We start from the raw sequence: 56,299 nt of genomic DNA on the forward strand, positions 1-56,299 counted from the left end.
GCTGCAGGCAGGAGGCCTCGCGGATCGCGCGCGGGCCGAACCGAGCACCGGGGCGATGCGTCACCGCCTGATCGAAGGGGATGCCGGTCACCGCCAGATCATAGTCCATCACGTCTTTCGCATAGCGCCGGCGCAGGAAGGACGTGGCCCCCGCAAAGGCGTTTTCCTGGCTCAGCCCGCGCGGATCGTCGCGGGTAAAGGCCAGATCGACCTGATGCCTCGCATCTTCGAGTGCCATGTTTTCCCTTTCCTTCCAGCCTGCTGCGCCATGATGGGTCGGCGGCTGATCTGCATCAAGGTCGTTTCGCGCGGCTTGTGCTAACATCGCCTTGGTGCCGGGCTTCAGGCACCGCGACACCTGACGGAGAACACCATGACGATCAAAGCCATCCTGTCCCTCGCCGCATTCGGGCTGGTCCTGCCCGGACTGCCTGCCACGGCGCAGACCGAACTGCCCGCCGATGACAGCCTGCGCGAGGCGGCGCTTGACCTGTTCGCCCCGATCCCCCAGCAGATGGACCAGATCCCCCGCCCCGACGGCGATCCGACCCCGATCACCGCCGAAAAGATCGAGCTGGGCCGGTCGCTGTTCTTTGATCCCCGGATGTCGGTCTCGGGGCTGATCTCGTGCCAGACCTGCCACAATGTCGGCATCGGCGGGGTGGACGGGCTGCCGACCTCGGTCGGGCATGGCTGGCAGAAGGGGCCGCGCAACGCGCCGACCATGCTGAACGCGATCTTCAACATCGCGCAATTCTGGGACGGCCGCGCCCCCGATCTGGCCGAGCAGGCCAAGGGCCCGGTGCAGGCCGGCGTCGAGATGAGCAACACCCCCGACCATCTGGTCGCGACGCTGAAATCCATGGACGGCTATGTCGAGATGTTCAGCGCCGCCTATCCGGGCGAGAACGACCCGATCAATTTCGACAATTTCGCCGACGCCATCGAACAGTTCGAGGCGACGCTGGTCACCCCCAACAGCGCCTTCGACCGTTTCCTGGAAGGAGATAACGACGCCATGACCGAGCTGGAAAAGCGCGGCTTGCAGGCGTTCATGGATACCGGCTGCGTGGCCTGTCATGCCGGCGTGAACATGGGCGGGCAGGACTATTATGCCTTTGGCGTGGTCGCCCGTCCCGGTGCCGAGGTGCTGCCCGAAGGCGACAAGGGCCGCTTCACCGTGACCGATACGGTCGATGACGAATATGTGTTCCGTGCCGCGCCGCTGCGCAACATCGCACTGACCGCGCCCTATTTCCACTCGGGTCAGGTCTGGGATCTGCGCGAGGCGGTGCAGATCATGTCCTCCTCGCAGATCGGAACCGAGCTGGAAGAGGGTCAGGTCGAGGAAATCGTGGCCTTCCTGCGCACGCTGACCGGCGACCAGCCGCAGATCGTCCACCCGATCCTGCCGGTGCGCGGCGACGACACGCCCCTGCCCGCGCCGATGTAAGGCGTCCCGCGCCGACGCAGGGCCGCCCGCCGGCCCTGCGCAAGCTGGCGGCATGGCCCCGGCCGATTCCGGTTGCGTCTGCGCGGCCTGCCGCTATAAAGCCCCATCCTTCCGCAATCGCGAAACCGGCGCAGCCTCTCGTGGCGGGGTGCGGGGGGTGTGTCCCGCTGTTGAAGCCCGCCTGAAACTGAAAGGTCTGACATGCCGCTTTACGAGCATGTGCTGATCGCCCGCCAGGACCTGTCCAACACACAGGCCGAAGGGTTGATTGAACATTTCTCCACCGTGCTGGCCGATAATGGCGGCAAGGTGGTCGATAGCGAATACTGGGGTGTCCGCACCCTCGCCTACAAGATCAACAAGAACCGCAAGGGCCATTACGCCTTTCTGCGCACCGACGCCCCGTCGGCGGCCGTGCAGGAAATGGAACGTCTGGCCCGTCTGCATGATGACGTGATGCGCGTCATGTCGATCAAGGTCGACGCGCACGAGGAAGGCCCCTCGGTGCAGATGCAGAAGCGTGACGACCGCGACCGCGGCGACCGCTCGGATCGCGGCGACCGTGGCGACCGCGGTGATCGTGGCGAACGCCGCGAGCGTCGTGACCGCGACCGCGATAATTGAGGAGCTTGAGACATGGCAAACAAACCGTTTTTCCGTCGTCGCAAGGTTGATCCGTTCGGCAGCGACAACGCGCCCAAGATCGACTACAAGGACACCCGCCTGCTGCAGCGCTATATCAGCGAACGCGGCAAGATCGTGCCGTCGCGCATCACTGCCGTCTCGGCGAAGAATCAGCGCAAGCTGGCACAGGCGATCAAGCGCGCGCGCTTTTTGGCGCTGCTGCCCTATGTCGTGAAGTAAGGGGAAGACCGATGCAAGTCATCCTGCTGGAACGTGTGGCCAAGCTCGGCGCCATGGGCGACGTGGTGAGTGTCAAGGAAGGCTACGCGCGCAATTTCCTGCTGCCGCAGGGCAAGGCGCTGCGCGCCTCGGACGCCAACATCAAGGGGTTCGAAGCACAAAAGGCCGCGCTCGTCGCCAAGAACGACGAAGCCAAGACCGATGCCCAGAAGCTGGCCGACAGGCTGCATGGCGAGACCTTCGTCATCATCCGCTCGGCCTCGGACGCGGGCGCGCTGTATGGGTCGGTGACGACCCGTGACGCCGCCGACGCCGCGAATGCCGCGGGCCATGATGTGGACCGCAAGCAGATCGTGCTGGGCGCTCCGATCAAGGATCTGGGCCTGCACACCGTGCAGATCGTCCTGCACCCCGAGGTCGAGGCCGAGATCGTGCTGAACATCGCCCGCTCGCCCGAAGAGGCGGAACTGCAGGCGACCGGCAAGTCGATCCAGGACCTGGCCGCCGAACAGGACGCCGAAGCCGATTTCGAGATCTCGAACCTGTTCGACGATATCGGCTCTGCCTCGCGCGACGACGAGGACGAGGCAGGCACCGAGTAACGCCCGCCGCGAGCGACAGATACAGGCCGCGCCGATCTTCGGCGCGGCTTTTTTTGTTGGGCGAGGTGCCGGTGGCAGGCCGGTGGCGCTTTGGGTTCTGGTCGGGCGGCCTGGCTTCGGTGGGGGGTGTGGGTCTGATCCTGCCGTAAGTATCGCAGCGAGCCGGGCCGGTCCGTGAGAGAGCACGCGCCACCCCAGCCTCGAACCGACCCTCCGGCCCTGCCCTGTCCGCAGCCCGGAACAATTCGCAGCCCCGCGTCGTTTGACTGCATACCAGATTCAAAAGGACAGCCCAATGTCTTACCCCGCAGACCTGACCCCCCAACAGGCGCGCGCCCGGCGCCGTCCGCTGCCGCGCCATTATGACGAAAACACGCTGCCCGTGCCCGTGGAAGATCACGATCACGACGGGCCGAGCCTGCTCAAGATCGGTGCGATTGGTCTTGGCGCTGCTGCCGTGACCGCGCTTGGCGTGTTGGCGACGCGCGCCGTCGTGGACGCCATTGCCGGCGATGACGAGGATCGCCCGCATCCGCGCAGCCGCGACCACCTCGCGCCGCGCTATGCCAATCTCGACGACCGCGCCCGGCAGGACATGCGCAGCCGCGCGCGTTCGCTGTATGACGAGCATGACGAGCACGCGGCCGAGATCCGCGCCCGCGCCGAACGCGAGGCCCGCGCCCGCGCCCGTCAGCGCAAGGAACGCGAGTTGCGCCGCCGCCACGCGCGCGAGAACGGCCGCGGCTTCCTGAGCCAGCTGACCGACAGCGCTGGCAAGCTGGCCACGAACATCACCGCGCTGGTCGCGACGGCCAATTCCGCCGTGGACGGCTTCCACCAGATCGCCGGACGGGCCGAGGGCATGATGCGCGATTTCGACCACACCGCCGACCGCCTGCGCGAGTTTCTGGGCGAGCGGCGCAGCCCGCCCCGCCCGGCCCGCACCGCGCAGACCAATCCCAGCAGCGGCCACCCGCGCGGCACGCCCCCCGATCTGTCGCCGGATGATCTGCCGCACAGCAAGGCCGATCTGACGCGCGACCGCGCTCACCGGCTCTAGAGGCACCATGCGGACTCCCACCCCGCCCGAACGCTCGGTCCTGGACGCGGTCTTTGACCCTCTGCCGGACAGCATGCAGCCGGAAAACCCGCCTGCGGCTGACAAGGCAGAGGCCAAGGCCGAACCCGAATCGACGCCCGTGCCCACCGGCCCCGCCCCCGACACCGTCTGGGGGTTGAAGTTCAAGCAATGGTGGGCGGTGCTGAAAGACACCGTCACCGAGATCGGCGAGGATCGCGTGACCTCGGTGGCGGGCGGCGTTACCTTCTTTGCCATCCTCGCGCTGTTTCCCGCGATCACCGCGCTGGTGTCGCTGTTCGGCGTATTTGCCGACCCGGCGCTGGTGAACGAACAACTCGACAATCTGGGCAAGGTGGTGCCGCCCTCGGCGCTGGAGATCATTCGCGGGCAGGTGCAAGAGATCATCAAGACCCCCGGCACCGCGCTGTCCGTGGCCGGGATCGTCGGCCTGCTGGTCACGCTGTGGTCCGCAAATGGCGGGATGAAGGCGCTGATCGACGGGCTGAACGTGGCCCTGTTCCAAAGCGAAGAGCGTGGCTTCATCAAGCTGAACCTGATCTCGCTGGCGATGACGGTGGGGGCGATGGTGCTGGTTATGCTGCTGGTGCTGGCGGTGGCGGTGCTGCCGGCGGTCCTGCACATGCTGCCGCTGGTGCCCGACACCAAGGCGATCCTGACCATGCTGCGCTGGCCGATCATGTTCGCCGTGCTGCTGCTGGCGATCTCGGCGCTGTATCGCTGGGGCCCCAGCCGCCGTGCCGAAGGCTTGGGCAAGATCTCGCCCGGTGCGGTGCTCGCGACGGTGGGGCTGATCATCACCTCGGCCGGGTTTTCCTTCTACACCTCGAACTTTGCCAGCTATAACGAGACCTATGGCACGCTCGGCGCGGCGGTGGTGCTGATGATGTGGATGTGGCTGTCCAGCATCGTCATCATGGTCGGGGCCGAGGTGAACTCGGTCGCCGCCGAGCACCTGCGCGAGATGAAGGGCGAGCCGAAGTTGAGCAAGCGCAAATGACGGACGACCAGCCCGCCGAGGCAAGGCAGTTGCTGAAAACCGGCGGGCACAAATACGATCACGGACATCTGGCGGTGATTGCGGGCGCGCAGGCGGGGGCCGCGCGTCTGGCCGCGCGCGCCGCCATGCGGATCGGCGCCGGGCTGGTGACGCTGCTGCCGCCGTCCGACGCGCTGGCCCGCTTTCACGGCGGGCCGGATGCGGTGATGCTGCATCCGCTGAACGAGCCGGGCGGGCTCGAGGCGTGGTGCAAGGCGCGCAGGGTCTCCGCCCTCCTGATCGGCCCCGGCTGCGGCATCGACCGCGCCCATGCGCTGCTGCCGGCGGTGCTGGCCTCGGGCCTGCCCGCTATCGTTGACGCCGATGCGATCACGGCGCTGGCCGCGCATCCGGGTCAAAAGCTGCGCCCGGAGATCGTCCTGACCCCGCATGAGGGCGAGTTCAAGCGCCTCTGCCCCGATCTGACGCCGACCGACGATCCCGACCAGCGCGACACCGTGGCCCGCAGGGCGGCGCAGCGGTGGAACGCGACGATACTGCTGAAAGGCCCCGTCAGCGTCATCGCCCACCCCGACGGCACGAATTGGCGGCATGACGCCAGCGACGCGCCGCAGCTTGCCACGGCGGGCTCGGGCGATGTGCTGGCCGGCCTGATCGGCGGGCTGCTGGCGCGGGGCTTCGACGCCGCGCTGGCCTGCCGTCTGGCGGCGTGGGTCCATGCCCAGTCGGCCCGCCGCTTCGGTCCTGGCCTGATCGCGGACGACCTGCCCGAACAGATCCCGGTGCTGCTGCGCGAACTGGCTTGATTTTTCCCCTCGCACCCCGCGGCGCGCTTTGCTAGAACGGCGCGGATTTGATGGGCGGGCTGCGTGGCCTGTCTTTGGACATTGCGGGTGTGGCGAAATTGGCAGACGCACCAGATTTAGGTTCTGGCGCCGCAAGGCGTGGGGGTTCAAGTCCCTCCACCCGCACCATGACGACGTGAAGGATAGGACATGCAGGTCAAAGAGACCCAGAACGAAGGCCTCAAGCGCGGCTACCAGATGACGCTTCCCGCCGCCGATCTGGCCGCGATGGTCGATCAGAAGCTGAAGGAAGCTCAGCCCGAGGTCGAGATGAAGGGCTTTCGCAAGGGCAAGGTCCCGATGGCGATGCTGAAAAAGCAGTTCGGCCCGCGCATCATGGGCGATGCCATGCAGGATTCGGTCGACAACGCCATCCGCGAACATCTTGAGCAGTCGGGCGACCGCCCGGCCGTGCAGCCCAAGGTCGAGATGGAAAACGGCGAAGGCTGGAAAGAGGGCGACGATGTCGTCGTCAACGTCTCGTACGAACTGCTGCCCGAAATCCCCGAGGTCGACCTGTCCAAGCTGAAGCTGGACCGCCTGACCGTCAAGGCCGAGGACGAGGCCGTGACCGAGGCGCTGGAAAACCTGGCCAAGAACGCCGTGTCCTATGAGGACAAGCGCAAGGGCAGCAAGGCCGCCAAGGACGATCAGGTCGTGATCGACTTCAAGGGCTCGGTCGATGGCGAGCTGTTCGAAGGCGGCACGGGCGAGGATTATCCGCTGGTGCTCGGCTCGGGCAGCTTCATCCCCGGTTTCGAGGATCAGCTGATCGGCGCCAAGGCCGGTGAAGAGCTTGAGGTCAAGGTGACCTTCCCCGAGGATTATGGCCACAAGGCGCTGGCCGGCAAGGACGCCGTCTTTGCGACCACCGTCAAGGCGGTCAAGAAGCCGGTCGAGGCCAAGATCGACGACGAGCTTGCCAAGCGGTTCGGCGCCGAGTCGCTGGACAAGCTGAAGGAACAGATCACCGAGCGGCTCGAGGCCGAGTATCAGGGCGCCAGCCGCGCCGTGATGAAACGCGCCCTGCTGGATCAGCTGGACGAGCAGGTCAAGTTCGACCTGCCCGAGGTTCTGGTCGAGGCCGAGGCCGGCCAGATCGCCCACCAGCTGTACCATGAAGAGCACCCGGACGATCACGGCCACAACCACGGCGAGATCGAGCCCACCGACGAGCACAAGAAGCTGGCCGAGCGCCGTGTCCGTCTGGGCCTGCTGCTGGCCGAAATCGGCCAGAAGGCCGAGGTGAAGGTCTCGGATCAGGAATTCACCCAGGCGGTGATGATGCAGGCCCGGAACTTCCCCGGCCAGGAACGCGCCTTCTTTGAATTCATCCAGCAGAACCCGCAGGCGCAGCAGCAGCTTCGCGCGCCCCTGTTCGAGGACAAGGTCGTCGATCACATCGCCGATCAGGCCGAGGTGACCGAAAAGACCGTCACCAAGGACGAGCTGGAAAAGGCCGTCGAAGCGCTTGACGAGCTTTGATTCCGTGACGCCGTGAACGATATGGGCCGCGACCTGCCAAGGGTTGCGGCCTTTTCGGTTGCAGCGGCGGCACCGGCGACGGCTGGGCGAAACCGGGGGCACAGCGACGGGTCTTGCGCCGCCGCAGATGCTTCAGGCATGATGCCCGCGATTCAGGCAGACAGCAAAACCCCCACGCGCCCCGCCTTTCGCGCCTGTCATCCCGGCGCCCCGGCCACCAGACGCAGAGGACTCGCATCAAGGATCACGCGATGAAGAAAATCGAAGCGATCATCAAACCGTTCAAGCTGGACGACGTCAAGGAAGCCCTGCAAGAGGTTGGCGTCCAGGGCCTGACCGTCACCGAGGTCAAGGGGTTCGGCCGCCAGAAGGGCCATACGGAACTGTATCGCGGGGCCGAATACATCGTCGACTTCCTGCCCAAGATCAAGGTCGAGGCGGTGCTGCCCGACGATCTGGCCGAGGCCGCCATCGACGCGATCATCTCGGCCGCGCGGACCGACAAGATCGGCGACGGCAAGATCTTCGTCACCACCGTCGAACAGGCCATCCGCATCCGCACCGGCGAGACCGGCGATGACGCGCTCTAGCATCGCCCTCGCCCGCATTGCTGCAAACCACAAAGGATAAATTCCCGATGAACACCCAGGACGTTCTTGCGCTGATGAAGGAAGAAGAGGTCGAATATGTCGACATCCGCTTCACCGATCCCAAGGGCAAGTTGCAGCATGTGACCATGATCGCCGATCAGGTCGACGAGGATTTCTTTGAAGAAGGTCTGATGTTCGACGGCTCCAGCGTGGCGGGCTGGAAATCCATCGATCAATCGGACATGAAGCTGATGCCCGACCCGGCCAGCGCCTATCTGGACCCGTTCTATGCCGAACGCACGCTGTGCCTGCATTGCAACGTGGCCGAACCCGACACCGGCGAGCCCTATTCCCGCGACCCCCGCAGCACCGCCGTCAAGGCCGAGGCCTATCTGCGCGCCAGCGGCATCGGCGATGTCTCTTACTGGGGTCCCGAGGCCGAGTTCTTCCTGTTTGACGATGTCCGCTATGCCGTCACCCCGCAAAAAGTGTCCTACGAGATCGACGCCGCCGCCGCCGCCTGGAACACCGATGCCAGCTTCGAGATGGGCAACACCGGCCACCGCGCCCCCCACAAAGGCGCCTATTTCCCGGTCAATCCCATCGACGAGGGGCAGGACATCCGCGGCGAGATGCTGTCCACGATGAAGCGCATGGGCATCAAGGTCGACAAGCACCACCACGAGGTCGCGACCTGCCAGCACGAGCTGGGGATGATCTTCGGCGGGCTGGTCGAGCAGGCCGACAACATGCAGAAATACAAATACGTCATCCACAACGTCGCCCACGCCTATGGCAAATCCGCGACCTTCATGCCCAAGCCGATGAAGGGCGACAGCGGCAGCGGGATGCATGTCAACATGTCGATCTGGCGCGACGGCAAGCCCTTGTTCGCGGGCGATAAATACGCCGATCTGTCGCAAGAGGCGCTCTGGTTCATCGGCGGCATCCTCAAGCACGCCAAGGCGCTGAACGCGCTGACCAACCCCTCGACCAACAGCTACAAGCGGCTGATTCCGGGCTTCGAGGCGCCGGTGCTGCGGGCCTATTCGGCGCGCAACCGCTCGGGCTGCGTGCGGATCCCGTGGACCGAAAGCCCCAAGGCCAAGCGCGTCGAGGCCCGCTTTCCCGACCCCTCGGCCAACCCCTATCTGTGCTTTGCCGCGCTGCTGATGGCCGGGATCGACGGCATCCGCAACAAGATCGACCCCGGCCCGGCATCCGACAAGGATCTGTACGACCTGCCCCCGGAAGAGCTGGAAAGCATCCCCACCGTCTGCGGCAGCCTGCGCGAGGCGCTGGAAGAGCTGGAAAAGGACATGGACTTCCTGCTGGCCGGCGACGTCTTCACCCGCGACCAGCTTGATGCGCATATCCGGCTGAAGTGGGAAGAGGTCTATGCCTATGAGCACACCCCTCACCCGATCGAATACCAGCTTTACTACTCGGTCTGATCCCCACCGCGGGACGCAAACAGAAACAGGCGCCCCCGCGGGCGCCTGTTTTTGCTGGTATTCCGCGAATCTCCGGAGGGTAGCGGTGGTTTCGAGATCGGCTCGGCGAAAACAAGGGCAGTGAGTGCGTGGTCTCTACTCTGCCTTCCGCAGGGAGATATTCCGCCAGATTGCCGATCCAAGGACCGCGACCAGTAGTGCACCAAACAATGCAAGCGACAGCGAATTCAGATTATTGATCTGATTCTGCATCCGCGCTTCCGTTCGCTGTAGCTCATTTTCCAAGCCCGCAACCCGTTGCGCAATAACTGCCAGAGATGCGACTTCCTCAGCTTTCAGACCAATCATGGCCTCAAGATTGTCAAGTCGCGCCAGCGCATCCCGGTCTTCCGCTGGAGTGCCCGGACTTTCGGCGATGAAGCTTTCGAGGCGCTCCCGAATGGCGGCAATGTCCCGCGAAAGCTCCGCTTGAGGCATGGCGGCTATCCTTCGGAATATCTCGGGATCGGGCATAGCAGGCTCGATAGGAACAAGGGATGAAGCCCCATCATGATCTGACCGCACGCTAAGGAAAGAGTCATCGCCCGCAATGACAGCGCGAGAAAACTGATAGGCGTAAAGAAGGAAGACGATGGTTACGGTCACCGAAAGGACTAGCGCGACCGACGCTAGAAAGAACGACATCCACGCGTCGAAGATTCGCGATAGCCGCGAACGTATCGAACTCACCGGCTAAGGCCCGCCGCGATGCTGGGCACGTCGCCGGGCGCGAAGCCGTAATGGCGCAGCCAGCGCAGGTCGCTTTCGAAGAAGGCGCGCAGGTCGGGGATGCCGTATTTCAGCATCGCCACCCGGTCGATGCCCATGCCAAAGGCAAAGCCCTGCCACTCGTGCGGGTCGATCCCGCCGGCTTCCAGCACCTTGGGATGGACCATGCCAGAACCGAGGATTTCCAGCCAGCTGTCGCCCTGCCCGATCTTCAGGGCGCCACCCTCCCACGAGCAGCGGATATCCACCTCGGCCGAGGGTTCGGTAAAGGGGAAGTGGCTGGCGCGGAATCGCAGTTCGACCTCGTCGAGTTCAAAGAACGCGCGGCAGAACTCTTCCAGCGTCCATTTCAGATTGGCCATCGAGATGTCGCGGCCGATGGCCAGCCCCTCGACCTGATGGAACATCGGCGTGTGGGTCTGGTCCATGTCCATGCGATAGACCCGCCCCGGCGCGATGATGCGGATCGGGGCGCCGGTCTCTTGCATGGCGCGGATCTGCACCGGCGAGGTATGGGTCCGCAGCACATGCGGCGGCCGGTCGTCGCCGGCGTCGCGGTGCATGAAAAAGGTGTCGTGTTCCTGCCGCGCCGGATGTTCGGGCGGGATGTTCAGCGCGTCGAAGTTGAACCAGTCGCTTTCGACCTGCGGCCCCTCGGCCACGGCAAAGCCCATGTCGGCGAAGATCGTCGTGATCTCGTCCATCACCTGACTGACCGGATGGATGGTGCCCGCCGGGCGCGGGCGGCCGGGCAGGGTCACGTCCAGCCATTCGTCGCGCAGCCTCGCGTCCAGGGCGGCATCGTCCATGGCCGTCTTGCGGGCGCGCAGGGCGCTGTCGATCTCGTCCCGCAGCCGGTTCAGTTCGGCGCCGGTGGTCTGGCGCTCTTCGGGCGTCATGCGGCCAAGCTCGCGCATCTTCAGGCTGATCTGGCCCTTCTTGCCCAAAGCGGCCAGGCGCACATCCTCGAGCGTGGCGGCGTCGGGGGCGTCCGCGATCCGGGTCAGATACTCGGAACGAAGCGTGTCAATCTCGGTCATCGGGGTCATCCTGCGTTACGCGGGCGGCTTAGCATGGGGGCGGCGAGGGGGAAAGGTCGGCTGCGGGGTCAGGACTGCCGCGCGGCGTCCAGCGCGGCGGGCAGGCGCTCGGCGAAGACGGCAAGCTCAGCCTCGGGCGCGCAGGAGATGCGGATGCAGCGATCCAGCGGCGCCACCCCCGGCATCCGCGCGAACACCCCGGCCCGGTCCAACGCGCCCAGCACCCGCCGCGCGAAGGCGCCGTCGCCGCCGCAATCGACCGCGACGAAATTCGTCGCCGAGGGCAAGGCGGTCAGCCCGTTATCGGCCGCGATCTGGGCGATCCGATCACGGGCGTCGGCCACGTTCTGCCGCGTGCGGTCCAGCCAGTCGCCATCCTGCAGCGCCGCCAGCGCCGCCTGTTGCGCGATGCGGTTGACGCCGAAATGGTTGCGGATGCGGTCAAAGCCCGCGATCAGCGCGGGCGCCCCGATGGCATAGCCGATCCGCAGCCCGGCCAGCCCGTAAGCCTTGGAAAAGGTCCGCATCCGGATCACGCGCGGGTCGTTCGGGTCGATGCGGGGCAGCGCCGCGTCGGGCGCGAATTCGGCATAGGCCTCGTCCAGCAGCAGCAGGCTGCCCGGCGGGATGTCGTCAAGCATGGCAGTCAGGGTGGCGCCGTCATGCCAGCTGCCCATCGGGTTGTCGGGATTGGCGAGATAGATCAGCCGCGCCTCGACCTCTGCGGCGCGGGCGAGCAGCGCCGGAAGATCCTCTCGGTCGTCGCGGTAGGGCAGCTTCTCGATCCGCCCGCCAAAGCCCGCGACGTGATAGTTCAGCGTCGGATAGGCACCGTCCGAGGTCACGACCGCCTCGCCCGGCGCCACCATCAGCCGCACCAGCAGCCCCAGCAGCCCGTCGATGCCCGCGCCCACGACGATGTTTTCGGGGGCGACGGCGTGATGATCGGCGAGCGCCAGCCTCAGCTCGTGGCTGGTCGCGTCGCCGTATTTCCACGCCTCGCTGGCGGCGGCGATCATCGCTTCATGCGCGCGGGGCGAGGGACCGAAGCCGTTTTCGTTCGCACCAAGCCGGGCGATATAGGGCGCGCCGCGGCGACGCTCCATCTCTTCGGCGCCGATGAAGGGGACAATGGCAGGCAGCGCCTGCGGTATGGGGGCAAAGCGCATCAGTCCGGTCCCTGTCCGACAAGCGCAAAGGCCGCGTCATGCAGCGTCGCGCGCGATTGATCGACCCCGTGCAGCAGGGCTGCCACGCCCTCGGGCGCGTTGCCGCTGCGGTCCCAGGCGAGGCCGAGCAGATAGAGAAGCAGCACGCCGCCCGCCACTCCGAGGCCAACGCGAAGCCCCGCGCCATAGCCGCCCCGAGGCGCAGGCGGCGCGACGGTCGCGGGCAGGCCGGGCTCTGGTGCGGCGGCCTCGGTGTGCAGCGTCGCGGCAAGCTGGGCCACATCCGGCAGCGTCTTGGCGATTCGGCGGCTGGGAATGGGGGGCGACGGCGGTGCTGTGGTCCGGGGCGGTGTCTTGGGCCGCGCTGCGGCGGGGGTCGGCGCGGGTGTCGGGTCCGCTGCCGAGATGTGTGGGCCGGCGGCAGACGCCGAGGCTGCCCCGGCGGGGGGCTGCGGCGCGGGCTGGCCCTGCGTTGGAGCATCCGGCTGACCCTGCGGCGGGATATCTAGCTGCCCGGCCGGCGGCGCTGCCTCTGGCCGACCGACGCCGATGGCCTTTCGCAGTGCCAGCAAGCGCGGCTGCGAATCATCGGGCGCGGTCAGGGTGGTGGCCGGCCAGTCCGTTTCGTGATCGGGCGCCTCTGCGTCCTCTGCCGGACGATCCTCGCCACGATCCTCTGCCGAGGCATCCACGACACCCACCGCCGGCGCGGCGGCCTGCGGAATGGGGGCCTCGCTGCCGGGGGTGGTGATGGTCTGGACCGGCGGCAGCTCATCAAAGATCTGCGGGCGCGGGGGCGCCTCGGCGGGCGGCGCAGGGGCGGAGTCGCGCGGCGGCGGGGCAGTATCCGCAACCTCGGGCGGCTGCTCTGCGGCGTCTTCAACCTGCTCCGCAACCGGCGCGGATTGCGACTGCGATTCGGCCGGTTCAGGCGAGGATTCCGCAGCAGGCGCTGAGGCAGCGCCCTTACCTGCCCCACGTCCGGCGGCCTTGCGGGCGCTGCGGCGGGCCTCCAGCTCGCGCGCGGTTTCCTCGCGCAGGATTGCCAGCACATCGGCGGGCAAGGGGTGGCGCAGCTCGGGCGCGGGGCCAAGATCGGGCGGCGGGGTCGTATCGGGCGGGGGCTGCTTGCGGCGCAGGTCAGCCGCAAGGCCGCGCATCTCGCGCGGGTCGGCCGACTGGTGCCAGACATGGCCGCAGGCCGAGCATTCGACCTCGCGCCCCTCGGGCGGAATCATCTCGTCAGGCACGTCGTAAAGCGCGCTGCATCCGGGGCAAATCAGCCGCATCCATGCTCCTGTCAAAAACTGCGCCGTTTCTGGCAATCCACCGCTGGCTGTTCTATCAACGCAGCGCCCGGCTTCCAAGCGCCGAGCGCCACCGACCCCGCATCCAACCCCACCCGGGAGGCCGCTTTGATCGAAATGCAGGACGTGTCCTTTGGCTATCGCGGCGGCGGCGGTGCGCTGCTGTCGAACATGACGCTGACCCTGCCGGCGGGGTCGTTCCATTTCCTGACCGGCCCGTCCGGGTCCGGAAAGACCAGTTTCCTGCGGCTGTGCTATGCCGACCTGCTGCCCGACACCGGGCAGTTGTCGGCCTTCGGTCAGGACGTGGCGAAGCTGTCGCGCGACGGCATCGCCATGCTGCGCCGCAAGATCGGCGTGCTGCATCAGGACGCGCAGTTCCTGGACCACCTGCCGGTGGCCGAGAACATCGCCCTGCCGCTGAGCGTTGCCGGCCAGCAGGTCGACATGCAGGCGCTGAAGGATCTGCTGGGCTGGGTGGCGATGGGCGGCCACGCCCGCGCCCTGCCGCCATCGCTGTCGGGGGGCGAGCGGCAGCGCGCGGCCCTTGCGCGCGCCGTCATCATGTCGCCAGATATGGTCATGGCGGATGAGCCGACCGGCAATCTGGATTGGGAGATGTCGATGCGCCTGCTGCAATTGCTGGTCGAGCTGAACCGCTCGGGCAAGACCATCCTGGTCGCGACCCACGACATGGACCTGATCCGCGCCGCCCGCCAGATGGAGGTGCAGGCCCGCGTCCTGCGCATCCAGGGCAAGCGCGTGCAACTGGCGGGGGCCGACCTATGAGGCGGCCTGACCTGCGGCATGTGGACTGGCGCAGCCTGTGGCGGGGGCTGGTCATCCGCGACACCGCCGGGGCGGGGCGCATCGTGCCGCCGACCGGCTTTACCGCGCAGCTGACCCTGCTGACGGCGGGGGCGATGGCGTTTCTGGCGGTGTTTGCGCTGGCGCTGTCGATGGCGACGGGGCGGCTGGCGGATCGCTGGTCGCAATCGCTGGCCCAGACGGTGACCATTCGCGTCTCCGCCCCGGCCGACCGGATCGAGGCGCAGACCGGCGCCGTCATGGCGATGCTGAAGCAGACGCCCGGCATCGCCGAGGCGCGGATGCTGCCGCAGGACGAGCTCGAATCGCTGCTGACGCCGTGGTTCGGGCCGGATGTGCCGATCGAGGCCCTGCCCGTCCCGCGCCTGATCGAGATCCGCGAGTCCGGCGGCGAGTTCGACGCCGAGGCGCTGCGCCTGCGGCTTGAGGCCGAGGTGCCGGGCGCGGTGCTGGACGACCACACCCGCTGGCGCCAGCCACTGATCGCGGCGGCCAACCGGCTGCGGTTGCTGGGGATCGTCTCGCTGGGGCTGATCGCGGCGGCGGGGGCGGCGATGATGGCGCTGGCGGCGCAATCCTCGCTGGCGGCGAATGGGCAGGTGATCCGCGTGCTGCGGCTGATCGGGGCGCGGGACGTGACCATCGCGCAGGCTTTCGTGCGCCGCTTTACCCGCCGCGCAGGCGCGGGCGCGCTGGCCGGCACGCTGCTGGGCATGGCCGGCATCGCGATCCTGCCCGGCATGGATCAGGCCGGCGGCTTCCTGACCGGCCTCGGCTTTCACGGGTGGGGCTGGCTGTGGCCGTTGCTGATCCCGCTGATCGCCGCCGCCGTGGGCTTTTTCGCCACCCGTTGGGCGGCGCTGCGCATGTTGCGGGCGGTGCCGTGACCGCGCCGCTGCTGACCCCGGAACAGGGGGCCAAGTGGTCGCCGATCCCGCGCCCGACAAGCTGGTTCAGCTATGTCCGGGGCTTCACCTATTACCTGCATGTGGGCCTGGCCACGCTGCTGATCGGCACTTGGGGGCTGACCCAGATGCGCCACGGCCGGCGCGGCGCGAACCGCGTCGCCTCGATCTGGATCGCCTATATGCTGCGCGCGGCGCGCTGGCACATGGGCGTCGTGGTCGAACTGCGCGGCACGCCACCGGCCGAGGGCACCGACGCGCTGATCGCCGCCAAGCATCAAAGCTTTCTGGACATCCTCGCCATCGCGCAGGCCGCGAAACGCCGTGGCTTCGTGATGAAGCGCGAGGTGCTGCGCGTGCCGATCATGGGCTGGTATGCCCGCGAGGTCGGCTGCATCCCCATCGACCGAGAGCGCGGCCGCGACGCCATGGGCCGCATCGGCGCCCAGATCCGCAGCCGCATGGCCGGGCCGGACGGCGTCGGGCACCTGATCCTCTACCCCGAGGGCACGCGCACCTGCCCGGGTGAGCAGCGCCCCTACAAGCATGGCATCGCGACCCTGCACATGGAAACCGGCCTGCCGGTCTGGCCGGTGGCGGTGAATTGCGGGCTGTTCTGGCCCAAGGGCGGCCTGCCCGTCGCCGCCGGCCGCGCGGTGATCGAGTTCCTGCCCCCCATGCAGGCGGCACCCGGCGAAAGCCGCGGCGATTTCATCGACAGGTTGCGCGAGGTCATCGAAAGCCGCAGCGACGCCCTGATGGCCGAGGCCGGGTTTGTCGGAAATAGCTTGCCGAATCCGTGAATTACGGGTCTGTATGGCGCGGCGAAGGCCAGCCGGACGGGCTTGGCCGCTGACAGGAATTGATGAGATGTATGTAAAGATTACCCTTGTCGCGTGTGCCGTGGCCGCGCTTTCGGCGTGCAATATCACGCCCGAGAACTACGAATCCGCGCCGGTTCTGGCCCAATCGCCGATGGGGCCGGTGACCTGTCAGATCTATACCCGCGAGCAGGTGACCTGGGACCGCTCGATCAACCGTCCGGCCGCGATGGATGTCCGCACCGCCGACAATATCTGCCGGATGGAAGGCAAGCGCATCATGGAAGGCGGCACGCCGAATTACGCGCCCGTCGCCCAGACCGCCGCGCCGACCGGAGCGTGATCGGCGCCTGAGACAAGCGGACCGGCCCCGCGGGGCCGGTGTTGCCTGCCGCGTTTCAGTCGCGCTGCCAGACCTTCGGCTCGCGCCCGTTGGGGTCCGCGCCGCCGACCTGCCCCGCGTCTATTGACCGGGGACGTAGTTCAGCAGCGGGGCCAGCCAGCGCTCGGCCTCGGCCAGATCCATGCCCTTGCGGCGGGCATAGTCGGCGACCTGATCGGCCTCGATCTTGGCGACGCCGAAATAATAGGCGTCGGGATGGCCGATATACAGGCCCGACACCGACGACCCCGGCCACATCGCCATGGATTCGGTCAGCTCGACCCCGGTCGCCTCGGTCGCGTCCAGCAGCCGGAACAGGGTCAACTTTTCGGTGTGGTCGGGCTGTGCGGGATAGCCGGGGGCGGGGCGGATGCCGCCATAGCCCTCGGCGATCAGTTCTTCGGCGCTGAGCGATTCATCGGGCGCATAGCCCCAATGGGTGCGGCGCACGCGCTCGTGCAGCATCTCGGCCAGCGCCTCGGCAAAGCGATCGGACAGCGCCTGCACCATGATCGCGGAATAATCGTCGCCCTCGGCCTTGAAGCGGGCGGCAAGCTCGTGATCCTGCGGCCCCGAGGTGACGACGAAGCCGCCCAGATAATCGGGCTGCCCCATCGGCGCGACAAAGTCCGACAGCGCGACATTGGGCCGCCCCTCGCGCTTGGTCACCTGCTGGCGCAGCGTGTGGAAGGTGGCAAGCACCTGACTGCGCGATTCGTCGGTGAAGACGCGGATATCGTCGCCCTCGCTGTTCGCCGGCCAGAAGCCGATGACGGCGCGGGGGCTGAACCAGCCCTCATCCACGATGCGTTTCAGCATGGCCTGCGCGTCCGCAAACAGCGCCCGCGCCACCTCGCCCTGCTTTTCATCGTCCAGAATCCGGGGATAGACGCCGCGCATTTCCCAGGTCTGGAAGAAGGGCGTCCAGTCGATATAGCGGGCGATATCGGCCAGATCGAAATCGTCGATCACCCGCGCGCCCAGAAACTGCGGCGCCGGCGGGTTCCAGCCCGAGAAATCGACCTTGACCGCATTGGCGCGGGCATCGGCGATGGGCAGCCGGGTCTTGGTCTTGTCGCCGCGATTGTATTTCATCGCCACGTCTTCATATTCCGCCAGGATTCCCGCCACATAATCCGGCTTCTGATCCGACAGAAGCTGCGAGACGACGCCCACCGCCCGGCTGGCATCGGCGACATAGATCGTCTGCCCCTTCTGATAGCGGGGGTTGATCTTGACCGCCGTATGCACGCGCGAGGTGGTGGCGCCGCCGATCAGCAGCGGCAGTTCGAAGCCCTGCCGCTCCATCTCGGCGGCGACGTGGACCATCTCGTCCAGCGAGGGGGTGATCAGGCCGGACAGCCCGATGATGTCGACATTTTCCTGCCGCGCGACCTCGAGGATCTTCTGCGCCGGGACCATCACGCCCAGATCGATGATGTCGTAATTGTTGCAGGCAAGCACGACGCCGACGATGTTCTTGCCGATGTCGTGGACGTCGCCCTTGACCGTCGCCATCAGGATCTTGCCCTTGGCGTTGGATTCGCCCGACGCGGCCTTTTCGGCCTCCATATGGGGCAGCAGCCAGGCCACCGCCTGTTTCATCACCCGGGCGGATTTCACCACCTGCGGCAGGAACATCTTGCCGTCGCCGAACAGGTCGCCGACCACGTTCATCCCGGCCATCAGCGGGCCTTCGATGACGTGCAGCGGGCGGGTGGCGGCAAGCCGCGCCTCTTCGGTGTCGGTCTCGATATATTCGGTGATGCCGTTCACCAGCGCATGTTCCAGCCGCTTGTCGACCGGCCATTCGCGCCAGGAAAGGTCCTTTTCGCGGGCTTTGGCCCCGCCTTCGCCGCGATAGCGTTCGGCCAGATCCAGCATCCGTTCGGTCGCGTCGGGGCGGCGGTTCAGGACCACATCCTCGCACGCCTCGCGCAGTTCGGGGTCGATCTGGTCATAGACGATCAGCTGCCCGGCGTTGACGATGCCCATGTCCATGCCGGCCTGAATGGCGTGATACAGAAAGACGGCGTGCATCGCCTCGCGCACGGGTTCGTTGCCGCGAAAGCTGAAGGACAGGTTCGACACCCCGCCCGAGATATGGACATGCGGCAGCATCTGGGTGATGCGCCGCGTCGCGCTGATGAAGTCGTTGCCGTAATTGTCGTGTTCCTCGATCCCGGTCGCGATGGCGAAGACGTTGGGATCGAAGATGATATCCTCGGGCGGGAAGCCCACCTCGTTGACCAGCAGCTCATAGGCGCGGGTGCAGATCTCGACCTTGCGGTTCTCGGTGTCGGCCTGCCCGGTCTCGTCGAAGGCCATGACCACGACCGCCGCCCCATAGGCGCGGCAGAGCCGGGCGTGATGCAGAAACGCCTCTTCGCCTTCCTTCAGCGAGATCGAGTTCACGATCGGCTTGCCCTGAATGCATTTCAGCCCGGCCTCGATCACCTCCCATTTCGAGCTGTCGACCATGATCGGCACGCGGGCGATATCGGGTTCCGACGCGATCAGGTTCAGGTATTCGACCATCACCTGCTGGCTGTCGATCAGCCCCTCATCCATGTTGATGTCGATGATCTGGGCGCCGTTCTCGACCTGATCGCGGGCCACGTCCAGCGCGGCGGCATAGTCGCCATTGGTGATCAGCTTGCGAAAGCGGGCGCTGCCGGTGACGTTGGTCCGCTCGCCCACATTGACGAAGGGGATGTCGTCGGTCTTGGTGAACGGCTCCAGCCCGGACAGGCGCAAAGCGGGCGCGATCTCGGGGATCGGGCGCGGGGGCAGGCCGGCGACGGCCTCGGCCAGCCGGGTGATGTGTTCGGGGGTCGAGCCGCAGCAGCCGCCGACGATGTTCAGCAGCCCCTGACGCGCAAAGTCCAGCAATTGCGCGGCCATCTGGTCGGGGCTTTCGTCATATTGCCCCATCTCGTTCGGCAGGCCGGCGTTGGGATAGGCGCAGACCAGCGTGTCGGCGACATCGCTGATTTCGGCCAGATGCGGGCGCATCGCCTCAGCGCCAAGGGCGCAGTTCAGCCCCACGCTGATCGGCGCCGCGTGGCGGATCGAGTGCCAGAACGCCGTCGGCGTCTGCCCGGTCAGGGTGCGGCCGGATTTGTCGGTGATCGTGCCCGAGATCATCACCGGCAGGCGCAGCCCGTTTTCAACGAAGACCTGGTCGGCCGCAAAGATCGCGGCCTTGGCGTTCAGCGTGTCAAAGATGGTCTCGATCAGGATCAGGTCGGCCCCGCCCTTGATCAGCGCCCGGATCTGCTGGGCATAGGCGTCGCGCAGCTGATCGAAGGTCACGGCGCGATAGCCCGGATTGTTCACATCGGGGCTGATCGAGGCGGTCCGGTTCGTCGGCCCCAACGCGCCCGCGACGAAGCGCGGCTTGCCGTCCTGCGCGGTGGCCCGGTCCAGCGCCGCCCGCACCAGCCGCGCGCCCTGCTCGTTCAGCTCGTCCACCCGGCCCTGCAACCCGTAATCCGCCTGCGCGATGACGGTCGAGGAAAAGGTGTTCGTCTCGACGATATCCGCGCCGGCCATGGCATAGCGGAAATGGATCTCTTCGATCGCGTCGGGGCGGGTCAGGTTCAGCAGGTCGTTATTGCCCTGCTGGGGGTGGTTGCTGTGGATATGGCAGGCGCAGCCGGGGGCGTCGCCGGTGAAATCGCCCTCGGACAGATGCAGGTTCTGGATCTGCGTGCCCATCGCCCCGTCCAGTATCAGGATACGCTCGCGGGCAAGCGCGGTGATCCGGTCGAACACGTCAGAGCGGGGAAGGCTGGCCACGGGCATCATCCTGTCTGGCTGGGGGTTGCGGGTTCTGTATCATCCGCAGCCCGTGCCGACAATTGCGCGGCCGCGCCTTTTCCTTTACCCCGCCAGCGTCTAGAAAGGCGCAGGTTTTCAGGGAATTTCAATGGCGCGTCATCTTATCACCTCGGCCCTGCCCTATATCAACGGGATCAAGCACTTGGGCAATCTGGTCGGCAGTCAGCTGCCGGCGGACCTGTTCGCGCGCTATCTGCGCGGGCGCGGGCACGAGGTCATGTTCATCTGCGCGACCGACGAACACGGCACCCCGGCGGAACTGGCCGCCGCCAAGACCGGCGAGCCGGTGGCCGAGTATTGCGCCCGCATGCACGCCGAACAGGCGCGTCTGGCCGAGGGATTCGGCCTCAGCTTCGATCATTACGGCCGGTCGTCCAGCCCGCAGAACCACCGCCTGACGCAGCATTTCGCCGGGCGGCTGGATCAGGCCGGGCTGATCCGAGAGGTCAGCGAGAAACAGGTCTATTCCAACGCCGATGGCCGCTTTCTGCCCGACCGCTATATCGAGGGCACCTGCCCGAATTGCGGCTATGACAAGGCGCGCGGCGACCAGTGCGAAAACTGCACCAAGCAGCTTGACCCCACCGACCTGATCGACCCGCGCAGCGCCATTTCCGGCAGCACCGATCTTGAGGTGCGCGAGACCAAGCATCTGTATCTGCGCCAATCCGCGATGAAGGACCGGATCGCCGCGTGGATCGACAGCAAGACCGACTGGCCGGTGCTGACCACCTCGATCGCGCGCAAATGGCTGTTCGACGGCGACGGGTTGCAGGATCGCGGCATCACCCGCGATCTCGACTGGGGCATCCCGGTCCGCAAGGGCGACGAACCCTGGCCGGGGATGGAGGGCAAGGTCTTCTATGTCTGGTTCGACGCGCCCATCGAATACATCGCCGCCACCGCCGAATGGGCCGAGGCCCATGAAGGCGACTGGCAGCGCTGGTGGCGCACCGAAAAAGGCGCCGACGACGTCACCTATACCCAGTTCATGGGCAAGGATAACGTGCCCTTCCACACCCTGTCATTCCCGGTCACCATCATGGGCGCGGCCGAGGACTGGAAGCTGGTCGATTACATCAAGTCCTTCAACTATCTGAATTATCAGGGCGGGCAGTTCTCGACCTCGCAGGGGCGCGGGGTGTTCATGGATGATGCGCTGTCGCTGCTGCCGGCGGATTACTGGCGCTGGTGGTTGCTGTCGCACGCCCCTGAATCCGGCGACAGCGAGTTCACATGGGAGAATTTCCAGCAATCGGTGAACAAGGATCTGGCCGATGTGCTGGGCAATTTCGTCAGCCGGATCACCAAGTTCTGCCGCTCGAAATTCGGTGAAACGGTGCCCGAGGGCGGCGAGTGGGGCGAGGCCGAGCAGCAGCTTTCCGACCAGCTTGTCACCCGCATCCGCGCCTATGAGGGCTTCATGGACCGCATCGAGATCCGCAAGGCCGCGGCCGAACTGCGCGCGATCTGGGTGCTGGGCAATGAATATCTGCAATCCGCCGCGCCTTGGGCCACCTTCAAGGACGATCCGCAGACCGCCGCGATGCAGGTCCGGCTGGGGCTGAACCTGATCGCGCTTTACGCGACGCTGTCGCGGCCCTTCATCCCCTTTGCCGCCGATGAATTGCAGGCCGCGATGAACAGCAGCGCCGACTGGCCCGATGACGTGGGCGCGGCGCTGACGGCGCTGGCGCCGGGTCACGCCTTCACCGTGCCGCAGAACCTGTTTGCCAAGATCACCGACGAGCAGCGCGAGGAATGGCAGGAACGCTTTGCCGGCGCGCGGGGTTGACGCAGCGGCTTTTCACGAGGACCAGATGACACATTGCATCCTGATCGGCGCCCCCATCGACGAGGGCCAGCGGGTTCCCGGCTGCATCATGGGACCGCCCGCCTTTCGCGTCGCCGGGCTGGGACGGGTGCTGACCTCGCTTGGCCACACGGTCGAGGATCGCGGCGATCTGACCCCCGCCGCGCCCGCCGATCTGCAGCACGACAACAGCGCCATCCATCACCTGCCCGAGGTCGCCGCCTGGACCCAGGCGCTGTCGGACGCGGCGCAGGACGCGCTGCCCAAGGGGATGCCGATCTTTCTGGGCGGCGATCATTCGCTGGCGCTCGGCACGCTGTCGGGCGTCGCGGCCCATGCGGCGGCGCAGGACCGCCCGCTTTTCGTGATCTGGCTGGACGCGCACAGCGATTTCCACACGCCGCAGACCACCGTCTCGGGCAATCTGCACGGCACGCCGCTGGCCTATGCGGCGGGACGCGAGGGCTTTGACCCCCTGCCCGCCTTTCCCGCGCCGGTGCCGGGCGAGAATATCTGCCTGTTCGGCATCCGCAGCGTCGATCCGGCCGAACACGCGCTGCTGCAAGGCACCGAGATCATCGTGAACGACATGCGCGTGCTGGATGAACGCGGCATCGTCGCGCCTCTGCAGGAGTTTCTGGCCCGCGTGCGTGAGGCCAACGGGATGCTGCATGTCTCGCTGGACGTCGATTTTCTGGACCCCGCGATCGCGCCCGCCGTCGGCACCACCGTCCCCGGCGGCGCCACCTTCCGCGAGGCGCATCTGGTCTGCGAGATCCTGCACGAATCCGGCCTCGTCACCTCGCTGGATCTGGTCGAGCTGAACCCGTTTCTGGACGATCGCGGCCGCACCGCCAAGCTGATGGTCGATCTGGTCGGCTCGATGATGGGGCAGAAGGTCTTTGACCGCCGGACGCGCAGCTTCTAGCGCGGTTGCAATCGCGGGCCGCGACGCCCATCTGAACACGACCTGCGAGGATCGGAGATCACGATGTCGGAAAAGGCCATGCGGCGGCTGTCATTCTACCTGCTGATCGGGCTGACGATGTATGCCTCGTTCGGCTGGGGCCTTTAGGGAGACGTCATGTCAGAACGCTATCGCGGACCCTACTCTCCGGGCGCGGGCACCGCCTCGCAAAGCCAGCGCCGCACGCAGAACCGCCATCGCTATGAAAGCCGGACCAAGTGGATCACGGTCGCGGCGCTGCCCTTCCTCGTCTCGGCCTTCTGGCAGACGCCCTTGGGGATGGTCGCCTGCCTTGCGGGGTTCGGTCTGGTCGCCTTAGGCAGTTCGCTGACGCGCGAGGGGCTGCGGGCGCAGGCGGAATACGACGCCCGCCGCGTCGCCCGCCGTCCCGGCTGGCCGCGCAAGCTGTTCGGCGGCGTGCTGACGGGGCTGGGCCTTGGCATCGGTGCGGCGCAGCCGGATTTTCTGGGCGGCGCCATCGTCATCGCCATGGCCGGGGCGTTCCTGCATTATCTCGCCTTTGGTCCCGACCCCATGCGCGACAAGGGGATGGAGGGGATCGACAGCTTTCAGCAGGACCGCGTCGCCCGCATCATCGCCGAGGGCGAGGGCTATCTGGAAGGCATGCAGGACGCGATACGGCGCACCTCTGACCGCCGGCTCGAGGCGCGGGTGACGCTGTTTGCCGAAACCGCCCGCGACCTGTTCCGCCGGGTCGAGGAAGACCCCGGCGATCTGGCCGCCGCCCGGCGTTATCTGGGCGTCTATCTGATGGGTGCGCGTGACGCGACGGTCAAGTTCGCCGACCTCTACGCCCAGACCCGCGACGCCGACGCCCGCGCCCAATACGAGGCGCTGCTGACCGATCTGGAAGAGAACTTCGCCGCCCGCACCCGCTCGCTCATCGAGAACGGGCGCACGGATTTCGACATCGAATCGCAAGTGCTGCGCGAAAGGCTGGCGCGCGAGGGCGTGCGCGTCCCCGACCCCGCCGAGGCCGCGCCCGACAGCATCGAGGACCGCCGCGGCGTCGATCTGGCCGATCTGTTCCGCATGCCCAGCCGGACGGGCCGAAAGCAGGACTGATGCCGCGCTACGCCTTTCGCGTCGAATATGACGGCGCGCCCTTTTCCGGCTGGCAGGCGCAGCGCGACCTGCCCAGCGTTCAGGGTGCCATCGAAACCGCGCTTGGCCGGCTGGATGCGAGTTTTGCCCAGGGCGCGCGGATCGCGGCGGCGGGACGGACCGATGCCGGCGTCCATGCCAGCAGTCAGGTCTTTCACGCCGATCTGCTGCGCCACTGGTCGCCCTTTCGCCTGTCCGAGGCGCTGAACTGGCACCTGTCGCCGGCGCCGGTGGCGATCACCGCCGTGGTTCCGGTGGGCGAAGACTTTCACGCGAGGTTTTCCGCGCTGGAACGGCGCTATTCCTTCCGCATCGTCGCGCGCCGCGCGCCGGTGGTGGCGGATCGGGGCCGGGTCTGGCATGTCCGCCAGCCGCTGGACGTCGATGCCATGCGCGTTGCCGCCGCGCATCTGGTCGGGCGGCACGACTTCACCACCTTTCGCAGCGCCATGTGCCAGTCGAAATCGCCGGTCAAGACGCTGGATCAGATCACCATCACCACCCACGACTATCCGGCGGGACAAGAGATCCGGTTCTTTCTGCGCGCCCGCAGCTTTCTGCACAATCAGGTCCGCAGCATCGTCGGCACGCTGGAACGGGTGGGCGTGGGCGCATGGCCGCCCGAGCGGGTCGCCACCGCCCTCGCCGCCCGCGACCGCGCCGCCTGCGGGCCGGTCAGCCCGCCGCAGGGGCTGTCGCTGGACGGCGTGACCTATGATCCCGACCCCTTCGCCTGACCTGCTTGAACAGTAAAAAGGCGGCGAACCCTGCTGGGTCGCCGCCTTTGTCATTCGCCCTGCCGCAACCCGATCAGGCTTGCAGGCTGCGGACCCCGACCTCGCCCTCGTCCCGCGAGCGGATGGCGGCGACGGCGGCGATGCTGCCGGCGGCGGTGGTGAAGTAGGGGATCTTGCCATACAGCGCGACCGCCCGCATTTCCCGCGAGTCTCGGATCGCCTGCGCGCCTTCGGTGGTGTTCAGCACCATGACGATCTCGTCATTCTTCAGCATGTCGACGATGTTCGGGCGGCCCTCATAGACCTTGTTGACCCGCTTGGCGGCCAGCCCCTCGCTGTCAAGGAAAGCCGCCGTGCCGCTGGTGGCCACGATGCCGAAGCCCATATCCAGCAGGTCGCGCATCGCGGCGGCCAGTTCCGGCGTCTTGTCGCTGTCCTTGACCGAGACGAAGACCTGCCCGCTTTCCGGCAGGTGGATGCCCGCCCCCATCTGCGCCTTCAGGAATGCGCGTGGGAAGTTGCGGTCCCAGCCCATCACCTCGCCCGTCGAGCGCATCTCGGGGCCAAGCAGCGTGTCGACGCCGGGGAAGCGGGCAAAGGGCAGCACGGCTTCCTTGACGCTGAACCAGGGCGTGATCGGGTCGGCCAGCGTCATCGGGTCGGCAAAGGGCAGCGGCGTTTCCGGCCCCACGCCCTGCGGATAAGGCGCGCGGGCGGGGAAGTTCGACATCGGCTCGCCCGCCATCAGCCGCGCGGCGATCGACGCGATGGCGCTGTCGGTCGCCTTGGCGACGAAGGGCACCGTGCGCGAGGCGCGGGGATTGACCTCGAGTACATAGATATCGCCGTTCTTGATCGCGAACTGCACGTTCATCAGCCCGACCACGCCCAGCTTGCGCGCCATGGCGACGGTCTGTTCCTTGAGCTGCGCGATGGTGTCGGCGTCCAGCGTATGCGGCGGCAGCGAACAGGCCGAGTCGCCGGAATGGACGCCGGCTTCCTCGATATGTTCCATGATTCCGGCGACATGCACGTTCTCGCCGTCGGACAGCGCGTCGACATCGACCTCGATCGCGCCGGACAGATAGCTGTCGAGCAGCACCGGGTTCTTGCCCGACACCTCGACCGCCTCGGTGATGTAGCGGTTCAGGTGGTCCATGTCGCGCACGATTTCCATGCCGCGCCCGCCCAGCACATAGGACGGCCGGATGACCAGCGGAAAGCCGACCTTGGCCGCGATCTCGCGTGCCTGTTCGGCGCTGCTGGCGATGCCGTTGACGGGCTGCTTCAACTTCAGCTCGTTCAGCATCTTCTGGAACCGCTCGCGGTCCTCGGCCAGGTCGATGGCGTCGGGGCTGGTGCCGAGGATCGGAATGCCCTCGGCCTCGAGCGCGTTGGCGAGTTTCAGCGGCGTCTGCCCGCCGAACTGGACGATGACGCCGTGCAGCGTGCCGTTTTCCTGCTCGATCCGCAGGATTTCCAGCACATGTTCCAGCGTCAGCGGCTCGAAATACAGCCGGTCCGAGGTGTCGTAATCGGTCGAGACGGTCTCGGGGTTGCAGTTGACCATGATGGTTTCGTAACCGGCATCGGTCAGCGCGAAACAGGCATGGCAGCAGCAGTAATCGAACTCGATCCCCTGCCCGATCCGGTTCGGCCCGCCGCCCAGGATCACCACCTTCTTGCGGTCCGTGGGCCGGGCCTCGTTTTCCACATCGCCCATCGCCGGGGCTTCCCAGGTGGAATACATGTAGGGCGTCTGGGCCTCGAACTCGGCCGCGCAGGTGTCGATGCGCTTGTAGACCGGGTGCAGCCCGGCGGCATGGCGGATGCGGCGGACCTCGGCCTCGTCCTTGCCGGTCAGGGTGGCGAGCCTTGCATCGGTAAAGCCCATCATCTTCAGCGCGCGCAGCCCGTCGGTGTCGGGCAGGCCCGAGGCGCGGACGCGGTCCTCGGCCTCGACGATCTCGCGCATCTGGCTGAGGAACCACGGGTCAAAGGCGGTGACGGCGTTGATGTCGGCGTCGCTCAGCCCCAGCCGCATGGCCTGCGCGATTACGCGGATGCGGTCCGGGGTCTGGCGCGACAGGGCGCGGATGATGGCCGGGCGGCCTTCATCGGCGGCGCCGGGAATGTCGATCTCGTCCAGCCCGGTCAGGCCATTTTCCATCGAGGCCAGCGCCTTTTGCAGCGATTCCGCAAAGCTGCGGCCGATGGCCATGACCTCGCCCACGGATTTCATCGCCGTGGTCAGTTCGGGCTTGCTGCCGGGGAACTTCTCGAAGGCAAAGCGCGGGATCTTGGTCACGACATAGTCGATGCTGGGTTCGAAACTGGCGGGCGTGACCTTGGTGATGTCGTTGTCGAGCTCGTCCAGCGTATAGCCGACCGCCAGCTTGGCCGCGATCTTGGCGATCGGAAAGCCGGTGGCCTTGGACGCCAGCGCCGAGGACCGCGACACGCGCGGGTTCATCTCGATCACCACCATGCGCCCGTCGGCAGGGTTCACCGCCCATTGCACGTTCGAGCCGCCGGTCTCGACCCCGATCTCGCGCAGCACGGCAATGCTGGCCGAGCGCATCCGCTGATATTCGCGGTCGGTCAGGGTCAGCGCCGGGGCGACGGTGATCGAATCGCCGGTATGGACGCCCATCGGATCGACGTTTTCGATGGAACAGACGATGATGGCGTTGTCGGCGCGGTCGCGCACGACCTCCATCTCGTATTCCTTCCAGCCCAGCAGGGATTCGTCGATCAGCACCTGCGCGACCGGGCTGGCATCCAGACCCGAACGCACGATCGCCTCGTAATCGTCGCGGTTATAGGCCACCCCGCCGCCGGTCCCGCCCAGCGTATAGGCGGGGCGGATAATGGCGGGCAGGCCGATATCTTCCAGCGCGGCCATGGCCTCGGCCAGCCCGGCCTTGATGTCATAGCGGCCCTTGGCGTCCTTGGGGGCGGCGACGATGGTGGCCTTGGGGTTTTCCAGCCCGATCCGGTCCATCGCCTCGCGGAACAGCTTTCGGTCCTCGGCCATTTCGATGGCGGCCCGCTGCGCGCCAATCAGCTCGACCCCGTATTTCTTCAGCACGCCGGCATCGGCAAGGCCAAGCGCGGTGTTCAGCGCGGTCTGCCCGCCCATGGTGGGCAGCAGCGCGTCGGGCCGTTCGGCGGCGATGATCTTTTCGACGATCTCGACGGTGATCGGCTCGATATAGGTGGCGTCGGCCATTTCGGGATCGGTCATGATCGTGGCCGGGTTCGAGTTCACCAGAATGACGCGGTAGCCCTCTTCCCGCAGCGCCTTGCAGGCCTGCGCGCCGGAATAGTCGAACTCGCACGCCTGTCCGATGACGATGGGGCCGGCGCCGATGATCAGGATGGACTGGAGATCGGTTCTTTTCGGCATGTGGCCCCCGGACGCGTGAATGTCGGCAAATCGAACGGGGTTATAGTGATGCGACGGTCGGGCGCAAGGGGCAGCGGTCGGGCGGGCGGCGGTGGCGCCGTCGGCATGGCCGCTGCGGCAGGGGCCAAGGCGGGCCGATCTGCCCCGCCGCGCCGGATGCGGCGGTTGTGGCCCCCTCACGAAAGAAAACTTTCGCGTGAAATCAGCGTGATGAATTTTGGCATGGAACGGACCGCGCGCCTGCGAATTGAGGTTCAACAACAGCGCCCCATCGACCCTGGGGACGCCGCGGACGAGGGGAGATGCGATCCATGACACGCGACGGGCCATTCAGCCATTCGCCTCTGGCGCTTGCACTAGGTATCGGGCTGATCTGCGCCGGGCCCGCTCTTTCTGCCGAAGGCGACCCGGACGCGCGCCTGATCGAAGAGGGCGAATACATCGCCCGCGCCGGCGGCTGCATGTCCTGCCACGGCGAGGATCTGGCCGGCGGCTATGTCATCGACTCGCCCATGGGCGAGATCGTGGCGACGAATATCAGCCCCTCGGTCGAATACGGGATCGGCGATTATGACCGCGCCGATCTGGAACGTGTGCTGCGCGATGGCGTGGCGCCGGACCACCGCCTGTATCCGGCGATGCCGTTCGCGTCCTATCGCGGGATGCGCGACGACGACATCACCGCGCTCTACACCTGGCTGATGGATCAGCCCCCGGTCGAGCGGCCGCTGACGCAAAAGACCGACCTGCCTTTCCCCTTCAACATCCGCACCGGCATGGGCCTGTGGTCTGCCGTGGCGCTGGGTGAGACCGACCGCATCCTGCAAGACGATCCGCAGATTCAGCGCGGCGCCTATCTGGTCGATCATCTCGGCCATTGCGGCGAATGTCACACGCCCCGCAACGCGCTGTTCGCCATGGACCAGTCCCGCTATCTGCAGGGCGCCATGATCGATGGCTGGCTGGCCCCCAACCTGACCGGCGACCCGGTTCTTGGCATGGGCGCCTGGTCGACCGAGGCGATTGTCGATTACCTGCGCGACGGCCACTCGATGAACGTGGCGCAAGCCGCGGGGCCGATGGGCGATCTGGTGGAACACGCCACCAGCCATCTGCATGAGGACGACCTGACCGCCATCGCCGTCTATCTGCAGGCGCTGCCCTCGGGCCGCGACGCGGACGAGGCGACGCCGACGCAAGCGGCCTTCCTCGCCCCCGAGCAGGGGCGCAAGCCGACGGTGCTGTATAATCAGATCCGCACCGAACTGGCCGAGGCCGTCCAGCGCACCGACCTGACCCCGGTTCAGGCGCAATATCTGGACAAATGCGCCGCCTGTCACGGCGTCGACGGGAACGGCCAGCCCTCGGCCTATTACCCGCCCCTGCAGGACAATCTGGCGCTGCGCCGCCCCGATCCCACGAACCTCGTGCAGGTGCTGGTCCACGGCATCAGCGCCCGCACGCTTTACCGCGCACCCGGGATGCCCGGATTCGCGGACGAGATGGACAACGCCGAGATCGCCACCATGGCCAATTACCTGCGCGTCACCTGGGGCGGGCATCAGGACAGCCAGATCACCGCCGACGACGTGGCCGCGATCCTTGAAGGACAGGACCCGCCCCTGCTGGTCCGGCTGGCCCCGCCGCTGGCCTGGGCTGGCATCATCATCCTGCTGGCCCTGATCGGCTGGATCGTATGGCTGGTCATGCGCCGCCGCAACAACACCCCCGCACAGGAGCCGACGCCATGACCTTTTCGACCCCGACCAGACGACAATTGCTGGCGATGATCGGCAAGGTTGCGGGCAGCGCGGCGATGTATCAGGCGATGACCTCGATGGGCTTCGCGGCCGAATCCGAATACCGCGACGGCGTCTCGCTGCAAGGCCCCAGAGGCGGCAAGAAGGTGCTGATCCTGGGCGCAGGCATCGCCGGCATGTGCGCAGCCTACGAGCTGCGCAAGGCCGGATACGAGGTCAAGATCCTCGAATACCAGAACCGCCATGGCGGCCGGGTGATGACCATTCGCGGCGGCGATCGCTATACCGATCTGGCCGGCGACGTCATCGACTGCGACTTTGAAAGCGACGGCTATCTGAACCCAGGCCCGTGGCGGCTGCCGATCCACCACTATGCCGTTTTCGATTACTGCCGCGAGCTGAACATCCCCATCGAGCCGTTCGTGATGAAGAACGACAAGGCCTATCTGCACTCGCAACACGCCTTTGGCGGCAAGCCGCAGCGCGTGGGCCATGTGGAAAAGGACATCCGCGGCAATGTCTCGGAACTGCTGGCCAAGGCGGTCAACCAAGGCGCGCTGGACGAGGCGGTGTCGCTGGAGGACCGCGAAAAGCTGCTGGAAGGGCTGCGCGACTGGGGGGTTCTGGACAAGGATCTGCGGTACCGCAGCACCGAGGCGTTGGGCGAATATCGCGGCTGGGACGTGCTGCCGGGCGGCGGGCTGATGCCGGAAAAAGAGCCCTCGACCCCGATGGACCTGTCGCCGCTGCTGCAGTCGGGGCTGTGGAACCAGATCCTGAACTTCAACAGCTACGAACATGAATCCCCCATGTTCGAGCCGGTCGGCGGCATGGACGGCATCGCCGACGGCTTTCACCGTCAGGTCGGCAGCGTGATCCAGTATGGCGCCCGCGTCACCCGCATCCAGCAGGGCGATGACGGCGTCACCGTCAGCTATGAAGACGGCGGCCGCGGCGGCGAGCTGCGTCAGGAAAGCGCCGATTGGTGCATCTGCACGATCCCGCTGTCGGTGCTGGCGCAGTTGCAGGTCGATTGCTCGGACAAGCTGCGCAAGGCCATCGGCGCGGTGCCCTATGCCTCGGCCTTCAAGGTCGCGCTGGAATTCCGCCGCCGCTTCTGGGAGGAGGACGACTGGATCGCGGGCGGCATCAGCTATACCGACCTGCCCATCGTCCAGATCGCCTATCCCAGCCACGGCTTTTTCACCAAGGGGCCGGCGGTGATCCAGGCGGCCTATGACACCTATACCGCCGGCCGGAACTACACCTACACATGGTCCAGCCTGTCGAACGAGGAACGGATCGCCGCGGCGCTGCATTACGGCCGCCAGATCCACCCGCAATACGACACCGAGTTCATGTCGGGCGTGTCCTGGGCATGGCACCGGGTGCCGTGGACGCTGGGATGTTATGGCCAGTGGACCGAGGATCTGCGCCGGGCGCATTACGAAACGCTCTGCGAGATCGACAACCGGCTGGTGCTGGCGGGCGAGCATTGCTCTCATATCCCCGCCTGGATCGAAGGCGCGCTGCTGTCGGCGCTGGATACCGTCAGCCGGCTGGACCAACGGGAGAATGCGTGATGCGTTGCTTGCTCGCCTTGCTGAGCCTGTCGCTTGCCGCCCCTGCCTTCGCGCAGGACGCGCCGGTCGTCGGCCCCGAATCCCCCACCCGGCCCGTCGAGTCGGCGCAATCCGGCACCCCGCCCGCGCCTGACAGCCTGGATGGCGCTGCCTCGCGGAACGGAGCGGCTGAGGCGGAACGGATGAACGGCAGCGACCCTGCCGCGCCGCGCGGTGAGGCGCCGCGCGATCCGCAACCCGCTGCCGCCGACGCGCAGGACGCGACCGCCTCCGGCGCAGCGAACGGTGCCCAGTCCCGCAAAAGCTCCGGCTTCGTCACCATCCCCGGCCCGCCGAAGGCGCGCGCGCAGGACCAACAGGCGCGGAAAGAGATCGTGCGCTCTGGCCCGATGCTGGACGCGATCCTCGCCGAGTTCTCGCAGCAGGGGCATCGCTTTACCCAGACCGATGGACGCGCGCTCTATCAGACCACCTGCCGCGCCTGTCACATGGAAGACGGCAAGGGGGCCGAGGGCGCGGGCGCCTATCCGCCGCTGGCCGGAAACCCCAAGCTGCGCTCGCGGCACTTCGTGATCGACGTATTGGTGACCGGCTATCACGGCATGCCGCGCTTTGGTGACCAGTTCGACGATGAACGCGTGGCCGCCGTCACCAATTATATCCGCACCCATTTCGGCAACAGCTACAGCGACGAGGCCACCGCCGCCGACGTCGCCGCCCTTCGCGGCGGAAACTAGACGGCGGAGCTAGACAGCGGGCCGGGCCTCACGCCGCGCCCGGATGGCCCGCCACGCGGAATGGGTCAGCAACAGCGCGGTGCCGATGACGAAAACCGCCGCGATGGGGCGCTCCAGAAAGGTCATCGGGTCCCCGCGCGAGATTAGCAGCGCCCGGCGCAGGTTCGTCTCGATCAGCGGGCCCAGCACGAAACCCAGCAGCAGCAGCGCCGGGCTGAACCGCGCCAGCGTCAGCGCATAGCCGGCGGCCCCGATGGCGGCGACCATCAGGATGTCGAAGCTCGCCCCCCGCACCGACCAGACCCCCAGACAGACAAAGACCAGAATCGCCGGATACAGCCAGCGGAACGGCAGGCGCAGCATCGACACCCACAGCCCGATCAGCGGCAGGTTCAGGATCAGCAGCAGCAGGTTGCCGATGCCAAAGCTCGCCACCAGCCCCCAGAACATGTCGGGCCGGGCCTGCAGCATCATCGGGCCGGGCTGCACGCCGTGGATGACCAGCGCGCCCAGCATCAGCGCCATGATCGGGTCGCCCGGTATCCCCAGCGTCAGCGTCGGCACGAAGGCGGTGATCGCGGCGGCGTTGTTGGCCGATTCCGGGCCGGCCACGCCCTCGACCGCGCCCTTGCCGAACCGCTCGGGCTCACGCGCGATGCGGCTCTCCATGCCATAGGACAGGAACGAGGACAGCGTCGATCCCGTCCCCGGCAGCGCCCCGAAAAAGCTGCCCAGTGCCGCCCCGCGCAGCGTCGGCATCGGCATCCGGCGCAGATCGTCGCGGGTCGGGATCAAGGCGCGCAGTGCCACATGGGGCGGCGGACCGGTCCGCTCGGCCTGGCGGATATTGCCGATCACCTCGGCCACGCCGAACAGCCCCATCGCCAGCGCGACAAGGTTGATCCCGTCCAGCAATTGCGTCTGCCCGAAGGTGAACCGCTGCACGCCCGAGTTCACGTCCGTCCCCACGCAGCCCAGGATCATCCCCAGCACCACCATCGCCAGCCCCTTGGCCGCGCTGCCCGACCCGATGGTCGAGGCCGCGACCAGCCCCAGCACCATCATCGCCGCGTAATCCGCCGCGCCAAAGGCCGTGGCCGCCCGCGACAGCATCCCCGACAGCGTGACCAGCACCGCGATCCCGATCATCGAGCCGGTAAAGCTCGACATCATCGACACGAACAGCGCCACCCCGGCCCGGCCCTGCTGGGCCATGGGATAGCCGTCCAGCGTCGTGACCGCCGATTGCGGCGTCCCCGGCAGGCGCAGCAGGATCGACGCCACCGCGCCCCCGTACTGAGAGCCGTAATAGACCCCTGCCAGCATGATCAGCGCGCTTTCCGGGCTGATGTAATAGGTGATCGGCAGCAGCAGCGAGATGGTGGCCATGGCCCCGATCCCCGGCAACACGCCGACAAAGGTGCCCAGGACCACGCCCAGCACGCACCAGACCAGCACCTCGGGCGAGGTGGCGACGGCAAGGCCGTGCAGGAACCCGTCCAGCCCGCTCATCGGCGCGGCCACAGCGGCAGGTTCATGGCCAGCGCCAGATGAAAGACGCCGACGGCGATGACGCAGACGCCGCAGCCCAGCAGCAGCCGCCACAGGATGCCGCCCCGCGGCGCTGCGGCCGAGGCGACCAGCACGCTGACGAAGGTGGTCAGGACCAGGCCCAGCCGCTCGACCCCCAGCGCAAAGATCACGATGGCCGACAGCACCGCCACCAGTTCCGGCAGCGCGGGCCGAGGCATCAACTGGCCGCCGCGCAGCAGCGCCACGCTGCCGCCCAGCAGCGCCAGCGCCAGCCCCAGACCCAGCGGGAAAAAGCCCGGCCCCATGCGGCGCGGGGTGCCGATGTCATAATGCAGCGCCGCATATCCGGCCACCGCCAAGCCAATCGCGGCCAGGATTGCCCCGGCCGCGAGATCCTGTCTGTCCTGCATCTGCCCTACTTTGCGTCGACGCGGTCCAGCACCGCGCCCCAGACCTGCGTATCATCCTTGATCCGCGCGGCCAGCTCGTCAGCCGAGCCGCCCACGGCCACCCAGCCCATATCCAGCAGCTTGCCCTGCACCTCGGGGTCAGCGAGGATCTCGTTGATCTCGGTGTTCAGCCGCTCGACAATGGCCGGATCGGTGCCGGCGGGCGCGATGAAGGCGTTCCACAGCTCGGCGCGGAAATCATCGGGCAGACCCGCCTGCCCCGCCATGACCAGGACGTCGGGGATCTGCGCGAAGGGCTCGGCCGAGGTCACGCCCAGCATCTTCATGTTGCCGGCCTCGACATGCCCCATCGCGGCCGAGGGCGCCATGAAGCCGGACTCGATCTCGTTCCCGATGATCGCGGTCGTCACCTCGGCGTAAGAGGTAAAGGGGATGTGCAGCATCTCGACCCCGGCGCGGTCGGCGAACAGCTCCGCCGTCAGATGCGCGCCCGACCCCTGCCCGACCGAGCCATAGCTCAGCGCCTCGGGTTCGGCCTTGGCGGCCTCGATGAAACCGGCCAGATCGTCCGGCCCGTCCTTGCCCACCGCCAGCACCAGCGGCGAGGTCGCGATCAGCGTGACAGGGGCGATGTCGGCCTCGACATCATAACCCAGATCGGCGACCAGCCGGGGCGAGGTGGTCAGCGGGCCGTTGATGGTGGTGCCGAAATTATGCCCGTCATCCTTGGCCGCGAGCATCTGCTGAATGCCGATGACGCCGCCCGCGCCGGGCTTGTTCTCGATCACCACCGGCTGGCCCAGACGCTCGGCCAGCGGCTCGGTCACGATCCGCGCCAGCAGGTCGGGCGAAGAGCCGGCGGGGAAGCCGACATAGACGTGAACCGGCTGCGTGGGCCAGGCATCCTGCGCGGCCACGGACCCCGCGATCAGGGCAGAGGCGCAGGCCATGGCGGCGATCTTCAGGCGGTTGGTCATGTCGGTTCCCTTCGCGGCTTGAATGTCCCTGCCACTAGTGCCGACCGAACCCCCTGCGGTCAAGGGATCAGGGGGGGGTGGGCAGTCGGCTTGCGCGCACCCGCACCACGGGGGGACCGCACCATGGTCGCACCTATGGGTGTAAACGGATGGCCGCCGCACAGCGGTTTGATCCGGTCTCCCTTCCCCCAGTCAGACGCCTATGGCTTGCGCATCCGCTCCTTGGGATCGACCGGCTCCACGTCGGGGCGCGGCGGCATGTCGCCGTCGCCCAGCTGGGCCGAGGCGCGGCGCGTGGGCTTGGCGGGCGGCAGGTCGGGGTCCTCGGGCAGTTCCACGTCGGGGCGGATCGGGTCGGCGGGCAGCACGATGACATCGGGCGCCTTGGTGTCAGCCTTCGGTCCGGCCTTCACCACGACCTTCTTGCCCGCGGGGGCCTCGGCCGCGGGGGCGGGCTTTGCCGGATCGGCCGCGGGCGGCGCTGCGGGCGGGGCCGCTTTCGTGGGCGCCTCGTCGCGGTTCACCGGCTTTGCCTCCTCGGCCCGCACCGTCTCAGGCTTGGGGGGCGTCGCGGGCGGCATGGTGATTTCCGGGTCGGTGATGGTGCGCGAGGGTTCATCCTCGAAATCCGATTCGCGCGGCACCATGCCCGGCGCGACATTCGGCGCGACCGGCCGGACCGGGGCGGGGCGCGGCTGCGGTGCGGGCGGGTCGATGGCGACCGGGGCCGATCCGGCCTCGGCCGGCGGTTCGCCCGGTGCGCGCTTGCCGATCAGCAGCGGCAGCAGTTCGGCCCCCGTCGTCGCGGCGGGGCTGCGCGGATGGGGCGGCTCGCGCCAGCTCAGCGTGTCGAAACCGCCGCAATGGGCGCAGACCGGCGCCCAATCCTCCATCACGCCCTCGCATTTGTCGCAGACCCATTGCGGCCCGCGCGAGGCGCCCATCGCCTTGACCAGCCAAGCGCGGACGGCGGTGTCGTCGGCGCCCTCGCCACGCTCGATCGCGGCCATAATCGCCAGCGAACGGGTCGTCGGGTGGGTCTCCGCCAGATCGCCCAACGCACGGCGGGCGGCGGGGAAATCCTCGGCCGCGAGCAGCAGTTCGGCGCGCAGCAGCCGGGTTTCCTCGGCGTCGGGATTGCGCTTCATCAGCGCCTCGAAGCGGCGCAGACGCTGGGTCGGCGTCTCGTCGGGGACAAGCGCGGCATAGGCCTCGGCCAGATCGGGATGGGGGCGCACCGACCACGCCTTTTCCAGTAGACGCTCCGCATTGCGGCGGTCCTTCTGATCGGCATAGGTCCGCGCCGCCAGCACCACGGCGGGCACCAGATCGGGCGAGGCCTTGGCGGCCGAAATCGCCGCCTCGCGCGCCGAGATCGAGTTCCCCTGCGCCAGCACGTCGCGCGCCTCTTGCAGGGCCAGCACGGCGTCGCGGCGGATATGGACATCCTGCGGCAACTCGCCCTGACGGCGCTTGTCCTTCAGCACGCTGCGCGCGCCCTTCCAGTCGCCCTCGCGCGTGGACAGCTGCAACAGCGTGTCCTGAATCCCCACGTGGCGGGGCTTGAGCGCATAGGCCTGTTGCGCCAGTTGCAGCGCGGATTGCGTGTCGCCACGGTCGAGCCGCTGGCGCATCAGCCCGCGCACGCCGACAAAGCGGGTGCGGTCATCGACCAGCATCTCGCGGTAGACCGCCTCGGCCCGCTGATCGTCGCCTGCGGTTTCCGCCGCCTGTGCCGCCAGCAGCCGGGTCGCGTAAAGATCGCCCAGATATTTCTCGGCCCGCCGGGCCTGATCCTGCGCCTGCCGCCCCTCGCCCGAGGCCACGGCCAGCAGCCCCTGCGACAGCGCCTCGATGCCCTTTTCGCGGCGCGAGCGGGCGAAATAGCGGTTGATCGCGGTTTCGTCACCCATGACGAAGCGCAGGAACGCCCAGATCATGCCCAGCAGCTTGATGATCGCCCATGATGCCAGCATCAGCGCCGCGACCACCGCCACGGTCTGGATCGGACCCAGCGTGTATTCGGTGCCGGCAAAGACGATGCGCAGCCCATCGGCCTGCGCGGACAGCGCGTTCAAGCCCAGCGCCACGGCCAGGATGATGGCGAAGAACAGAAGGATTTTCAGAAGCGAGGCGAGCATGTTTGTTCCTTCAGTTCAGCGATTGCGACACGTCTTGCAGCGCCTTTTCGGCGGCCAGCCAGGCCTTCGCCTGCGCGGTCCAGTCGGCCATCGCCTTCTGCCCCGGCTCTGGCAGCGCGGCCAGTTCATCCAGCGCGGCCTGCACCTGCCCCTGCCCGACCAGCGCCCCGGCGCGTGACAGGATGGCGTCGGGATCGTCACCTTCGCGCGGCTCGACCGAGCGGGCGCCGGTCTGCACGCGCAGGAAGTTCCCGATCGCGCCCACCGGCCCCCGGCGCGGCGATTCCGCCTTGAGCGAGGCGGTCAGCGCGGCGCGGGCGGCCGCGTCATAGCCCATCTGCAACTGGTCCAGCGTCGGCAGATCGCCCTGCGCCAGAGGTTCCGGCACGGTGACGCCGGCCTCTTGCAACTGCGCCACGGCCTCGGTCGGCGAGCCCTCGCCACCGTTCAGCACCGCGCCCAGCAGCGCCAGCGAGGCCACCGCCTGCGCCCGGTCGCTGGCTTTTTCAGCCTCGGCCTTGACGCTGTCCAGACGCTCGCGCGCCTCGGCGGCGGCGGTTTCGATTTCCGAGCGGATGCGTTCGGCATCGGCGGCGACGCCGCGCACCTGCTCGACCGCCTGCGGGTCCAGCGTCGGGCGGCTGTCCAGCGCCGCGATCCGCTCGGCCTGCTGATCCAGACGCGCCTCCAGATCCTCGATCTGCGCCGCGAGGTCGGGTCCGGCGGGCTGTTCGGACTGCGCGGGGGCGGTGTCTGCGCTGGCTGTTTCGGCAGACTCCGTCGCCGGGGCGTCGGTGGAAGCAGTCTCACTGGACGCTGTCTCACTGGCAGCCGTCTCGGGCGCGGCTGCCTCGGGGGCGCGCTCGGCCAGTGCCGCTTGCAGTTGCGCGGTGACGATGGACTGCACCTCGGCCTCGGTCAGGCCGGCGGGCTGCGCGGCGGCCTGCTCGGCGGGCACGGCGGTTTCCAGCGCCTGCCGGGCGGCGTTTTCGCCGGCCTCGGCACCGGCTTGGGCCGCCTGATCGCGCAAGGTCGGCAGTTCCGCCTGAACCGTCTGACGGGCGGCCTCGGTCACCTGAGAGGTCAGCGTCACGGGGTCGATGGCGGTGTCAGCGGGGCGCCAGCTTGAGGGCAGATAGGGCGAGGCGGCGGGCAAGACCCACACCGCCGCCGCCGCACCGAGCCCCGCGGCAACGACGCCACCCAGAACCAAGGGGCCAAAGCTAGACCGCCGGTCCGCCCGATCGGCGCGGGGCGCAGCGGGTGGGTCGGAGCGGGTGGTGCTGCCGGACGTATCGCTGGGCTTGCCCGGCTTGGTGACCGAGTCGGAACTCGCAGGCCGGTCGGCGGCGCCGCTGACCGGCTTCGCACCCGCAGCGGCGGATTTCGACGGCTTCGCCACCTCGGGCACCGAGGATTTCTTCGCCGACGTTGCAGGTGTATCGGTCACGTCAGATTTCGCCGCACCAACCTTGTCCGCTCGGCCCAAATCCGCCTTGGGCGCAGCCGCGTCCAGCCCCGCAACCGGCGTCCCGACCAGAGAGGACTCGACCGGCGGCGCGGGGGGTGTCTTGGCGGCAGGGCCAGCGGTCCCCGCTTCGACCGGCTCGGACGGCACCACCGGCGTTTCGGACGCCGTTTTGCGTGGCGCAGCGCCAGAGGAGCTTGTCCCGGCCTTGTCGGCAGCAGTGTTCTTGTCGGTGTCGGCACCCTTGGACGTGGCCACGTCATATCCCCCTGAAAAACTGGCAGTCGGCGAAAGAACAGGACCGCCGTATCGGGCAGTCTAGCGACGCCCCTCTGCCGCCTCAACCCACGGCTTTTCGCTTCGTTCCGCGAAATCGGCCAGGTCACGCAGCGACAGAATGGCGCGCGCCATGGAAACCCCCTCGGGGCGCTCGGCGATCAGCCGGGCTTGCGTCGGCCCGTCATAGCACTCATCGGCCCGCACGCTGATCGCCACCGTGGCGATGGGCGCGGCGGCGGACACCGCCGCCTGCGCCAGCAGGGTCGCGCTGCGGGGCGAGAACAGCGGCAGGATCACCGGGCGGTCGCCGCTCAGCAGCGCGATGGCCTCGGGCGACAGGGGCTGGGCGATCTGGTCATAGATCGCCATCCCCTGCACCGGCAGTTCGCGCGCGCGGTGGCGCCCGTGCAGGTGCAGCCATTCCTCGCGCCCCGGCAGCATGGGCATCATGCCCTCGGCATCGCCGGGGCCTTCCTCGACCTGATAGCCGGCGGCGGCGGCGGCCTCGGCGGTCTGGGGGCCGACGCACAGCGCGGGCTTGCCGTTGCCGGGACCTGCCAGCGGCACCGCATTGGCCGAGGTAAAGACGATCCCCGGCGCGGCGCTGATCCGGGCCGGGTCGAAGGGCAGCGCCTCGATCCGCAGGATGGGCGCGATCAGCATCTCGATCCCCGGCAATTCGCGGGCGAAGGCCACGGACTGCGCGTGGGGTCGGGTCAGCAGGCATATCGGGGCGGTCATTGCGGCCTCGGCTTCTGGGGGCTATCTGAGTTGCTAATACCATCGCGCCCAAGGCCGCAACCATGACCCTGACCTTTCTTGGCATCGAGAGCAGTTGCGACGACACCGCCGCCGCCATCGTGCGCAGCGATGCCACGATCCTTGCCTCGGTCGTGGCGGGTCAGGTGGCGCTGCATGAAAGCTTTGGCGGCGTGGTGCCGGAAATCGCCGCCCGCGCCCATGTCGAAAAGCTGGACCTGTGTGTCGAAGAGGCGCTGGCCATCGCCGGGCTGACGCTGGCCGATCTGGACGGGGTCGCGGTCACGGCCGGGCCGGGGCTGATCGGCGGGGTCATGGCGGGCGTGATGCTGGCCAAGGGGATCGCGGCCGGGACGGGGCTGCCGCTGGTCGGGGTCAACCATCTGGCCGGCCACGCGCTGACGCCGCGCCTGACGGACGGGATCGGCTTTCCGTATCTGATGCTGCTGGTGTCGGGCGGGCATTGCCAGTTCCTGCATGTGACCGGACCCGAGCAGTTTCAACGCCTTGGCGGCACCATCGACGACGCGCCGGGCGAGGCGTTCGACAAGGTCGCCAAGCTGCTGGGCCTGCCCCAGCCCGGCGGCCCGGCGGTCCAGGCCGCAGCCCGGAATGGGAACGCGGGACGCTTTGACCTGCCCCGGCCGCTGCTGGATCGGCCAGGCTGCGATCTGTCATTTTCAGGGCTGAAGACCGCCGTGCTGCGGGTGCGGGACGGGCTGGTGGCGGCGCAAGGCGGGCTGCACGAGCAGGACCGCAACGATCTCTGCGCCGGGTTTCAGGCCGCCGTGGCCGATGTGCTGGCCGAAAAGACACGCCGCGCGCTGGCCGCCAGTCCGGTGCCGGTGCTGGCGGTGGCGGGCGGGGTCGCGGCGAACAGCACGATCCGCGAGGCGCTGCAGCGGGTGGCGGATCAGGCCGGCGCTGCCTTTGTCGCACCGCCGCTGGCGCTGTGCACCGACAATGCGGCGATGATCGCCTGGGCCGGGATCGAGGCCTTCCGCATGGGCCGCCGCGACGACATGACGCTGGCGGGACGGCCGCGCTGGCCGCTGGACCAGAGCGCCGCGCCGATGCTGGGCGCCGGCAAGCGCGGGGCCAAGGCATGAGCGTCGCCCGCATCCATGTCAGCAGGGGACAGCCATGACCACGATTCTGGGGGCAGGCGCGTTCGGCACCGCGCTGGCAGTGGCGCTGTCGGGGACCGGTCCGGTGACGCTGTGGGGCCGGCGCCTGCCCGAGGCGCGCGAAACCACCCGGCTGCCCGGTGTCACCCTGCCCGAGGCGGTGCGGCTGACCGATGATCTGGCAGCTGCGCTGACCGGCGCCGAGCGGGTGATTATCGCTCTGCCGGCGCAGGCGTTGCGGGGTTTTCTGGCGCTGCACGGGGACGACCTGGACGGGCGCTGGCTGATCAACACCGCCAAGGGGATCGATCTGGAAACCGGCGAATCGCCCTCGACCCTGATCCTGCGGGCCTGTCCCAAGGCCCGCGTCGCGGCGCTGACCGGCCCCAGCTTTGCCGCCGATATCGCGCGCGGCCAGCCGACGGCGCTGACGCTCGCCTCGACCGCGCCGGGGCTGGAGGGCTTGCAGCACGCGCTGTCGACGCCGGTCCTGCGGCTGTATCGCAGCGACGATCTGCGTGGGGCGGAACTGGGCGGTGCGCTGAAGAACGTCATCGCCATTGCCGCCGGGGTCGCCATCGGCGCGGGCTATGGCGACAGCGCCCGTGCGGCCGTGATCACACGCGGCTTCGCCGAGATGGTGCGGCTGGCGACCCGGCTGGGTGCGCGGCCGGAAACCCTGTCCGGGCTGTCGGGGCTGGGCGATCTGGTGCTGACCTCGACCTCTGCCCTGTCGCGGAACTTTCGCTATGGCAAATCGCTGGGCGAGGGCGTGCCTTTCGACAGCGGCGTGACCGTGGAAGGCGCGGCCACCGCGCGCGCGACGAGCGTGCTGGCCCGCGACAAGGGCATCGCCATGCCCATCGCCAATGCCGTCGCGGCCCTTGCCCAGGGAAGCGCAAGCGTGGCACAGACCATGGAAACCCTGATGACCCGCCCGCTAAAGGAAGAATGATGCCCTATTTCGCCGTGATCTGCCGTGACAAGCCCGACAGCCTCGATCTGCGGATGCAGACCCGCGCCGACCATCTGCGCTATGCCGAGGAATCGGGCGTGCTGTTTCTGGGCGGCCCGCTGATCGAGGACGGGCGCATGGCCGGCTCGCTCGCGATCCTCGACGTGGCCGATCTGGACGCGGCCAAGGCCTGGGCGGCGGATGATCCCTATGGCAAGGCCGGGCTGTTCGCCTCGGTCGAGATCAACGAGTGGAAGCGGGTGATCGGCTGATGCGGTACTGGCTGTTCAAATCCGAACCGGACGTGTTCAGCTTTGACGATCTGGTCGCCAAGGGCGATGCGGGCGAGGAATGGGACGGCGTCCGCAGCTATCAGGCCCGCAACAACATGCGCGAGATGAAGATCGGCGATCTGGGCCTGTTCTATCACTCGAACATCGGCAAGGAATGCGTGGGCATCGCCGAGGTCATCGCCGAGGCGCATCCCGACAGCACCGCCGACGATCCGAAATGGGAATGCGTCGACCTGCGCGCGGTCAAGCCGCTGAAGCGTCCGGTCTCGCTGGACGAGGCCAAGGCCGATCCGCGCCTCAAGGATATGGTGCTGGTCACCAACTCGCGCCTGTCGGTCCAGCCGGTGACCGAGGCGGAGTGGCGGATCATCATGCAGCTTGCCGGGATGGAATGACAGCACCGGCGGAAACGGGGGCGGGATGCAACTAGTCGTCATTATCGCGGCCGCAGTGGTCGCATGGGTCTGCGGATCGCTGTGGTACATGGTGCTGGCCCGGCCGTGGTCGCGGGTCTCGGGCGTGCAGGTGCGCAATATCGGCGAGCCGCGGAAATCCTCGCCCATGCCCTATCTGATCTCGGGCGCGGCGATGCTGGTCATCGCCTCGGCCATCGACATGATCTTTCGCATCGCGGGCATCGCGACCCTCGCCGAGGGGCTGGGCCTTGGGCTGGCCATCGGGGCGCTGATCATCGCACCGTGGATGCTGCTGAACAATACCTATGTGAAACGCCCGCTGCTGCTGTCGGTGATCGACGGCGGCTATGCGATCATCGCCTGCGCGGTGATCGGTGCGATCCTGGGCGTGACCGGCAGCCCGGCCGAGACCGTCGATGTTGTCATCCGATCCGGCGCCGGGGGCTAGCCCAGCCAGTTCCGGGCAAGGTCTGGCAGATCGTCGAAGTGATCCAGCATCGCATGGGGTGACAGCCGGGCGATGTCGGCGCCTTCGGGGCCGAAGCTGACCAGCGCCAGCCGCACGCCTGCGGCGGCGGCGGTGCGGGCGTCGGTCTCGGTATCGCCCAGCAGGAAGGATTGCGTGATCTCTCCGCCCGCGCGCAGCACGGCCTGACGGTAGGGTTCGGCATCGGGCTTGCGGACCGGCAGCGTGTCGGCCCCGACCAGCGCGGCAAAGGCATTGCGAATTCCCATCGCATCCAGCAGCTTTTCCGCCAGCGCCTGCGGCTTGTTGGTGCAGATGCTCAGCCGGTGGCCATCCGCCGCCAGCCGCGCCAGCGCATCCGCCACGCCGGGATAAAGCTGCGTATGCACGGCGATCCCCGCGTCATAGGCATCCAGCAGCGCGCCGAAATCCTCATCCTCGGCACCGGGCGGGATCAGGAACCCGGCACTGGCGCGGGCGTAACCTGCCCGCAGCATCGCCCGGCCGCCCCGAAACGCGATTGCCGCGTCGCCGACCGGGTCCAGCCCGCCCAAGCCGCGCCGGGCCAGCACAACATTGGCCGCGCCGATCAGATCGCCTGCCGTGTCGGCCAGCGTGCCGTCCAGATCGAAGACAACCGTTCCCGCCATGCTGTAACCTTTCGACAAGAGCTGTGATGCAGCGGGCGCTTGCGGCCCCTGCCGCGCAAGAGGTAAACCGCCGGTGACAAAACGGCAAACAGCGAAAGCGGGCGGCATGGTGGCAGAACAGGACAATCGCGACATTGCAGTGGTCATTCTGGCGGCCGGACAGGGCAGCCGAATGCTGTCGGACCTGCCCAAGGTGCTGCACCGGCTGGGCGGGGTGCCGATGATTGGCCACGCCCTTGCCGCCGCGTCCAGCCTGCAGCCGGACCGCATCATCGTCGTCGCCGGCCACGGCGCCGAGGCCGTCCAGACCGCCGTCGGGCGGCTGGACCCGGACGCGCTGATCGCGCTGCAGACCGAACAGTTGGGCACCGGTCACGCGGTGGCGCAGGCGCTGCCGCAGCTTGACGGCTTCAGCGGCCGGGTGATCGTGCTGTACGGCGACACCCCCTTTATCGCGCCCGAGACGCTGACCCGCATGGTCGCGGATGAGGCGCCGGTGGTCGTGCTGGGCTTTCACGCCGCCGTCGCCGGGCGCTATGGCCGGCTGGTCACGGATCAGGCGGGCGATCTGCTGCGCATCACCGAGTTCAAGGACGCCGACGCCGCCACCCGCGCCATCAGCCTGTGCAATTCCGGCGTCATGGCCATCGACGCAGACCTGCTGCGCGGGCTGATCGGGCAGCTTGGCAATGACAACGCCTCGGGCGAATACTACCTGACCGACCTCGTGGCGCTGGCGCGCGACGCCGGGCACCGCGCCGCCGTCGTGGTCTGCGACGAGGCCGAGACGCTCGGCGTCAACTCGCGCGCCGAACTCGCCACCGCCGAGGCGATCTTCCAATCCCGCCGCCGGGCCGAGGTTCTGGCCCAGGGCGTCACCCTGACCGCGCCCGAGACGGTGTTCCTGTCCCTCGACACCCGGATCGGCCGCGACGCGATCATCGGCCCGAACGTCATCTTCGGCCCCGGCGTCACCGTCGAAGGCGGGGCCGAGATCCTGGGCTTTTGCCACCTCGAAGGCTGCCACATCGCGACCGGGGCCAGTGTCGGCCCCTTTGCCCGGCTGCGTCCGGGGGCAGAGCTGGGGCAAAGCGCCCATGTCGGCAATTTCGTCGAGATCAAGAACGCGGTGCTGGATCAGGGCGTCAAGGTCGGGCATCTCAGCTATATCGGCGATGCCGATCTGGGCGCGCGCAGCAATATCGGCGCGGGCACCGTCACCTGCAATTATGACGGTGTGATGAAGCACCGGACCCGCATCGGGCGCGACGTGTTCATCGGCTCGGACACGATGCTGGTCGCGCCGGTCAGCGTGGGCGACGAGGCGATGACCGGCTCTGGCTCGGTCATCACGCAGGACGTGCCCGATGGCGCCATGGCGCTGGGCCGCGCAAGGCAGGTCAACAAGCCCGGCCTCGCCCGCCGCCTGATGCAGTCGCTGCGCGACCGCAAGGCGCGGCAGGCGTAATCCCAACGAAAGGCTAGACCACATGTGCGGCATCATCGGAATCCTCGGCAACAATCAGGTCGCACCGCAGCTGGTCGAGGCGCTGAAGCGGCTGGAATATCGCGGCTATGACAGCGCCGGCATCGCCACCGTGGACGACGCCGGCACGCTGGACCGCCGCCGCGCGGTGGGCAAGCTGGTCAACCTGTCCGACCGGCTGGTCAGCGACCCCCTGTCCGGTCGCGCCGGGATCGGCCACACCCGTTGGGCAACGCATGGTGCGGCGACCGAAATCAACGCCCACCCGCATCGGCGCGGGCCGGTCGCGGTGGTCCATAACGGCATCATCGAGAATTTCCGCGAGCTGCGCGACGAACTGGCCGCGCAGGGTCTGGCGCCCGAATCCGACACCGACACCGAAACCGTCGCCATGCTGACCGCCCGCCATCTGGCGCAGGGCCTGACGCCGACCGAGGCCGCGCGCGCGACGCTGGCGCGGCTGAAAGGCGCCTTTGCGCTGGCCTTCCTGTTCGACGACCAGCCCGACCTGATGATCGCCGCCCGCCGTGGCAGCCCGCTGGCCATCGGTCACGGTCAGGGCGAGATGTTCCTCGGCTCGGACGCGATCGCGCTGGCGCCCTTCACCGACCGCGTGACCTATCTCGAGGATGGCGACCACGCCATCCTGACCCGCGCCGGGGTCGAGATCTTTGACGCCGACGGCCGGCCGGTCAGCCGCGAGACCGCGCGCATCGACGTCGGCGCCACCGCCATCGACAAGGGCGGCTACCGGCATTTCATGGCGAAAGAGATCGCGCAGCAGCCCGCCGTGCTGGGCGATGTGCTGAACCACTATATCAAGGACGACCGCATCGTGCTGCCCGAGGGGCTGGATTTCGCGCAGGTCGACCGGCTGACGCTGGTCGGCTGCGGGACCGCCTATCTGGCCGCGCATGTGGCGAAATACTGGTTCGAAAAGCTCGCCCGCCTGCCCTGCGATCTGGATGTGGCGTCAGAGTTCCGCTATCGCGAGCCGCCGCTGTCGCCCGAAAGCTGGGGGATCTTCGTCAGCCAGTCGGGCGAGACCGCCGACACGCTGGCCGCCCTGCATTACGCGCGCGGCAAGGTGGCGCGGACGCTGGGGGTGGTGAATGTGGGCACCTCGGCCATCGCACGCGACACCGATCTGGCCCTGCCGACGCTGGCCGGGGTCGAGGTCTGCGTGGCGTCGAGCAAGGCGTTCACCTGCCAGCTTGCGGTGCTGGCCGTGCTGGCGCTGAAGGCCGGGCATGATCGCGGCTGCCTGAGCGACGCCGAACTGGCCGCGCATCTGGCCGATCTGCGCCGCGTCCCGGCGCTCGTTAACCAAGCGCTGGCCACCGCCGACGAGTGCGAGGCGCTGGCCGGCTGGCTGTCCGACGCCAGCGACGTGCTGTTTCTGGGGCGCGGGGCGCTGTATCCCGTCGCGCTCGAGGGCGCGCTGAAGCTGAAGGAACTCAGCTATATCCACGCCGAGGGCTATGCCTCGGGCGAGTTGAAGCACGGGCCCATCGCGCTGATCGACCAGAACATGCCGGTGGTGGTCGTCGCGCCGCGCGACGCGCTGTTCGAAAAGACCGTCTCGAACATGCAAGAGGTGATGGCGCGCCACGGCCAGGTGCTGCTGATCTCGGACGCAGCCGGTCTGGCCGAGGCCGGCCACGGCATCCGCGCCGGCCTGACCATGCCCGAGGGCGGCGGCGTCTTCCAGCCGATCGTCTACGCGGTCCCGATGCAATACCTCGCCTATTACACCGCCGTCGCCAAAGGCACCGACGTCGACCAACCCCGCAACCTCGCGAAATCGGTGACGGTCGAGTAAGGCGCGCCGGGCGACCTATCGTCACTCTTGGGGCGCGGGGCTGGACCCCTGCCCGATGCTGTCCTAGACTGTCCCCATCAGCCGTCCTTCGCTGGTGTCGGGTGCCTTTGTCGGCACATGCCCGACCCTCGGCGGGCTGTCGCTGTCGGGGCAGGATGCACCGGCATGGGTTGTAACCGGGGCCTTGCTGCCCGAGTGACCGCGGGTGATCGCGGTGTTTGCAGATTTGCGGTGCAGCGCCCGGACTTTGGGCCAGCTGATGACGCAGAACCTCTTCTCTTTCTCCGAGAACCGGAATTGCGCGCGGGCATCGGCACCCGATTTTAAAAGGATGTGTAATCATGACCACGGTGACATGGCTCTGGATCGGCAACAAGCCGCAGTTGAACCCATCTCCCAACAGCAACATCTCGTATGGGCAGGCAAGCGCCGCGAACGGCTGGACTGCCTCTGGGAACACGGGGCTGCAGGCGGTCGATGTGAGCGGGCCGACGAATGGCCGTTGGAATACCACCTATCAGACAGGCACCACCCGTTTTTCCTATGAACAGCCGGGCGGCGGCGTGACAGGCAATGCGAAGATCGCCGCCTTCACCAGCGCGGATTTCGACATCGAAACCGAGGACGCAGACGGAAACCGGATCACCGTGACCAAGTCCGGTGTTCTGAAGCAGGCGACGAATGGCGATGTCTTTATCCGCCCCTCCAACGACACCGTTGACGAGTGGGACGACATCACGGTGGTTTACGGGATAACGGTAAAGAACGTCACGCCATTGGATTACCGAACCACAATGGCGAAAGTCGGCTTCAACCCCGAGATCAAGGACGTCGAGATCGCGCCGTGCTTCACCCCCGGCACGATGATCGCCACCGATCAGGGCGAGGTCGCCGTCGAGGATCTGGTGGCGGGTGATCGGGTCTGGACGCGGGACAGGGGCTATCAGCCGATCAGCTGGATCGGCTCGCGCAGGCTGAATGCGGCGGCGCTCGACGTCTCGCCCAATCTGCGGCCGATCCGTATCGCAGCGGGAGCGCTTGGGAACGGGACGCCGGAACGCGATCTGGTCGTCTCGCCGCAGCATCGCATCCTGATCCGTTCGGCCATCGCCGGGCGCATGTTCGGCGCGGATGAGGTTCTGGTCGGGGCCAAGCATCTGGTCGGCCTGCCGGGCATCACCGTCGCCCGCGACATGGCGCAGGTCGAGTATATCCACTTCCTGCTGGACGGACACGCCATCGTCCGCTCGAACGGCGCCGAGACCGAGTCGCTCTATCTCGGCCCCGAGGCGCTGAAGGGGATACCCGACGCCGCCCGCGCGGAAATCCGGCAGCTTTTCCCGGAACTGATCGCTTCCGCACCCGAGCCCGCGCGTCACCTGCCGCGCGGCCGGCTGGCCCGCAAGCTGGCCGAGCGTCACGCCGCCAATGAGCGGGTTCTGGTGTCGTAACGCCAGAATGTTGATTCGACGGGCGGGCCAACGCAGGCCCGGCCGTCGCGTATTCAGTCAGCGCCAGCGTGCCTTGCCTGACCGCACCCGCAGGCGCGGCCGCCGCTGCCGTCTCGCGCCGATCCAGACTGCCTCTCGCCCACCAGCAGCTGCCGTTCATGCTGAAATCAGCGGCCCCCGAACCGCACCGAAAAGCCCCCATTTCGGGGCACGGGTTGCATCCCATCAAGAAACCGTTAGGTTCCACCTCGCTTCGTTCCGGCTGAGAACGGGGCCTGCGTGTGCCATTGCATGCGCCCGCGCTGCCGTTCTGGCGCGCGATTTTCGGCAGGAACGACGCCGATTCTGATCAGGCCGCGGCCCGCGGCATGCTTTGCAGCGGCTGCCGTTCACCCGGCAGGCGCCCTGGGCCGCGTTGTGTCAACAATGATGATAGGTGCAATGCAACTCCATCCCCTCGGAACACCGCTCGTGCTTTCGCTGATGTTTCTGTTCTTCGGCGGAACCTTCCTGTTGTCGCTGTCCATCGGACGAAAACGCGAGAACGCAGACAAGTACATGACCGCCGGCAATCAGGTCGGCTATGGCATCTCGGCCGCGTCGATGACGGCGACCTGGATCTGGGCCTCGTCGCTTTATGCCTCGGCGACCTCTGGCTATACCTACGGGATCTCGGGCCCGATCCATTACGGATTGTGGGGCGCGCTGATGATCCTGTTCATTTACCCCTTCGGCCGTCGTATCCGCAGCCTTGCCCCGGAGGCGCATACGCTGGCTGAAATCCTGCATGCCCGTCACGGCCGGTCGAGCCAGCTGATTCTTGCAGGGTCCAATCTGCTGGGCAGCGTGCTCAGCCTGACCTCGAACTTCATCGCCGGCGGTGCGCTGATCGCGATGCTGTCGCCGCTGTCCTTCAGCGCGGGCATCCTGATGATCGCGTTGGGGGTGCTGCTGTATACGCTGTGGTCCGGTGTCCGGGCCTCGATCCTGACCGACTTCATCCAGGTCTGCGCCATGCTGGGCGCGGTGGTGGTCATCGTCCCGGCGGTGTTCTTTGCCGCCGGCGGGACCGAGATCTTTGTCGGCGGCGCGGTCAACCTGACGCCCTCGCAGCAGAGCTTTTTCTCGTCCGACGCGTTCTTCAACCAGGGTGCGCCCTATATCGCGGCGGTGCTGGCCTATGCCATTGGCAACCAGACCATCGCGCAGCGCCTGTTCGCAGTGCGCGAGGACAAGATCAAGCAGACCTTCATCACCGCGACCATCGGCTATGGCGCGACGGTGATCGGGGTCGGCATCCTTGGGGTGCTGGCGCTGTATCTGGGCGTCGATCCCATTGACGGCGACACCAACAACCTGATCCCGCAACTGGCCGCCACCTATCTGGGCCCGGCGCTGCTTTGCGTGTTCTTCATCATGGTGATCGGCTCGCTGGCCTCGACGGCGGATTCCGATCTGGCGGCGATGTCGTCCATCGTGATGACCGATATCTATGGCCGCAACATCGCAAAGCCCGGCGATGCCTGTCCGCGGCTGATGCTGCTGATCGGGCGGATGACGATGATCGTGGCCACCGCGGCGGCGCTGTTCTTTGCCAGCGCGCGGTTCAACATCCTGGAACTGCTGGTGCTGGTGGGTGCGATCTGGGGGGCGCTGGTCTTCCCGGTGATCGCGAGTTTCTATTGGAACAAGGTCACCAACACCGCCTTTACCGTCTCGGTTCTGGGGGCGCTGATCGCGTTCTTCCCGGTCCGCTTCGGGCTGATCCCGCTGGAAGGGGGCATCGCGGTCGTCACCGACATCCTGTCCGTGATCGGCGTGGGCGTGATCGCGGGGCTGATGATCTTCGGCTTTCTGGGCGTGCGGGCCGGTGTCGGCGCGGGCGTGGTGGCGGCCGCTGTCGCCATGCCATTCGGCATCGGGTTCCTGCACCAATACCCGGTGCTGACCGCCTCGCTGCTGGCCTATGCAATCAGCATGATCCTGTGCGTGGCGCTGTCCTGGCGCAGCGAAGAGCGGTTCGACTTCCGCCGCATCAGCCGCAAGACCGGCAGTTTCGACGACACCGAAGCGGTCGCCTGAAAGGAGACATCATGACACCATCCTTCCTCACCTTCTATGTTCTGGCCTTCCCGGCCATCGTCGCCGTTGTCCTGTTCGTCCTGGTCCGGGCGTTCTGGGGCGAGTGGCGCAAGGCCCGCAGGCAGGGCCGCAGCATCATCTGACCGACCGGAGAGGCGCCCGCGTGGCGCGTTTTCCTTTGAAGCGGCGTGCTGCGCGGCCCATTGCCTGAAGGCGGGGTTCGGCCTTAATGGGCGCATCGGGATCTGGCGAAGGCGCGGCATGAACATCATCGGCAGGTTTGGCTTACCCTCCGCGTCCGGGGCACCGGCGACGGGGCTGCATCTGTCGCCAAGCGGGCTGGCGGGTCAGGGGACAGGCTGGCTCGGCGGCGTGGCGATGCTCGCGGACAGCGTGCTGCGCGGCATGGGGCAGGTGATGTTCCAGAACAACAGCTATGCCGGGCTGCTGTTTCTGCTGGGCATCGCGGTGAACTCGCCGCTGTTCGCGGCGGCGGCGCTGGCCGGGACAGTGACCTCGACACTGGCGGCGCTGCTGCTGGGCGCGGATCGGCAGATGGTGCGGGCGGGGCTGTTTGGCTTCAACGGCGCGCTGGTCGGCATCGCGCTGCTGTATTTCCTGGCGCCGAACCCGCTGACATGGCTTTGCGTGATCCTCGCCGCGTCCTGCGCGACGGTGCTGATGGCGGCGATGATGACGCTATTCCGGGGCTGGGACCTGCCGGTGCTGACCGCGCCCTTCGTGCTGGTGGCGCTGTCCTTTTTCATGGCGACGGCACGCTTTGGCCGGATCGAGGCCTCGGGCCTGCTGCCCACCGCCGGGCTGCCGGTCAAGGCCGGACCGCAGGGCGTCGTCACCGCCGCGAGCCTTGGCCAAGGCGCGTTGGAGGGGATCGGGCAGGTGTTCTTCCAGGGCCACATGGTCAGCAGCGCGATCTTTGGCGCCGGGCTGCTGATCGCCTCGCGCCGGGCCTTCGTCATGGCCGTGGCGGGGACGCTGACCGGGCTGCTAATCGCCTGGGCGATGGGCGCGTCCGAGGTGTCGATGCGGGCCGGGGCTTTCGGCTTCAACAGTGTGCTGACCGCGATCGCGCTGGGCGCGGTCTTTCTGCCGCCGGGGCCGCGCGCGACGATCTATGCGATCTTCGGCGCGGCGGTGACGCCCTTTGTCGCGGCGGCGGCCGCGGCGACGATGGGCACCTTTGGCCTGCCGGCCATGACCCTGCCCTTTGTGCTGACGAGCTGGGTTCTGTTGCTCGCCGCTCAGAGCCTGCCGGGGCTGACCGCGCCCGCAGCCGTCAGGCGCTAGGGAAACGACCAGTCGCCGTGGTCGATGTTGAAGATCCGCAGCGGTGCGCCCGGCCGCTCGGGATCGGCGCGCAGCGAGAACACCGCGCGTTGCGGGCGGCCGAAATTGGTGAAATCGACATTGATGAAGATCGTGCCGCGCAGCATCGGCGTGTCCGGGTCGGGCTGCGGTTCGGACACGGTGACGTCAAAATCCTGCGCGTTGAACAGCGGATGCGCCTCGACCCCATTGGATTCGATCAGCCTGACGATGTCGGTGGTGAAGTAATGGCCCGCATGGGCCGGGTCGAGCGGGCTGTCAGGCGAGTGCAGTTCCTTGTCATAAACCTCGCGGACCAGATCGCGGGCCTGCGCGATCATTGGATCGCTGGCGGGATCGGCACTGGCACTGGCCGGGCGCGGACTGGCGGCGGCGGTCTGCGCGGCGCGCGTGCCACCCGCAGCCGGCGCGGGGGCCGCAGCGGTGCCGCCCTGGTCGGGGGTGATGAAGCGCTGCGCGACCCAGCCCGCACGGGTCAGGTCCGCGCTGCGCATCAGGCACCAGCGCTGCGGCAGGGCCGCCCGCTGCGCCTCGGTCAGGGCGCTGTTATAGGGTTCGATCAGCAGCGGCACGCAGGTCACAAGCTGCAACCCGCCGGCATTCGGCGCCAGCCGGTCGATCACCGGATAATTCGTGCCCGGCCCCATCCGCATGTTCAGCACATCGTTTCCGGCCACACCCTGCACACGCCACGCATCCGGGCCATGGCCGTCGATCTCTGCCAGCGCCGGACCGGCCAGCAGCATCAGCGCCGCAACAAGAAGTTTCCGCATCGATCTCTCTCCCCCAGCCACGCGTTTCGCGCGGCCCTATTCCATTCCAAGGCTGGACGCGCCCGCCCCTCGCTTCCGGGTAGTCCACGCCGTCCAACCACTCACCCCAAGGGCGATTCGCTTGATAGCAGATCGCGGAGGGCCGCGCCCCCTTCGTTTGGACAGGCGGTTAACCAAGGCTTAACGCCCCTACTCGTCTCCGTCCGACCCCTCACCCGGCGCGAGACCGCTTTTGCGGAACCACCCCGGCAAGCCCAGCACAAAGAACACGATCACCGCGATGATCACCGCCTCGGCCAGATAGCCCAGCCCGCAGGCAATCCCGATGGCGCCCGCGCCCCAGATCGCCGCCCCGCTGGCCGCCCCGCGCAGATGCCCGTCATCCTGGTTCTTGATGATCGCCCCGCCGCCCAGAAAGCCGATGCCGCCGACGATCCCCGAGATCAGCCGGATCGGGTCCATCTGCAGGCTGCCGTCATTGGCAACCGCGCTGAGCGAGAAGTTCAGCGTCATCACGATCAGCGCGGCCGAGCCGGTGGCAACGATGATATAGGCCTGCGCCCCCAGCGGCTTGTCCTTCAGGCTGCGGTCCATGCCGATCAGCAGCGCGCAGGCCGCCGCGACGGCGACGCGCAGGATGAACTCCCACAGCTCGATCATGGCGACCCGACGGGGGGCATGGCTGGTCCCTTTCGCAGGGTGGCGGGGGAAGACGTGGCTTGGGCGAACCCGTGGCGGGCGGCTTTTGTTCCGCCCCGCCCCGGCACAGGGCGGAACAAAACCCAGCCCCATCGGTTCGGCTTGCATGCCATACACCCGGGCGGCCCCCGTCGCCCCAACCCGATGAGGTCAGCCATGAGCAATGAAAGACCGGACCCGCCCGTCACCACCAGCGAGCTGCGCAAGGATATCGACCGCGGCAAGACCGGCGACAAGGTGGCCTATCCCGACCCCGCCGCCGCGCCCCTGGGCACCGATGCCGAGGCCGGTGGCAACCCGCCGCGCCCGGCCGAGATCCGCACCGCCGGCACCCGGCCCACCGCGCCTGACGTGACCCCGATCCCAGGCCACCCCGAATCCGGCGGCCCGCCCGCCAGCAGCGTCATGCGCTGGGTCGCCTGGGCCGCCATCGCCGTGGTCGTGCTGGCGCTGCTGTCCTTCGTGATCTTCTGATCGCCGCGGCGCAGAGGGGTCATGTGGGCTTGGCTGGCTGAGAACAGCGCCTCGGTTCAGGCGGCGACGGGCATTGTCACCGCGCTGGTCTGGATCGTCTATCTGCAGATCCTCGTCTCGGGCTTTCGGCGCGAGCGGCGCAGCGTCATTCTGATCCACGGCGCCGGCAACCAGAACGTCGATCCACGCATCTTCGTCAGCAATCTGGGCGCGGAAAGCATCTATATCCTGGAAATCCTGATGACCGTCGACACCGGCTCGGGCGGCTGCGAAGTCGCCGTCACCGACCGGACCGAGGTGGCGCGCGACCGGCTGTCCTCGCCCTCGAACGCCAGCCTGCAAGGGCCGCTGGGCAGCGGCGAATGGGTCGATATCGGCAGCGTGGACGAGCTTTTGCAGCGGATGCGCGCGCATGGGATCAGGGACATCCGGCATGACGAGATCAAGCAGATCCGCCTGACCGTCGCCGCCACGACCGCGGCGAAAACCGGCATCGTCGCGGCGCGCATGGCGTTTTCGGTGCGCCCGTCCGGGGAACATCTGCTTTTGCTGCCGCGCAAGCTGCACGCGACGCAGATCCGGTCGTTCTTTGGCCGCCGCCGGATCGCGCGCAAGCTGTCCAGACGGCTGCAAGAGGCGCGCGAGAACGGCTGATCCTGCGGAACAAATCGCCCGCGAACAGGTTTTCCAGCGGCAAAAGATCAGCGAGGTTCAGATGATCGAAGGCCTGCGGCACGGCGCGTTGGGAGAGGAAGCCGTGCATCTCTGCGTCGATATTCAAGAGCTGTTCGGCCCCGCCTCGCCCTGGGCCGTGCCGTGGATGGAGGAGACGCTGCCCGTTGCCGCCGAACTCGCCGCCGCCCATGTCGAGCGCACCATCTTCACCCGCTTCATCCCGCCCCGGACCCTTGATGAGACGGTCGGCACATGGCGGCGCTATTACGAACACTGGCCGCAAATGCTGCGCGAGACCCTCGACCCCGCCATGCTGGAGCTGCGCGCACCGCTGCGCGCGTTGGTCCCGCCCGCCCGCCAGTTCGACCGCATGATCTATTCGCCCTGGGTCGATGGCCGGCTGCACCAGATGCTGCAACAGGGCGGGATCTCGACCCTGATCGTGACGGGGGGCGAGACCGATGTCTGCGTCATGTCCACCGTCTTCGGCGCCGTGGATCGCGGCTATCGGGTGGTGGTGGTCAGCGACGGGGTGTCGTCGTCGGCCGATAGCGGCCATGACGCGGCGATGACGCTGTATCGGGGCCGGCTGTCGCACCAGATCGAGGTCGCCTCGCGCGCCGAGATCGAAGAGGCGTGGCGGGTCTGAGCGGCCCCGCCCGCCCTGTGGCCGCCGCGCCACCCGACCCGCCTGCGTCACCCGGCCCGCCGCCTGGGGGGTTGCAACCCCCGTGATTGTTGACTATTTCACTGTCGCCGATCTTTTACCCGACATAGGATTTTTGACATGAAGCCTGGTGTGGCCCTTCCGAACGTTACCTTTCGCACGCGCGTCCGCGACGATTCCATCGACGGTCCGAACCCGTTCCGCTGGCAGGATGTGACGACCGACGATCTGTTCAAGGGCAAGCGCGTCATCCTGTTCTCGCTGCCCGGTGCTTTCACGCCCACCTGCTCGACCTATCAGCTGCCCGGTTTCGAAAAGAACGCCGAGGCGTTCCGCGAGCAGGGAATCGACGCGATCTATTGCCTGTCGGTCAATGACAGCTTCGTGATGAACCAGTGGGCCAAGGCGCAGGATCTGCAGAATGTCAGCGTCATCCCCGACGGCTCGGGCGAGTTCACCCGCCGCGTCGGGATGCTGGTGGCCAAGGACAATCTGGGCTTCGGCATGCGCTCGTGGCGCTATGCGGCCATCATCAACGATGGCGAGGTCGAGGCGTGGTTCGAAGAGCCGGGCATCTGCGACAACCACGACGAAGACCCCTATGGCGAATCGAGCCCGGAAAACGTGCTCGACTATCTGAAGTCCAAGAAGGAACAGGCCGCCGCCTAAGCGGGCCGACTTTGACAGGACAGATAAAGCGGGCGTTGCAGCCCGCTTTTTTCATGGCGCAGGGCGGTGGTCGTCAGACCGACAGGGCATCTGG

At 67.5% G+C, this 56,299-nt stretch carries 52 protein-coding genes and 1 tRNA gene (1 of these 53 cut by a window edge); 37 read left to right on the top strand and 16 right to left on the bottom strand.

Annotation, left to right across the window (positions count from 1 at the left end; genetic code table 11):
* Positions 1–238, bottom strand: the 5' end (the start) of a protein-coding gene (speB, locus tag CYR75_RS10625) for an agmatinase (RefSeq protein ID WP_101500019.1). The gene continues 734 nt to the left of window position 1, outside the view; the window shows 238 of its 972 coding nt (coding positions 1–238); it begins with the start codon at positions 236–238; the stop codon falls past the left edge of the window.
* 135 nt (positions 239–373) lie between these two features.
* Between speB and CYR75_RS10630 the strand changes: the two genes are divergently transcribed.
* The 11 genes from CYR75_RS10630 to glnA all read left to right on the top strand — a co-directional run bounded on the left by CYR75_RS10630 (position 374) and on the right by glnA (position 9,392).
* Entirely contained in the window at positions 374–1,453 is a 1,080-nt protein-coding gene (locus tag CYR75_RS10630; protein WP_101500020.1) for a cytochrome-c peroxidase, read from the top strand.
* Positions 1,454–1,654: 201 nt separating this feature from the next.
* A complete protein-coding gene (gene rpsF / locus CYR75_RS10635) occupies positions 1,655–2,077 on the top strand; it encodes a 30S ribosomal protein S6 (protein ID WP_101500021.1) in 423 nt (140 codons plus the stop codon).
* Between the two features lie 12 nt (positions 2,078–2,089).
* Complete coding sequence (rpsR, locus tag CYR75_RS10640; RefSeq protein WP_101500022.1) at positions 2,090–2,317, top strand: 30S ribosomal protein S18; 228 nt, start codon at positions 2,090–2,092, stop codon at positions 2,315–2,317.
* Positions 2,318–2,328: 11 nt separating this feature from the next.
* A complete protein-coding gene (gene rplI, locus CYR75_RS10645) occupies positions 2,329–2,919 on the top strand; it encodes a 50S ribosomal protein L9 (protein ID WP_101500023.1) in 591 nt (196 codons plus the stop codon).
* A 295-nt stretch (positions 2,920–3,214) separates the two neighbouring features.
* On the top strand, positions 3,215–3,979 hold the full coding sequence (locus CYR75_RS10650) for a hypothetical protein (RefSeq protein WP_101500024.1): 765 nt from the start codon (positions 3,215–3,217) through the stop codon (positions 3,977–3,979).
* A 7-nt stretch (positions 3,980–3,986) separates the two neighbouring features.
* A complete protein-coding gene (locus tag CYR75_RS10655) occupies positions 3,987–5,018 on the top strand; it encodes a YihY/virulence factor BrkB family protein (protein ID WP_101500025.1) in 1,032 nt (343 codons plus the stop codon).
* A complete protein-coding gene (locus CYR75_RS10660; protein WP_101500026.1) occupies positions 5,015–5,824 on the top strand; it encodes an NAD(P)H-hydrate dehydratase in 810 nt (269 codons plus the stop codon). Before CYR75_RS10655 ends, CYR75_RS10660 begins: the two co-directional genes overlap by 4 nt.
* Before the next feature lie 83 nt (positions 5,825–5,907).
* Positions 5,908–5,992 (top strand) — tRNA-Leu (locus tag CYR75_RS10665).
* A gap of 21 nt (positions 5,993–6,013) precedes the next feature.
* Entirely contained in the window at positions 6,014–7,348 is a 1,335-nt protein-coding gene (tig, locus tag CYR75_RS10670; RefSeq protein ID WP_101500027.1) for a trigger factor, read from the top strand.
* 251 nt (positions 7,349–7,599) lie between these two features.
* Positions 7,600–7,938 (top strand): P-II family nitrogen regulator, encoded by a 339-nt coding sequence (locus CYR75_RS10675; RefSeq protein WP_101500028.1) that lies wholly within the window; start codon positions 7,600–7,602, stop codon positions 7,936–7,938.
* 47 nt (positions 7,939–7,985) lie between these two features.
* Entirely contained in the window at positions 7,986–9,392 is a 1,407-nt protein-coding gene (glnA, locus tag CYR75_RS10680; protein WP_101500029.1) for a type I glutamate--ammonia ligase, read from the top strand.
* A 135-nt stretch (positions 9,393–9,527) separates the two neighbouring features.
* Here the strand turns inward: glnA and CYR75_RS10685 are convergent, their stop codons facing one another.
* The 4 genes from CYR75_RS10685 to CYR75_RS10700 all read right to left on the bottom strand — a co-directional run bounded on the left by CYR75_RS10685 (position 9,528) and on the right by CYR75_RS10700 (position 13,658).
* Positions 9,528–10,037 carry a hypothetical protein gene (locus CYR75_RS10685; protein WP_158644637.1) on the bottom strand — a complete coding sequence of 170 codons (510 nt, stop codon included), beginning with the start codon at positions 10,035–10,037 and terminating at the stop codon, positions 9,528–9,530.
* Between the two features lie 80 nt (positions 10,038–10,117).
* Complete coding sequence (pheS, locus tag CYR75_RS10690) at positions 10,118–11,191, bottom strand: phenylalanine--tRNA ligase subunit alpha (RefSeq protein ID WP_450091380.1); 1,074 nt, start codon at positions 11,189–11,191, stop codon at positions 10,118–10,120.
* A gap of 77 nt (positions 11,192–11,268) precedes the next feature.
* On the bottom strand, positions 11,269–12,369 hold the full coding sequence (locus CYR75_RS10695) for a pyridoxal phosphate-dependent aminotransferase (protein ID WP_101500032.1): 1,101 nt from the start codon (positions 12,367–12,369) through the stop codon (positions 11,269–11,271).
* A complete protein-coding gene (locus CYR75_RS10700) occupies positions 12,369–13,658 on the bottom strand; it encodes a zinc-ribbon domain-containing protein (RefSeq protein ID WP_101500033.1) in 1,290 nt (429 codons plus the stop codon). Before CYR75_RS10700 ends, CYR75_RS10695 begins: the two co-directional genes overlap by 1 nt.
* A 126-nt stretch (positions 13,659–13,784) precedes the next feature.
* Between CYR75_RS10700 and CYR75_RS10705 the strand changes: the two genes are divergently transcribed.
* The 4 genes from CYR75_RS10705 (at position 13,785) to CYR75_RS10720 (ending at position 16,573) form a co-directional block, all read left to right on the top strand.
* On the top strand, positions 13,785–14,465 hold the full coding sequence (locus tag CYR75_RS10705; RefSeq protein WP_101500034.1) for a cell division ATP-binding protein FtsE: 681 nt from the start codon (positions 13,785–13,787) through the stop codon (positions 14,463–14,465).
* Positions 14,462–15,391, top strand: a complete 930-nt coding sequence (locus tag CYR75_RS10710) for a cell division protein FtsX (protein ID WP_101500035.1) — start codon at positions 14,462–14,464, stop codon at positions 15,389–15,391. The genes CYR75_RS10705 and CYR75_RS10710 overlap by 4 nt, the downstream gene beginning before the upstream one ends.
* Positions 15,388–16,212 carry a lysophospholipid acyltransferase family protein gene (locus tag CYR75_RS10715; RefSeq protein WP_225972687.1) on the top strand — a complete coding sequence of 275 codons (825 nt, stop codon included), beginning with the start codon at positions 15,388–15,390 and terminating at the stop codon, positions 16,210–16,212. Before CYR75_RS10710 ends, CYR75_RS10715 begins: the two co-directional genes overlap by 4 nt.
* A 100-nt stretch (positions 16,213–16,312) precedes the next feature.
* On the top strand, positions 16,313–16,573 hold the full coding sequence (locus tag CYR75_RS10720; RefSeq protein ID WP_225972688.1) for a hypothetical protein: 261 nt from the start codon (positions 16,313–16,315) through the stop codon (positions 16,571–16,573).
* A 120-nt stretch (positions 16,574–16,693) separates the two neighbouring features.
* On the opposite strand, the gene metH is transcribed toward CYR75_RS10720, so the two are convergent.
* Entirely contained in the window at positions 16,694–20,413 is a 3,720-nt protein-coding gene (gene metH, locus CYR75_RS10725; protein ID WP_101500997.1) for a methionine synthase, read from the bottom strand.
* A 130-nt stretch (positions 20,414–20,543) separates the two neighbouring features.
* Here metH and metG point away from each other — a divergent pair, with 130 nt between their 5' ends.
* The 4 genes from metG to truA all read left to right on the top strand — a co-directional run bounded on the left by metG (position 20,544) and on the right by truA (position 25,097).
* Entirely contained in the window at positions 20,544–22,250 is a 1,707-nt protein-coding gene (gene metG, locus CYR75_RS10730; RefSeq protein ID WP_101500037.1) for a methionine--tRNA ligase, read from the top strand.
* A gap of 25 nt (positions 22,251–22,275) precedes the next feature.
* Positions 22,276–23,196: an arginase gene (rocF, locus tag CYR75_RS10735; RefSeq protein ID WP_101500998.1), complete on the top strand. Its 921-nt coding sequence runs from the start codon at positions 22,276–22,278 to the stop codon at positions 23,194–23,196.
* A 156-nt stretch (positions 23,197–23,352) separates the two neighbouring features.
* The gene (locus CYR75_RS10740; protein ID WP_101500038.1) at positions 23,353–24,321 is read left to right on the top strand and encodes a 5-bromo-4-chloroindolyl phosphate hydrolysis family protein; all 969 of its coding nucleotides are present in this window, start codon (positions 23,353–23,355) and stop codon (positions 24,319–24,321) included.
* Entirely contained in the window at positions 24,321–25,097 is a 777-nt protein-coding gene (truA, locus tag CYR75_RS10745) for a tRNA pseudouridine(38-40) synthase TruA (protein ID WP_101500039.1), read from the top strand. Before CYR75_RS10740 ends, truA begins: the two co-directional genes overlap by 1 nt.
* 73 nt (positions 25,098–25,170) lie before the next feature.
* Here the strand turns inward: truA and carB are convergent, their stop codons facing one another.
* Complete coding sequence (gene carB, locus CYR75_RS10750) at positions 25,171–28,506, bottom strand: carbamoyl-phosphate synthase large subunit (protein WP_101500040.1); 3,336 nt, start codon at positions 28,504–28,506, stop codon at positions 25,171–25,173.
* Positions 28,507–28,817: 311 nt separating this feature from the next.
* On the opposite strand from carB, the gene CYR75_RS10755 reads away from it, so the two are divergent.
* Genes CYR75_RS10755 through CYR75_RS10765 form a run of 3 tightly spaced genes read left to right on the top strand, consistent with a single transcriptional unit; the run spans position 28,818 to position 32,586 of the window.
* Complete coding sequence (locus CYR75_RS10755) at positions 28,818–30,257, top strand: cytochrome c (RefSeq protein ID WP_158644638.1); 1,440 nt, start codon at positions 28,818–28,820, stop codon at positions 30,255–30,257.
* Positions 30,254–31,849 carry a flavin monoamine oxidase family protein gene (locus tag CYR75_RS10760; protein WP_101500042.1) on the top strand — a complete coding sequence of 532 codons (1,596 nt, stop codon included), beginning with the start codon at positions 30,254–30,256 and terminating at the stop codon, positions 31,847–31,849. The genes CYR75_RS10755 and CYR75_RS10760 overlap by 4 nt, the downstream gene beginning before the upstream one ends.
* On the top strand, positions 31,849–32,586 hold the full coding sequence (locus tag CYR75_RS10765; RefSeq protein WP_101500043.1) for a c-type cytochrome: 738 nt from the start codon (positions 31,849–31,851) through the stop codon (positions 32,584–32,586). The genes CYR75_RS10760 and CYR75_RS10765 overlap by 1 nt, the downstream gene beginning before the upstream one ends.
* Before the next feature lie 9 nt (positions 32,587–32,595).
* Here the strand turns inward: CYR75_RS10765 and CYR75_RS10770 are convergent, their stop codons facing one another.
* The 6 genes from CYR75_RS10770 to CYR75_RS10795 all read right to left on the bottom strand — a co-directional run bounded on the left by CYR75_RS10770 (position 32,596) and on the right by CYR75_RS10795 (position 40,135).
* Positions 32,596–34,098 carry a tripartite tricarboxylate transporter permease gene (locus CYR75_RS10770; protein ID WP_101500999.1) on the bottom strand — a complete coding sequence of 501 codons (1,503 nt, stop codon included), beginning with the start codon at positions 34,096–34,098 and terminating at the stop codon, positions 32,596–32,598.
* Positions 34,095–34,529 carry a tripartite tricarboxylate transporter TctB family protein gene (locus CYR75_RS10775; protein WP_101500044.1) on the bottom strand — a complete coding sequence of 145 codons (435 nt, stop codon included), beginning with the start codon at positions 34,527–34,529 and terminating at the stop codon, positions 34,095–34,097. The genes CYR75_RS10770 and CYR75_RS10775 overlap by 4 nt, the downstream gene beginning before the upstream one ends.
* A gap of 5 nt (positions 34,530–34,534) precedes the next feature.
* Complete coding sequence (locus tag CYR75_RS10780) at positions 34,535–35,506, bottom strand: Bug family tripartite tricarboxylate transporter substrate binding protein (protein WP_101500045.1); 972 nt, start codon at positions 35,504–35,506, stop codon at positions 34,535–34,537.
* 200 nt (positions 35,507–35,706) lie between these two features.
* Entirely contained in the window at positions 35,707–37,647 is a 1,941-nt protein-coding gene (locus CYR75_RS10785; RefSeq protein ID WP_225972689.1) for a heme biosynthesis protein HemY, read from the bottom strand.
* 10 nt (positions 37,648–37,657) lie between these two features.
* Positions 37,658–39,373 carry a COG4223 family protein gene (locus CYR75_RS10790; protein WP_158644640.1) on the bottom strand — a complete coding sequence of 572 codons (1,716 nt, stop codon included), beginning with the start codon at positions 39,371–39,373 and terminating at the stop codon, positions 37,658–37,660.
* A gap of 60 nt (positions 39,374–39,433) precedes the next feature.
* On the bottom strand, positions 39,434–40,135 hold the full coding sequence (locus tag CYR75_RS10795; protein WP_101500047.1) for a uroporphyrinogen-III synthase: 702 nt from the start codon (positions 40,133–40,135) through the stop codon (positions 39,434–39,436).
* Positions 40,136–40,197: 62 nt separating this feature from the next.
* Here CYR75_RS10795 and tsaD point away from each other — a divergent pair, with 62 nt between their 5' ends.
* Genes tsaD through CYR75_RS10820 form a run of 5 tightly spaced genes read left to right on the top strand, consistent with a single transcriptional unit; the run spans position 40,198 to position 43,392 of the window.
* Positions 40,198–41,262, top strand: a complete 1,065-nt coding sequence (gene tsaD, locus CYR75_RS10800; RefSeq protein ID WP_101500048.1) for a tRNA (adenosine(37)-N6)-threonylcarbamoyltransferase complex transferase subunit TsaD — start codon at positions 40,198–40,200, stop codon at positions 41,260–41,262.
* A 34-nt stretch (positions 41,263–41,296) separates the two neighbouring features.
* Complete coding sequence (locus CYR75_RS10805) at positions 41,297–42,235, top strand: NAD(P)H-dependent glycerol-3-phosphate dehydrogenase (RefSeq protein ID WP_101500049.1); 939 nt, start codon at positions 41,297–41,299, stop codon at positions 42,233–42,235.
* Positions 42,232–42,507 carry a YciI family protein gene (locus CYR75_RS10810; RefSeq protein ID WP_225972690.1) on the top strand — a complete coding sequence of 92 codons (276 nt, stop codon included), beginning with the start codon at positions 42,232–42,234 and terminating at the stop codon, positions 42,505–42,507. The genes CYR75_RS10805 and CYR75_RS10810 overlap by 4 nt, the downstream gene beginning before the upstream one ends.
* Positions 42,507–42,923, top strand: coding sequence for an EVE domain-containing protein (locus tag CYR75_RS10815; RefSeq protein ID WP_101500051.1), 417 nt, complete (start codon positions 42,507–42,509; stop codon positions 42,921–42,923). The genes CYR75_RS10810 and CYR75_RS10815 overlap by 1 nt, the downstream gene beginning before the upstream one ends.
* A gap of 25 nt (positions 42,924–42,948) precedes the next feature.
* Positions 42,949–43,392 carry a DUF1761 domain-containing protein gene (locus CYR75_RS10820; protein ID WP_101500052.1) on the top strand — a complete coding sequence of 148 codons (444 nt, stop codon included), beginning with the start codon at positions 42,949–42,951 and terminating at the stop codon, positions 43,390–43,392.
* Here the strand turns inward: CYR75_RS10820 and CYR75_RS10825 are convergent.
* Positions 43,389–44,060 carry an HAD-IA family hydrolase gene (locus tag CYR75_RS10825; protein ID WP_101500053.1) on the bottom strand — a complete coding sequence of 224 codons (672 nt, stop codon included), beginning with the start codon at positions 44,058–44,060 and terminating at the stop codon, positions 43,389–43,391. The genes CYR75_RS10820 and CYR75_RS10825 overlap by 4 nt on opposite strands.
* Before the next feature lie 106 nt (positions 44,061–44,166).
* Here CYR75_RS10825 and glmU point away from each other — a divergent pair, with 106 nt between their 5' ends.
* From glmU to CYR75_RS10850, 6 genes are all read left to right on the top strand, one after another.
* Positions 44,167–45,528, top strand: coding sequence for a bifunctional UDP-N-acetylglucosamine diphosphorylase/glucosamine-1-phosphate N-acetyltransferase GlmU (gene glmU, locus CYR75_RS10830; protein ID WP_101500054.1), 1,362 nt, complete (start codon positions 44,167–44,169; stop codon positions 45,526–45,528).
* 22 nt (positions 45,529–45,550) lie between these two features.
* On the top strand, positions 45,551–47,368 hold the full coding sequence (glmS, locus tag CYR75_RS10835; RefSeq protein WP_101500055.1) for a glutamine--fructose-6-phosphate transaminase (isomerizing): 1,818 nt from the start codon (positions 45,551–45,553) through the stop codon (positions 47,366–47,368).
* Between the two features lie 341 nt (positions 47,369–47,709).
* Positions 47,710–48,819: a Hint domain-containing protein gene (locus CYR75_RS16425; RefSeq protein ID WP_225972691.1), complete on the top strand. Its 1,110-nt coding sequence runs from the start codon at positions 47,710–47,712 to the stop codon at positions 48,817–48,819.
* A 441-nt stretch (positions 48,820–49,260) separates the two neighbouring features.
* On the top strand, positions 49,261–50,901 hold the full coding sequence (locus tag CYR75_RS10845) for a sodium:solute symporter family protein (RefSeq protein WP_101500056.1): 1,641 nt from the start codon (positions 49,261–49,263) through the stop codon (positions 50,899–50,901).
* Positions 50,902–50,912: 11 nt separating this feature from the next.
* Positions 50,913–51,044 (top strand): putative transporter small subunit, encoded by a 132-nt coding sequence (locus CYR75_RS16430; protein ID WP_225972692.1) that lies wholly within the window; start codon positions 50,913–50,915, stop codon positions 51,042–51,044.
* A gap of 118 nt (positions 51,045–51,162) precedes the next feature.
* Positions 51,163–52,209, top strand: a complete 1,047-nt coding sequence (locus CYR75_RS10850) for an urea transporter (RefSeq protein WP_158644641.1) — start codon at positions 51,163–51,165, stop codon at positions 52,207–52,209.
* On the opposite strand, the gene CYR75_RS10855 is transcribed toward CYR75_RS10850, so the two are convergent.
* Together CYR75_RS10855 and CYR75_RS10860 are read right to left on the bottom strand one after the other, a co-directional pair.
* A complete protein-coding gene (locus CYR75_RS10855; RefSeq protein ID WP_101500058.1) occupies positions 52,206–53,021 on the bottom strand; it encodes an SH3 domain-containing protein in 816 nt (271 codons plus the stop codon). The genes CYR75_RS10850 and CYR75_RS10855 overlap by 4 nt on opposite strands.
* A 189-nt stretch (positions 53,022–53,210) precedes the next feature.
* Entirely contained in the window at positions 53,211–53,681 is a 471-nt protein-coding gene (locus tag CYR75_RS10860; protein ID WP_158644642.1) for an MgtC/SapB family protein, read from the bottom strand.
* A gap of 195 nt (positions 53,682–53,876) precedes the next feature.
* Here CYR75_RS10860 and CYR75_RS10865 point away from each other — a divergent pair, with 195 nt between their 5' ends.
* From CYR75_RS10865 to CYR75_RS10880, 4 genes are all read left to right on the top strand, one after another.
* Positions 53,877–54,194 carry a hypothetical protein gene (locus CYR75_RS10865; RefSeq protein WP_225972693.1) on the top strand — a complete coding sequence of 106 codons (318 nt, stop codon included), beginning with the start codon at positions 53,877–53,879 and terminating at the stop codon, positions 54,192–54,194.
* Between the two features lie 21 nt (positions 54,195–54,215).
* The gene (locus CYR75_RS10870; RefSeq protein ID WP_101500061.1) at positions 54,216–54,848 is read left to right on the top strand and encodes a hypothetical protein; all 633 of its coding nucleotides are present in this window, start codon (positions 54,216–54,218) and stop codon (positions 54,846–54,848) included.
* A gap of 61 nt (positions 54,849–54,909) precedes the next feature.
* A complete protein-coding gene (locus CYR75_RS10875; RefSeq protein WP_101500062.1) occupies positions 54,910–55,518 on the top strand; it encodes a cysteine hydrolase family protein in 609 nt (202 codons plus the stop codon).
* Between the two features lie 138 nt (positions 55,519–55,656).
* The gene (locus tag CYR75_RS10880) at positions 55,657–56,205 is read left to right on the top strand and encodes a peroxiredoxin (RefSeq protein WP_101500063.1); all 549 of its coding nucleotides are present in this window, start codon (positions 55,657–55,659) and stop codon (positions 56,203–56,205) included.
* The last annotated feature ends 94 nt before the right edge of the window (positions 56,206–56,299 follow it).

Source organism: Paracoccus jeotgali (assembly GCF_002865605.1).
Taxonomy (GTDB): domain Bacteria; phylum Pseudomonadota; class Alphaproteobacteria; order Rhodobacterales; family Rhodobacteraceae; genus Paracoccus; species Paracoccus jeotgali.

What these genes read in the sequence shown, in the direction of transcription:
- CYR75_RS10805 (WP_101500049.1), top strand. Translation starts at nt 41,297, where the DNA reads ATGACCACGATTCTGGGGGCAGGCGCGTTCGGCACCGCGCTGGCAGTG.
- CYR75_RS10660 (WP_101500026.1), top strand. Translation starts at nt 5,015, where the DNA reads ATGACGGACGACCAGCCCGCCGAGGCAAGGCAGTTGCTGAAAACCGGC.
- CYR75_RS10880 (WP_101500063.1), top strand. Translation starts at nt 55,657, where the DNA reads ATGAAGCCTGGTGTGGCCCTTCCGAACGTTACCTTTCGCACGCGCGTC.
- CYR75_RS10820 (WP_101500052.1), top strand. Translation starts at nt 42,949, where the DNA reads ATGCAACTAGTCGTCATTATCGCGGCCGCAGTGGTCGCATGGGTCTGC.
- tsaD (WP_101500048.1), top strand. Translation starts at nt 40,198, where the DNA reads ATGACCCTGACCTTTCTTGGCATCGAGAGCAGTTGCGACGACACCGCC.
- CYR75_RS10765 (WP_101500043.1), top strand. Translation starts at nt 31,849, where the DNA reads ATGCGTTGCTTGCTCGCCTTGCTGAGCCTGTCGCTTGCCGCCCCTGCC.
- truA (WP_101500039.1), top strand. Translation starts at nt 24,321, where the DNA reads ATGCCGCGCTACGCCTTTCGCGTCGAATATGACGGCGCGCCCTTTTCC.
- CYR75_RS10795 (WP_101500047.1), bottom strand. Translation starts at nt 40,135, where the DNA reads ATGACCGCCCCGATATGCCTGCTGACCCGACCCCACGCGCAGTCCGTG.
- CYR75_RS10870 (WP_101500061.1), top strand. Translation starts at nt 54,216, where the DNA reads ATGTGGGCTTGGCTGGCTGAGAACAGCGCCTCGGTTCAGGCGGCGACG.
- CYR75_RS10755 (WP_158644638.1), top strand. Translation starts at nt 28,818, where the DNA reads ATGACACGCGACGGGCCATTCAGCCATTCGCCTCTGGCGCTTGCACTA.
- CYR75_RS10815 (WP_101500051.1), top strand. Translation starts at nt 42,507, where the DNA reads ATGCGGTACTGGCTGTTCAAATCCGAACCGGACGTGTTCAGCTTTGAC.
- CYR75_RS10875 (WP_101500062.1), top strand. Translation starts at nt 54,910, where the DNA reads ATGATCGAAGGCCTGCGGCACGGCGCGTTGGGAGAGGAAGCCGTGCAT.
- glnA (WP_101500029.1), top strand. Translation starts at nt 7,986, where the DNA reads ATGAACACCCAGGACGTTCTTGCGCTGATGAAGGAAGAAGAGGTCGAA.
- carB (WP_101500040.1), bottom strand. Translation starts at nt 28,506, where the DNA reads ATGCCGAAAAGAACCGATCTCCAGTCCATCCTGATCATCGGCGCCGGC.
- rplI (WP_101500023.1), top strand. Translation starts at nt 2,329, where the DNA reads ATGCAAGTCATCCTGCTGGAACGTGTGGCCAAGCTCGGCGCCATGGGC.
- CYR75_RS10740 (WP_101500038.1), top strand. Translation starts at nt 23,353, where the DNA reads ATGTCAGAACGCTATCGCGGACCCTACTCTCCGGGCGCGGGCACCGCC.
- CYR75_RS10675 (WP_101500028.1), top strand. Translation starts at nt 7,600, where the DNA reads ATGAAGAAAATCGAAGCGATCATCAAACCGTTCAAGCTGGACGACGTC.
- CYR75_RS10630 (WP_101500020.1), top strand. Translation starts at nt 374, where the DNA reads ATGACGATCAAAGCCATCCTGTCCCTCGCCGCATTCGGGCTGGTCCTG.
- CYR75_RS10650 (WP_101500024.1), top strand. Translation starts at nt 3,215, where the DNA reads ATGTCTTACCCCGCAGACCTGACCCCCCAACAGGCGCGCGCCCGGCGC.
- CYR75_RS10810 (WP_225972690.1), top strand. Translation starts at nt 42,232, where the DNA reads ATGATGCCCTATTTCGCCGTGATCTGCCGTGACAAGCCCGACAGCCTC.
- CYR75_RS10700 (WP_101500033.1), bottom strand. Translation starts at nt 13,658, where the DNA reads ATGCGGCTGATTTGCCCCGGATGCAGCGCGCTTTACGACGTGCCTGAC.
- CYR75_RS10785 (WP_225972689.1), bottom strand. Translation starts at nt 37,647, where the DNA reads ATGCTCGCCTCGCTTCTGAAAATCCTTCTGTTCTTCGCCATCATCCTG.
- glmS (WP_101500055.1), top strand. Translation starts at nt 45,551, where the DNA reads ATGTGCGGCATCATCGGAATCCTCGGCAACAATCAGGTCGCACCGCAG.
- rpsF (WP_101500021.1), top strand. Translation starts at nt 1,655, where the DNA reads ATGCCGCTTTACGAGCATGTGCTGATCGCCCGCCAGGACCTGTCCAAC.
- CYR75_RS10695 (WP_101500032.1), bottom strand. Translation starts at nt 12,369, where the DNA reads ATGCGCTTTGCCCCCATACCGCAGGCGCTGCCTGCCATTGTCCCCTTC.
- CYR75_RS10760 (WP_101500042.1), top strand. Translation starts at nt 30,254, where the DNA reads ATGACCTTTTCGACCCCGACCAGACGACAATTGCTGGCGATGATCGGC.
- CYR75_RS10770 (WP_101500999.1), bottom strand. Translation starts at nt 34,098, where the DNA reads ATGAGCGGGCTGGACGGGTTCCTGCACGGCCTTGCCGTCGCCACCTCG.
- CYR75_RS10710 (WP_101500035.1), top strand. Translation starts at nt 14,462, where the DNA reads ATGAGGCGGCCTGACCTGCGGCATGTGGACTGGCGCAGCCTGTGGCGG.
- CYR75_RS10855 (WP_101500058.1), bottom strand. Translation starts at nt 53,021, where the DNA reads ATGCGGAAACTTCTTGTTGCGGCGCTGATGCTGCTGGCCGGTCCGGCG.
- CYR75_RS16430 (WP_225972692.1), top strand. Translation starts at nt 50,913, where the DNA reads ATGACACCATCCTTCCTCACCTTCTATGTTCTGGCCTTCCCGGCCATC.
- CYR75_RS10860 (WP_158644642.1), bottom strand. Translation starts at nt 53,681, where the DNA reads ATGATCGAGCTGTGGGAGTTCATCCTGCGCGTCGCCGTCGCGGCGGCC.
- CYR75_RS10865 (WP_225972693.1), top strand. Translation starts at nt 53,877, where the DNA reads ATGAGCAATGAAAGACCGGACCCGCCCGTCACCACCAGCGAGCTGCGC.
- glmU (WP_101500054.1), top strand. Translation starts at nt 44,167, where the DNA reads ATGGTGGCAGAACAGGACAATCGCGACATTGCAGTGGTCATTCTGGCG.
- CYR75_RS10655 (WP_101500025.1), top strand. Translation starts at nt 3,987, where the DNA reads ATGCGGACTCCCACCCCGCCCGAACGCTCGGTCCTGGACGCGGTCTTT.
- CYR75_RS10850 (WP_158644641.1), top strand. Translation starts at nt 51,163, where the DNA reads ATGAACATCATCGGCAGGTTTGGCTTACCCTCCGCGTCCGGGGCACCG.
- CYR75_RS10845 (WP_101500056.1), top strand. Translation starts at nt 49,261, where the DNA reads ATGCAACTCCATCCCCTCGGAACACCGCTCGTGCTTTCGCTGATGTTT.
- rocF (WP_101500998.1), top strand. Translation starts at nt 22,276, where the DNA reads ATGACACATTGCATCCTGATCGGCGCCCCCATCGACGAGGGCCAGCGG.
- rpsR (WP_101500022.1), top strand. Translation starts at nt 2,090, where the DNA reads ATGGCAAACAAACCGTTTTTCCGTCGTCGCAAGGTTGATCCGTTCGGC.
- CYR75_RS10780 (WP_101500045.1), bottom strand. Translation starts at nt 35,506, where the DNA reads ATGACCAACCGCCTGAAGATCGCCGCCATGGCCTGCGCCTCTGCCCTG.
- CYR75_RS16425 (WP_225972691.1), top strand. Translation starts at nt 47,710, where the DNA reads ATGACCACGGTGACATGGCTCTGGATCGGCAACAAGCCGCAGTTGAAC.
- CYR75_RS10775 (WP_101500044.1), bottom strand. Translation starts at nt 34,529, where the DNA reads ATGCAGGACAGACAGGATCTCGCGGCCGGGGCAATCCTGGCCGCGATT.
- tig (WP_101500027.1), top strand. Translation starts at nt 6,014, where the DNA reads ATGCAGGTCAAAGAGACCCAGAACGAAGGCCTCAAGCGCGGCTACCAG.
- CYR75_RS10825 (WP_101500053.1), bottom strand. Translation starts at nt 44,060, where the DNA reads ATGGCGGGAACGGTTGTCTTCGATCTGGACGGCACGCTGGCCGACACG.
- metG (WP_101500037.1), top strand. Translation starts at nt 20,544, where the DNA reads ATGGCGCGTCATCTTATCACCTCGGCCCTGCCCTATATCAACGGGATC.